The following is a 55,831-nucleotide window of genomic DNA, read 5'->3' on the forward strand; positions in this document are numbered from 1 at the left end:
GCCGGTCGGGCAGGCCCTCGAGGTTCTTGATGCCGCTGTCCTCGGTCGTCTGGTCCTGCATCAGCCGCCCGGTGACGGTGATCTCGCCCTCGGGCGGCGGGGGGATCTCCGGGAACGCGCTCTGGCTCGGGCCGTCCGAGGGCACCCAGCCCCGGTTGACCAGCAGGATCCTGCCGTCCTCGAGGACGAACGGGGTCAGCACGTGGTAGCCGACCTCGTCGTCCGCGTTGGTACGGCGGCGCACGACGACCTCGTCGGCGGTGTCGAAGCTCCCCTTCGCCGTCACCCTGCGGTACAGGTGCTCGTGCTCGACCTTCGCTCCGGGCGAGGTCAGGGACCTGGCGGGCACCGGCTCGGCCGCCAGGGAGTTGGCGATCACCTGGTTCAGGGCGACCCGGCGCTCATGACGGTGCAACTGCCAGAAGCCCAGCTCGACCATCGTCGGGATGAGCACGAGTGCCAGAAAGGTGAGGATCACCCACTGGCGGGACAACAGGAAGCGGTACACCCCACGACCGTACAACCAGGGCCATGGGGTGTATTCAGGCGGGTGCGTCCTCACACCCGGTCGACGATGCCCGCCCTTCCCTCCGCGCGGGCGCAGTGGGCGCCGCAGTACCAGTGGCCCTCGGCCTCCACGCCCTGGCCGATGATCTGCACCCGGCAGTGCTCGCAGATCGGGGCCATCCGGTGGATCGCACAGGAGAAGCAGTCGAAGACGTGCACCGCGCCCTGCGCGTGCACCTCGAAGGTCATTCCGTAACTGTTGCCGCACACTTCGCATGTCGCCATGCGCCACAGGGTGGGCCCACCGGTCCGGTACGGGCGAGCGGGCGGCGGGCGAGTCGTCCGGCAATCACCCGTCCGTACGGTCCTTTGGACCCGGCGGGCGGACGGCGCCCCGCCGGCCGTCGGCGCGGTCAGCCCTCCGACGCGGGGGCGACGTCACCGAGCAGCTGGCCGAAGGCCGCCTCGTCCACGACCGGGGTGCCGTACTGCCGGGCCTTGACCACCTTGGACGTGCCCGAGTCCGGATCATTGGTGACGAGGAGGCTGGTCAGCCGGGACAGGCTGGTGGCGACGTGCAGCCCGGCCTCGGTCGCCCGGTCCTCCAGCAGGTCCCGCTCCACGGAGGTGTCACCGGAGAACGCGACCCGCATGCCCTGCCTGAGCGGCTCGCCCGGCTGGTACCGCCCCGGGTTGGGGTAGGGGCAGGCGGGCCGCTTGCGGGAGGGGCGCCAGCCGGTGGACCGGTGGTCGCCGCCGTACCCGGCCTGCCGGCCGGCCCGGGGCCGGTCGGTCCACTCCGTCAGCGGCAGGCACTCGTGCAGCGGCAGCCGCACCCCGCCCACCGCCGCGGCCCGCAGGCTGGGCCGGAACACCTCCGCGAGCACCCGCGCGTCGTCCAGCGCGTGGTGCGCGCGCTGCTGCACCACACCGAAATGCGCGGCGAGCGACTCCAGCTTGTGATTGGGCAGCGGCAGCCGGAGCTCCTTGGAGAGGACGATCGTGCACAACCGCTGCTTCACCGGTGCCTGCGCGCCGGCGCGGGCGTACTCGCGGGCGATCATCTGCCAGTCGAAGACGGCGTTGTGCGCGACGAGCACCCGCCCCTCCAGCCGGGTGGCGAACTCTTCGGCGATGTCACCGAAGAGGGGCGCCCCTTCGAGGGCCTCGCTCGTCAGGCCGTGGATCCACACCGGACCGGGGTCCCGCTGCGGATCGACCACCGTGTACCAGTGGTCCTCGACCTCACCGCGCGCGTCCAGCCGGTAGACGCCCGCGGAGACGATGCGGTCGTCCCGGGCGAGTCCCGTGGTCTCCACGTCGACGACCGCGTACCCCTGCGGGTACGAGGCCGGCCAGGCGATGGCGGAGGATGCTGCGGTCGTGAGGTCTTCGAGCATGGTTCATGAGGATACGGGCCGCGACTGACAGCCCTGCCCGCCAGGTGCCGTGCGGGCCCCGCCGCCCGGTCTCACCAGCGGATCGGTACCGGAAGCGCCGTCAGGAGGCCCGACACCGCCACCACCAGGGCCAGCAGGGAGGCCTCCGCCCACGCGGGGCCGCGGGCGCTCAGCGGATCGGCCGCGCGGGCCAGCCGGACCCGGGCCCACAGGGCGAGGGCCGCGACACCGGCCATCAGGATCACCTTCGCGAGCAGGACGCGCCCGTACGCGGTGTCCGTCAACTGCTCCAGGATCGTCCCCGGCGGCATCCGGCGCAGTGAACTGAACACCCCGGTCGCGGTGATGGCGGCCAGCAGGACGGCCGCCACGCGCGCGTACAGCCCCAGCAGCACGCCCCCCGCCTCCGATTCCCGCCACGCCCGCATGGTGCGCAGCGCGTACAGCAGGCCGCCCACCCAGAGCGAGGCGCAGGTCAGGTGAATCAGTGTCAGGCCGGAGCCGAGCAGCGGGGTGTACTCGGTCTTCGGGTGCGCGCGCAGGGCCTCGGCGACGATGATCGCGGTCAGCGGCCAGGCCTGTGTGCCCGGCCGGCCGGAGGCGGCGCACAGGGCCGCGAGGAGGAACGCGTTGACCTCCAGGAGGGCCAGCTTGCCGTCCCGGGAGTCGTACAGGCCGCCCACGTCGACGGCGGCGAGGCTCTCGGGGATCAGGTTGCCGGTGGCCACGACGGAGGCGAGTCCGAGGGCGGCCGCGAAGCCGACGGTGTTCGCGGCGGTGGACCAGCTGCGGGGCACGGCCGGGGGAGCGTCGGGCACGGAACGCAGGAGCCGCTTCACGAACAGTTCGCCGACGGGTATCGCCAGCGCCGCGAACAGCACCGTCCGCAGCAGGGCTATGCCGCCGGTACCGGGCGCCGGGGCCTCACCGGTTCCGCGCAGGGCGGGGGACGGGCCGAGGAAAGGTATCAGCGCAGCCAGCGCCACCAGGACGAGTACGGCGACGGCCGGGCCGGTGCCGGAACGCCGCGCACCCCTGTGCGCACCAGCCGCCCCGGGCCTGGGATTTGTCAGAGTCACCCCAGGATCTTCACAAGCACTCACAGAACGGGCAAGCGTGCGACGAGGGGGCCGGGGACAATTCGCGCCAAGGTCGGATTCAACGCCCCGGCCGTACCCGTGCGGCCCGCCGGCCCCGGCCCGTCATCCCCACCGCGCGGTGTCCGCCCCCCACGGTCCGGGCGGCCGGGCCCAGTCACGGGGCCCTCCGGCGAACGACACCGCGGGCCGGACGTACCGCAGCCTGCCCCGCGCACTGTCCGCCTCCGTGAGCCAGGCGTCGGCGGACCCGCCCGCGACCGGGGCCAGAGCGGCCGCCGAGCCTTCGGCCGGCCCACCCGTGTGGGCCGCTCCTTCCAGCAGCAGGCCCGCCGTCCGCGCCAGCGCCAGCCGCACGAACCGGCCGCCCCCCTCGTCCGCCTGCTCGGTCAGCGCCCGCAGCACCGCCCCCGCCAGCAGATATCCCGTGCCGTGGTCGAGGGCCTGCGCCGGGAGTGCCCCCGGCCGCTCCGGTGAACCCTCGCTCGCCGCGATCCCCGTGGCCGCCTGCACCAGGCTGTCGAAGCCGCGCCGGTCGCCCCACGGCCCGTACGCACCCCACGCCGACAACTGCGCCACGACCACCCCGGGACGGCGCTCGGCCAGTGCCTCGGGGCTCAGCCCGAGGCGGTCCAGGGTCCCTGGCCGGTACCCGGTGACCACCACGTCCGCGGCCGAGAGCAGCTCCTCGAAGGCATCCCGGCCGACCGTCAGATCCAGCAGGGCCGAGCGCTTCCCGAACCCCGTGTCGGTGTGCTGGTCGGGGAGTTCGGGCAGCCCGGGGGAGTCCAGGCGCAGCACGTCCGCGCCGAGCAGGGCCAGCGTGCGGGTGGCGACCGGCCCCGCGACGACCCGCGTCAGATCCAGCACCCGCAGCCCCGCCGCCGGCAGCAGCGGATCGCGGTCCACGGGGGTGAGCACGCGCGCGGGTGCGGTGTCCAGCCGCCCGCGCTCCACCAGCGGACGCTCCGCCACCGCCGCGGCCTGCTCGTGCGCCGCCCACCGCGCGGGCGTCCGCAGCGCGACGGCGAGTCCCCCGGCGGCGTGCACGGCCTCCTCGACCTCGACGGCCGACCGCTCGGCGAGCGCCGCCGCCACCACCCGCGGGTCCTCGGGCGTCCCCAGCGCGGCGAGCAACCGGGCCCGGTGGTGGGGGTAGTTGGCGTGTGTGCGCACCCAGCCGTCGGCCGTGCGCCAGAAACGCGACAGCGGCGCGAAGGCCACCGGGGCCCGCCCGTCGACCAGCAGATGCCGTTCGCTGACGAACGCCGCGGCCACCGCTCCGTCGTCCACCCGCACCGCGGGCGTCCCAAAGACTCCGGGACGCCCCGCAGGAGTGCGTCCCGAGGGCGTGCGGGCCGCCCGCCGCGTGCCCAGTTCGGCCGCGGCCAGCGCGCACGCGCCCACACAGGCGCGCGCCAGCTCCCGTACCGGCAGCCGCGCGGGAAGGACTTCGGGCCGCTCGACGGTCGACACACGCGTGAGGAGGGCGGGATCGCCGCCGAGCGAGGACCACACGGCCGCGAGGCCGACGGGGGATTCGGTGTCGGTCATGGGTGCACTGTGCCGCACCGGCGGCCCCCGCGGCGTGAGCCGGTCATCACACTCGGGCACCCGCCGACGCCCCGCCCACGATCCACCCGCGGGAACTCAGCACACCGGAAGGGCCGGGCGGATCGCCCGGCCCTTCCCCTCTCACAGATCACGCGGTACGACCGCGCGGTACTACTACCGCTGCTCCTGCTCCTGCTTCGCCTATCGCTTCACCGCGTCCAGCGCGTCGACGATGCCGAAGCCGTAGAAGCCGTTGATCCGCTTGCCGCCCTCGCACGTCGCGTCCTGCACTCCGTCGCCGTCCTGGTCGTAGGAGGCCGGGCAGCCCGGGTTGTCTGCCTGTGCCTTCAGCAGCGCCTGCAGCGCGGCCGGGGTCGCCCACGGGTGCTTGGACTTCAGCAGCGCGGCCACCCCGGCGGCGTGCGGTGCGGCCATCGAGGTGCCCTGGAGGAAGCCGTACTGGTTGTTCGGCATCGTGGACAGGATGCGGCCGTTCTTCGACGGCGTGTCCGGCAGCTGGTAGCGGCTGTCGCCGCCCGGTGCCGCGACGTCCACCACGCGGTTGCCGTACGTGGAGTAGAACGACTTGGCGTCGTGCACACCGGTCGCGCTGACCGTGACCACACCCGGCAGCTGGGTCGGCAGGTCCAGGCACTCGGAGGGGTCGATGGTGCGCTCGACCGGCGTGGTGTCGTTCGGGCTGGAGGCGTCGTCGATCGCGTCCGAGGCCAGGTCGTGGTTGGAGTTGCCGGCCGAGGCGACGTGCAGGGTGCCCTTCTTCTGGGCGTACAGCTGGGCCCGGTTGACCGCGTCGACGATCGCCTTCTGGTCGGGGTCGTCCGTGCAGTTGTACAGCCAAGGGTCCACGTAGTAGCTGTTGTTGGTGATCTCGACGCCGTGGTCGGCGGCGAACACGAAGGCGCAGACGACGTTCTCCGGGTAGAAGAGACCGTTGTCCGGGTCGCTCACCTTGATGCTGGACACCTTCACACCGGGCGCGACACCGGCGACCCCGATGCCGTTGCGGGCCGCGGCGATCTCACCGGCCACATGAGTGCCGTGGTAGTCCTCGTCCGTGTACGGACGCCAGGCCCCCTCGCTGGTGTCCGCCGTGCCGCCGACGCAGTTGGCCGACTGGGCGGCGGAGAAGTTCGGTGCGAGGTCGGGGTGGGTGTCGTCGACGCCGGTGTCGATCACGGCGACGGTCACCTTCCGGCTGCCGGGGTTGATCCGCGCGGCCTTGTCGGCGCCGATCGCCCGCAGGTCCCACTGGTCGGCCTCGAGGGGCTCGCTGCCGGGAACCTTGTCCGAGGCGGCCTTCGTCCGCGCGGCCTCGGCGGCCGTCATGCGGTCGGCGGCACCCACGTCGGTCGTCCCGGCCGGAGCCAGCGGCGCGGTACGGGTGGCCCCGGCGGACTGCACTCCCCGCGCGGCGCGGATCTCCTGGCCGAAGTCCGGGTTCGCCGAGTGGACGACGATCACACCGATCTTGTCGTGCGTGACCACGACGGTCCCGCCGGCCGCGGCGATCGCCTTCTTCACCGACGCGATGGTGCGGTGGTCCGCCTTGGTGTTGACGACGTACGCCAAGGCGGGCGCGTCCGTCGCCTGCTTCGCCGCCGGCACCGCCTGCGGTGCCGCCGAGGCCGCCACCGGCAGGAAGCCGAGCGAGACGGTCAGGGACAGCGCGACAGGCACGGCGAGGGCGAGACGGCGTCTGGAACGCAGATGAGCCATGGGATCTCCACATCATCCGGAAACAAAACCGCCCGAGGCACAGGTGGTGCTCGGGCAGGGACATGACGGGTGGTGCAGGGCGAAGTTATCCCGTGCCCTCCGTGAGCAACAACGTTTTGCCGTAACGACTTCGGAAAACGTCCCCCGAAAAGAAAGCGCGGACCGTTGAACCGGCGCTCGCGTGGCGCCGTGACGTTGTGCAGGGAGCGCGAGGACACTCGCCCCCGTTCCCGTCGTTCCGTTGTAACCGCACCCGCAACGCGAGGAGACTCCGTGGCCGCCGAAGCACCATCCCCCTCAGCAGCAGAGGAACACAAACTCCCCACACCCGAGGAGTTCACCGCGGTGCAGGAGAGCGCTGAGTTCGGTGAACTGCGCCGCTCCCACCGCTCCTTCGCCTTCCCCCTGACCGTCGGCTTCATCCTCTGGTACCTGCTGTACGTGCTGCTCTCGAACTACGCGGGCGGCTTCATGGGCACGGAGCTGTTCGGCAACATCAACGTCGCCCTCGTCTTCGGTGTCCTGCAGTTCGTCACCACGTTCCTCATCGCGTGGCTGTACTCCCGGCACGCCGCCACCAACCTCGACCCCAAGGCCGAGGCCATCAAGACCCGTATGGAGGGCGGCGCATGAGCCCCGCGATCACCCATGTCACCCTTGCCGCGAACGAGGCGAGCGAACACCGCGCACTGATCATCACGCTGTTCGCGCTGTTCGTCGTCGCGACCCTCGGCATCACCGTCTGGGCGGGCCGGCAGACCAAGGACGCCGCCGACTTCTACGCGGGCGGACGGCAGTTCAGCGCCTTCCAGAACGGACTCGCGGTCTCCGGCGACTACATGTCGGCCGCGTCCTTCCTCGGCATCGCCGGCGCCATCGCCCTCTTCGGCTACGACGGCTTCCTGTACTCCATCGGCTTCCTGGTCGCCTGGCTGGTCGCCCTCCTGCTGGTCGCCGAGCCGCTGCGGAACTCCGGCCGCTACACGATGGGCGACGTCCTCGCCTACCGCATGCGCCAACGGCCCGTGCGCACCGCGGCCGGCACCTCCACCATCGTGGTGTCGATCTTCTACCTGCTGGCCCAGATGGCGGGCGCCGGCGTCCTCGTCTCGCTGCTGCTCGGCATCACCTCCGACGCCGGCAAGATCCTCATCGTCGCCCTCGTCGGCGTCCTGATGATCGTCTACGTCTCCATCGGCGGCATGAAGGGCACCACCTGGGTGCAGATGATCAAGGCCGTGCTGCTCATCGGCGGCACCATCCTGATCACCTTCCTGGTGCTGCTGAAGTTCAACTTCAACATCTCCGACCTGCTGGGCAAGGCCGCCGAGAACAGCGGCGCGGGCGCGGCCTTCCTGGAGCCCGGCCTGCAGTACGGCGCGAACGGCACCACCAAGCTGGACTTCATCTCCCTCGGCATCGCCCTGGTGCTCGGCACCGCCGGCCTGCCGCACATCCTGATCCGCTTCTACACGGTGCCCAACGCCAAGGCCGCCCGTAAGTCCGTGAACTGGGCCATCGGCATCATCGGCGGCTTCTACCTGATGACCATCGCCCTCGGCTTCGGCGCCGCAGCCCTCATCTCGCGCACCGAGATCATCGAGTCCAACCCGTCCGGCAACACGGCCGCGCCGCTGCTCGCCCTGCACCTGGGCGGCATCGACTCGACCTGGGGCGCGATCCTGCTCGCCACCATCTCGGCGGTCGCCTTCGCCACGATCCTCGCCGTGGTGGCCGGCCTCACCCTCGCCTCGTCCTCCTCCTTCGCGCACGACATCTACGCCAACGTCATCCGCAAGGGGAAGGCCACGGAGAAGGAGGAGATGCGGGCGGCCCGCTGGGCGACCGTCCTCATCGGTGTCGTCTCCATCGCGCTCGGCGCCCTCGCCCGCGACCTGAACGTGGCCGGTCTGGTCGCGCTGGCCTTCGCGGTCGCCGCGTCCGCCAACCTGCCGACGATCCTCTACAGCCTGTTCTGGAAGCGGTTCACCACCCAGGGCGCCCTGTGGTCGATCTACGGCGGTCTCATCGTCGCCGTCGGCCTGGTGCTGTTCTCGCCCGTGGTCTCCGGCGACCCGACCGCGATGTTCCCCGACGTCGACTTCTCCTGGTTCCCGCTGAAGAACCCGGGACTCATCTCCATCCCGTTCGGTTTCCTGATGGGCTGGCTGGGCACCGTCCTGTCCAAGGAGGAACCGGACGCCAAGAAGTACGCGGAGCTGGAGGTCCGGTCGCTGACCGGCGCCGGCGCCCACTGACCCGCACCGGCGGCCGGGCCGCGTCGTACGGACCTCTCCCGGAGGTCCGTACGACGCGGCCGCCGTACGTTCGTCGCCTCTGACCGCTGTGCTTGTCGGTGCCGTCGCGTAGGCTCGCAGACAGCCGGAGTACGCGTGATCCGAGTCGAGGGAGGGGCCCACGTGCTCATCGACACGTACGGCCGCGTGGCAACCGACCTGCGGGTGTCACTGACCGACCGGTGCAATCTGCGGTGCACCTACTGCATGCCCGAGGAGGGCCTGCAGTGGCTGGCCAAGCCCGACCTGCTCACGGACGACGAGATCGTCCGCCTCATCGACATCGCCGTCACCTCCCTCGGTGTCGAGGAGGTCCGCTTCACCGGCGGTGAGCCCCTGCTCCGCCCCGGCCTGGTCGGCATCGTCGAGCGGGTCGCGGCCCTGGAACCCCGCCCCCGGACCTCCCTCACCACCAACGGCATCGGCCTCGGGCGCACCGCGGCGGCCCTGAAGGAGGCGGGCCTGGACCGGGTCAACGTCTCCCTCGACACGCTCCGTCCGGACGTCTTCAAGACCCTCACCCGCCGCAACCGCCACCAGGACGTCATCGACGGCCTGTACGCGGCCCGTGAGGCCGGACTGACCCCGGTGAAGGTCAACTCGGTCCTGATGCCGGGACTCAACGACGACGAGGCCCCCGACCTGCTGGCCTGGGCCGTGGACCACGGCTACGAGCTGCGCTTCATCGAGCAGATGCCCCTGGACGCCCAGCACGGCTGGAAGCGCGACGGCATGATCACCGCCGGCGACATCCTCGCCTCCCTGCGCACCCGCTTCGAGCTGACCCCCGAGGGCGAGGAGGCCCGCGGCTCCGCCCCGGCCGAGCGCTGGCTGGTCGACGGCGGCCCGCACCGCGTCGGCGTCATCGCCTCCGTCACCCGCCCGTTCTGCGCGGCCTGCGACCGCACCCGGCTCACCGCCGACGGGCAGATCCGCACCTGCCTGTTCGCGACCGAGGAGACGGACCTGCGCGCGGCCCTGCGCTCCGACGCGCCCGACGAGGAGATCGCCCGGATCTGGCGGCTGGCCATGTGGGGCAAGAAGGCGGGCGCCGGTCTCGACGACCCGGCGTTCGTGCAGCCCGACCGCCCGATGTCCGCCATCGGCGGCTGAAGCGGCTGAAGCGGCCGAAGGGCCGAGAACCGAGGGGCCGAGAGCCAGGGCCTGAGGGCCGGGCCCGGAGGCCGGGGCAGGGTTCGGGACTACGCCTCTTCGGGCGCCCGCCACTCCTCGAAGCGCACCACGTCCTTCAGGAACCCGCGTACGCCGAGGAACTGCGACAGATGCTCCCGGTGCTCCTCACACGCGAGCCAGGTCTTACGGCGCTCCGGCGTGTGGATCTTCGGGTTGTTCCAGGCGAGCACCCACACGGCGGCGGCACGGCAGCCCTTGGCGGAACAGATCGGCGTCTCGGGATCAGGGTCCATCACACCGCCGACCCTAACCCGACCGGCTCAGCGGCAACGGGCGGAAGCGCCTGTCACACCCGGAACAAAGGCGACGCCGAGCAGCCACGGGGGGAGCTGCCCGGCGTCGGTCTGTCGCTCCGACGGGGGATGCGGAGCGCGTACGAAGTATGTCACGGGTCACCCTGCCCCCGGCACCGGAACAACATGATTGATCTGAGCTTTTCTTGAGCTTGGCGGGGAAGCGACTTCCGGTTCCGGCCGGTCATGGCCATGGTCCGAAGGTCATGACGGCCCGGGCCGCTCCGTTCGTGCGCCGGGCGTGGGCTCGGGAGCGGGTTCGGGCGCCGCGTCCTCCGCCCCCGGTTCCGCCGTGTCGTCGTCCGTCGCCGACGGCTCGATCATCGGCCGCATCTGCGTCGACAGGTAGGTCGACGGCAGCGACGGCACGTTCTCGCGCCCGGCGTTGGCGATCACCACCGCGATGTACGGCAGCAGCATGCCGAGGACCAGCGCCACGATCGCCACGTGCCGTTCCACGTTCCAGAGCGACGCCGCGAGGATGACCGAGATCGTACGGACGGTCATCGAGATCACATACCGGCGCTGCCGCGCACGCACATCGTCCTGGAGGCCCGCCCTGGCGCCGGTGATCCGGAACACCTGGACGCTGCCGCCGTGCTGCTTCCGCATCACATTCCACCATCCGCCCGTATCGGACTTTTCCCGCCCCTGGCCGTCTCGTGACCGGCCGGGGCACCGGGCCCGCACGAGGACCACGTTACGCCGCGCCCCTGCCGCCCACGAGAGCGGGGCGCCCGGGTGGTCCGCGGATCCGTCCGCCGTCCCCCGTCCGTCCACCCCGCCCGAGCCCGTACGGCACGCCCGACATGCGGCGTCACGGGTCCGGGCCGAAACTGGCCGTAATGCTCGCGTCTAGGCGTACCAGGAGGCAGTCATGGGCTGGTTGTGGGCGATCATCGTGGGATTCGTGCTCGGCCTGATCGCCAAGGCGATCATCCCCGGCAAGCAGCACAGCCCACTGTGGCTGACCACCATCTGCGGCATCCTCGGCGCCATCGCGGGCAACGCGATCGCGCGCGGCTTCGGTATCGCGGAGACCCCGGGCATCGACTGGGGCCGGCACATCTTCCAGCTGGTCGCGGCGATCATCATCGTCTTCTTCGTCGACATGCTCTACATGCAGATGCGGGGCCGCAAACAGCAGCGGGTCTGACGCACGGGCCCCACGAGGTGCCGTCCGGGCACCCGGCGTCCTGCGAGGTTGTCCGCCCCCTCGGACGTGGCCGCCGGACACCCGGACGTTCCAGCGGCTCAGACGGCCGTGACCTCCACCGCCGCCAGGTTCTTCTTGCCCCGGCGCAGCACCAGCCAGCGCCCGTGCAGCAGGTCCTCCTTCGCGGGGACGGTGTCCTCGGCGGTGACCTTGACGTTGTTCACGTAGGCACCACCCTCCTTGACCGTGCGCCGCGCGGCCGACTTGCTCGCCACCAGGCCCACCTCGGCGAACAGGTCGACGACCGGACCGAGCTCGGTCACCTCGACGTGCGGCACCTCGGAGAGGGCCGCCGCCAGCGTGCGGTCGTCCAGCTCCGCCAGCTCACCCTGGCCGAACAGCGCCTTCGAGGCGGCGATCACGGCGGCCGTCTGGCCGGCACCGTGCACCAGGGTCGTCAGCTCCTCGGCCAGGGCGCGCTGGGCGGCACGGGCCTGCGGACGCTCCGCCGTCTGCCGCTCCAGCTCCTCCAGCTCCTCGCGGGACCTGAAGGACAGGATCCGCAGGTAGCCCGAGATGTCCCGGTCGTCCGTGTTCAGCCAGAACTGGTAGAACGCGTACGGCGTGGTCATCTCCGGGTCGAGCCAGACGGCGCCGCCCTCGGTCTTGCCGAACTTGGTGCCGTCCGCCTTCGTCATCAGCGGCGTGGCGTAGGCGTGGACGGCGGCGTCCGGCTCAAGACGGTGGATCAGGTCCAGCCCCGCCGTGAGGTTGCCCCACTGGTCGCTGCCGCCCTGCTGCATCGTGCAGCCGTGGTGCCGGTACAGCTGGAGGAAGTCCATCGCCTGGAGCAGCTGGTAGCTGAACTCCGTGTAGCTGATGCCCTCGGAGGACTCCAGACGCCGGGCGACCGAGTCCTTGGTCAGCATCTTGTTGACGCGGAAGTGCTTGCCGATGTCCCGCAGGAACTCGATGGCGGAGAGGTTCTGCGTCCAGTCGAGGTTGTTGACCATCGTGGCCGCGTTCTCGCCCTCGAAGGTCAGGAAGGGCTCGATCTGGCCGCGCAGCCGCTCGACCCAGCCGGCGACGGTCGTCGGCGCGTTCAGCGTGCGCTCGGCGGTCGGGCGGGGGTCGCCGATCTGGCCCGTGGCCCCGCCGACCAGCGCCAGCGGCCGGTGACCGGCCTGCTGGAGCCGGCGCAGGGTGAGCACCTGCACCAGGTGCCCCACGTGCAGGGACGGGGCGGTCGGGTCGAAGCCGCAATAGAACGTGACGGGACCGTCCGCGAGCGCCTTGCGCAAAGCGTCCTCGTCGGTGGACTGGGCGAACAGCCCGCGCCACTTCAGCTCGTCGACGATGTCCGTCACGGTTCTCGTGTCTCCTCGGTGATCTGCGGTTCGCCGAACCTCGGCCGGTCGGGTGACCGCCGAGGGCGAACGCCTACGAGGTTATACGCCCTGGCTGACAGAACTCATATTGAAATCGGGGACGCGCAGCGGCGGCATCGCGGCCCTGGTGAACCAGTCGCCCCACTCCCGGGGCAGCGTCCTCTCCGTACGTCCCGCCTCCGTGGCACGGCCCAGTACGTCCACCGGCGACTCGTTGAACCGGAAGTTGTTGACCTCACCGATGACCTCGCCGTTCTCGACGAGGTAGACACCGTCCCGGGTCAGACCGGTGAGCAGCAGCGTCGCCGGATCCACCTCGCGGATGTACCACAGGCAGGTCAGCAGCAGACAGGGTCCATGATGGCCTGTGGCGGCGACCATCTCCTCCAGGGAGCGGTCCTCACCCCCGTCGAGGACCAGGTTGTCGATCGCCGGCGCCACGGGCAGCCCGGTCAGGTCCGCGCCGTGCCGGCTGGTGGTCAGACGCGTCAGCTCGCCCTCGCGGATCCACTCCGTGGCCGTCAGCGGCAGCCCGTTGTCGAACACCGACTGGTCGCCCCCGGAGGAGTGGGCGATCACGAAGGGCGCCGACTCCAGACCCGGCTCGTCCGGATCGCTGCGCAGGGTCAGCGGCAGCCCGGACAGCCGCTCACCGATCCGGGTGCCGCCGCCCGGCTTGGAGAACACCGTGCGGCCCTCGGCCGCGTCCCGGCCCGAGGCCGACCACAGCTGGTAGATCAGCAGGTCCGCGACGGCGGTCGGCGGCAGTAGCGTCTCGTACCGGCCCGCGGGCAGCTCGAGCCGCCGCTGGGCCCAGCCCAGCCGCACGGCCAGCTCGGCGTCGAGCGCCCCCGGGTCGACGTCCTTGAAGTCCCGCGTGGCACGGCCCGCCCACGCCGAGCGGGTACGGTCCGGCGACTTGGCGTTCAGCTCCAGCGTCCCGCTCGGCTGGTCGTGCCGCAGCCGCAGCCCCGTGGACGTACCGAGGTAGCTGGAGACCAGCTCGTGGTGGGCGAAGCCGTACAGCTCCCGGCCGCCCCCGCGCGCGCGGGCGAACGCCTCACCGAGGGCCGGTGCGAAGTCGGCGAACACGGCGGAGGAGGTCTCTGCGGGAGCCTCGGCGAAATCGGGGGACTCGACCGTCCCCGTGACCAGCGGCTGGGCGTCCTCGGCCGGCCCGGCGCCCCGCGCGGCGGCCTCGGCGGCGCGCACCAGGGGCTCCAGCTCGTCGACGGTCACCGCGGACCGGGACACGACGCCGGACGCCGTGCCCTCCCGGCCGTCCACCGTCGCGATGACGGTGAGCGTGCGCCCGCGGGTGACACCGTTCGTGGTGAGCGAGTTGCCCGCCCAGCGCAGATTGGCGGTCGACTGCTCGTCGGCGATCACGACACAGCCGTCGGCCCGGGACAGCTTCAGAGCACGCTCGACCAGTTCGTGCGACTTGGTGCTACGAGCGCTCATCGACCCGCCTCCTGAGTGGTGTTGAGAATGCCGACTCCCCTGAAGAGGGCGGACGGACAACCGTGCGAGACCGCCGCGACCTGCCCCGGCTGGGCCTTGCCGCAGTTGAAGGCGCCCCCGAGGACGTACGTCTGCGGACCGCCGACCGCCGTCATGGAACCCCAGAAGTCGGTGGTCGTCGCCTGGTAGGCGACATCCCGCAGCTGCCCGGCGAGCCGCCCGTTCTCGATCCGGAAGAAACGCTGCCCGGTGAACTGGAAGTTGTACCGCTGCATGTCGATGCTCCACGACCGGTCACCGACGACGTAGATGCCCCGCTCCACGCCCCCGATCAGATCCTCGGTCGACATCCCGGCGGGGTCGGGCCGCAACGACACGTTCGCCATCCGCTGCACCGGCACATGCCCGGGGGAGTCCGCGAACGCGCACCCGTTGGACCGCTCGAACCCGGTCAGCCTCGCGATCCGCCGGTCCAGCTGGTAGCCGACCAGCGTGCCGTCCCTCACCAGGTCCCAGGACTGCGCCGCGACCCCCTCGTCGTCGTAGCCCACCGTCGCCAGGCCGTGCTCGGCGGTGCGGTCGCCCGTGACGTTCATCAGCTCCGAGCCGTACTTCAGCTTCCCCAGCTGGTCGAAGGTGGCGAACGAGGTGCCCGCGTAGGCCGCCTCGTAGCCGAGGGCCCGGTCCAGCTCGGTGGCGTGCCCGATGGACTCGTGGATGGTCAGCCACAGGTTGGACGGGTCGACGACCAGGTCGTACAACCCCGGTTCCACGCTCGGCGCGCGCATCTTCTCGGCGAGCAGCTCGGGCATCCGCTCCAGCTCGTCGTCCCAGTCCCAGCCGGTGCCCCTCAGGTACTCCCAGCCGCGGCCCACCGGCGGTGCGAGCGTCCGCATGGAGTCGAACTCCCCGCTCGAGTCGTCCACCGACACGGCCGTGAACACCGGGTGCAGCCGCACCCGCTGCTGGGTGGTCGTGGTCCCGGCCGTATCGGCGTAGAACTTGTTCTCGTGCACGGTCAGCAGCGAGGCGTCCACATGGTCCACCCCGCGCGCCGCCAGCAGCCGCGCGCTCCACTCGCCCAGCAGCCCGGCCTTCTCCACGTCGGGCACGGCGAACGGATCGACCTCGTACGACGACACCCACGTCCGGTCGGCGTACACGGGCTCGTCGGCCAGCTCCACCCTCTCCTTGGACCCGGCCGCCCGGATCACCTGCGCCGACAGCTGCGCCATCGCCACGGCCTGCGAGGCGACCTTGGCGGCGGCGTCGAGGGTGAGGTCCACCCCGGAGGCGAACCCCCACGTCCCGCCGTGCACCACGCGCACCGCGTACCCGAGGTCGGTGGTGTCCGACGACCCGGCCGGCTTGGCGTCCCGCAGCCGCCAGGACGCGCTGCGCACCCGCTCCAGACGGAAGTCCGCGTGCTCCGCCCCGAGCGCCCGCGCCCGCGCCAGCGCGGCATCGGCGAGGGCGCGCAGCGGCAACGCCAGAAACGACTGATCGACTTCATGGGGCACGAGTGGGGGTTCCCTTCGGGCGCTCGCTGACGGACCGTCGAAGGCAGTGAATCACGCGCGCAGACCCCTGCAATGCAGCAGAGCCGACAGCACGCTCCCGGGACGGCGGTCGGATCCGAGGGAGTCCGCGAGCCCGTCGACTGTAGGGATCCAACAGTGGCGACCCGGTGTCACTGTCGGTGCCCGATCGCTCCGGGAAGCGGATGGACCGATAGGTTTTCGGGGAAGGCGCCTGCCGTGTGCAGGGGCTCCAGACCGCTATCGAAAGGGTGATCCGTTGAGTCGCTCGGTTCTCGTCACCGGAGGTAACCGGGGGATCGGCCTCGCCATCGCCCGCGCGTTCGCCGACGCCGGTGACAAGGTCGCGATCACGTACCGCTCGGGCGAGCCCCCCACGGGCTTCCTCGCCGTCAAGTGCGACATCACCGACAGCGAGCAGGTGGAGCAGGCCTACAAGGAGATCGAGGAAGCGCACGGTCCCGTCGAGGTGCTGGTCGCCAACGCCGGCATCAACAAGGACCAGCTGCTGATGCGGATGTCGGAGGAGGACTTCACGTCCGTCGTCGACACCAACCTCACCGGCACCTTCCGTGTCGTCAAGCGAGCCAACCGGGGCATGCTGCGGGCCAAGAAGGGCCGCGTCGTGCTCATCTCGTCGGTCGTCGGGCTCCTCGGTTCCGCCGGGCAGGCGAACTACGCCGCCTCCAAGGCCGCGCTGGTCGGCTTCGCGCGCTCCCTCGCCCGTGAGCTGGGCTCGCGCAACATCACCTTCAACGTCGTCGCCCCCGGCTTCGTCGACACCGACATGACCCGGGAGCTCACCGAGGAGCAGCAGGCGAAGATCCTCGCGCAGGTACCGCTCGCCCGGTACGCGCGGTCGGAGGAGATCGCCGCGGCCGTGCGGTTCCTCGCCTCGGACGACGCCTCGTACATCACTGGAGCCGTCATTCCCGTTGACGGCGGACTGGGAATGGGTCACTGAACGACATGAGCGGAATTCTCGAGGGCAAGCGCGTCCTGATCACCGGTGTGCTGATGGAGTCCTCCATCGCCTTCCACACGGCCAAGCTGGCCCAGGAGCAGGGCGCCGAGATCATCCTGACCGCGTTCCCGCGGCCCACCCTGACCGAGCGCATCGCCAGGAAGCTCCCCAAGCCCGCCAAGGTCATCGAGCTCGACGTGACCAACGACGAGCACCTGGGCCGCCTCGCGGACGTCGTGGGCGAGGAGCTCGGCGGCCTCGACGGCGTCGTGCACTCCATCGGCTTCGCGCCGCAGGACGCGCTCGGCGGCAACTTCCTCAACACGCCGTTCGAGTCGGTCTCCACGGCCATGCACGTCTCGGCGTTCTCCCTGAAGTCGCTGACCATGGCCTGCCTGCCGCTGATGCCGAACGGCGGTTCCGTCGTCGGCTTCACCTTCGACGCGCAGTACGCCTGGCCGCAGTACGACTGGATGGGACCGGCCAAGGCCGCCCTGGAGGCGACCAGCCGCTACGTGGCGCGTGACCTGGGCAAGCAGAACGTCCGCTGCAACCTGATCTCGGCGGGCCCGATCGGTTCCATGGCCGCCAAGTCCATCCCGGGCTTCAGCGAGCTGGCCTCCGTGTGGGACACCCGGGCCCCGCTGGAGTGGGACCTGAAGGACCCGGAGCCGGCCGGCCGCGGCGCCGTCGCCCTGCTGAGCGACTGGTTCCCGAAGACCACCGGCGAGATCGTCCACGTGGACGGCGGTCTGCACGCCATCGGCGCCTGAGCGCCGCCGGTCCGGCCGAAGCAGCAGACGAGGGCCCGCACCCTTCCCAGGAAGGGTGCGGGCCCTCGCCGCGTCACCCGTTCGGCTCAGCAGCGCGGGCGGTGCGCGGTGTCGTCGGGGCACTGTTGAGCAACAGGTCAGGAGCAACAGGTCACTGTGAGCACGCGGTGTCCGCGTGATCCCTGCCTGATCCCCGCTCGATCTCCCTCCCAGCACGGCCGAGGAGGTCCCCCTTGTGCGCTTTCACCGCCTGGCCTCAGTGACCTTCACCATCGCCGTCGGCATCGCCCTCGTGCCCGTCCTGGCGTACGAGGCGATGCCGTACGAGACCATGTCGCCCGCGCGTGTGCAGTCGGCCGGCGCCGGGTCCGACGGCGCGGGGTCCGACGATCCGTTCGGAGCCGCCTGCCGGATCGGGGTCGACGGCTCCCGGGTCACCGCGTACTGCCACAACCCCTATCCGGACACCGATCACGTGAGCCTGCACATCGAGTGCCTCCCCTGGTGGGACCTCGACAGCGACAGCGCCCCGGTGGCCGCCGGACCCGCACAGACCGTGCGGCTGACCGGCCGCTGCTGGAAGGAGGTCCGGGCCGTGTGGATCAACCACCGGAAGGCTGCCTGAACCGCCCCGGACGGCACGCCGGCGAGTGGGCGGCGGCCTCCTCGGCCGCCCTCGTCGCGTCGCCCGCGCGGATCGCCTCCAGCAGCCGCGAGTGGTCCAGGTGCGCCTTCGGGGTCAGCTCCTGGCCGACGTCGTCGCGCAGCCAGTCCCGCAGCACCTCGCTCAGGTCCGCGTACAGCTCGGTCAGCACGTCGTTGTGCGACGCCGCCACGACGGCCAGGTGGAACGTCGTGTCCGCCGCCACGAACTGCTCCGCCGCACCCGACTCCCAGGCCTCCTCACGGCGCAGCAGCAGGGTGTCGAGCTGTGTGAGGTCCTTCTCGGTGCGCCGCCCGGCGGCCAGCCGCGCCGCGGACGACTCCAGGGCGGAGCGCAGTTCCGCGATGTGCCCGGGGTCGGCGTCGGCGAAGCGGCGCTGCATCACCCCGGCCAGCTCGCTCGTGGTGACGACATAGGTGCCCGAGCCCTGACGGATGTCGAGCAGCCCGTTGTGCGCCAGCGCGCGCACGGCCTCGCGGACCGTGTTGCGCGCCACCCCGAGCTGTTCGACCAGCTCCGGCTCGGTCGGGATGCGGGAGCCGACCGGCCACTCGCCCGAGGTGATCTGGGCGCGCAGAGCGGCGATGACCTGCTCGGACAGCGCGGAACGACGGGGATGGTTCAGGGGCATGACACACCTCTGCACGGCAGGGGCGCCGATGCCGGGCGGCAACCTCGGCATGGACAGCCAATCATCCCATGATTCTATGATGTACCTCATGGCTGGTGAGGAACTCCGGACGTTCACGTCCACGACCGCACGCACGGCGGCTCCGTCCGAACCCCGGGAGACCGAACCCCGGGAGCCCGAGGCCGGGAAGGGCGGAGATCCGGAAACCGGGGGTACCGCCGCGCGTGCGTGGACGATCCGGCTGCTCGTCGTCGGCATCGTGCTGGCGGCGCTGAACCTGCGCCCCGCCATCACCAGCCTCGGCCCGCTGCTCGAGGAGGTCCGGACCGACCTCGCCATGAGCGGCAGCGTGGCCGGGCTGCTCACCTCCGTGCCCCCGCTGTGCTTCGCCGTCTTCGGCGTCACCGCCCCGCGGCTGGCCCGCCGTTTCGGAGCGGGTGCGGTGGTGTGCGCCGGCATGGTCGCCATCGGCGCGGGCCTGCTGATACGCCCGTTCACGGGAGGCACGGCGGGCTTCCTGGCCGCCAGCGCCCTCGCGCTCATGGGCATCGCCGTCAGCAACGTCCTGATGCCGGTCATCGTCAAGCAGTGGTTCCCGGACCGGGTCGGCTCCATGACCGGCCTGTACTCCATGGCCCTCGCCCTGGGCACGGCCGCGGCCGCCGCGGTGACCGTGCCGCTGACCGAGGCACTGGGCGGGAACTGGCGGTCGGGACTCGCCCTGTGGGCGGCGCTCGCCGTGGCCGCCGTACTGCCCTGGATCCCGTTCACGGGGAAGCGGGGCGCACCACCGGCCGAGCGGACCCCCGCGCCCGGCGGGCCGTCGCCGGCAGGCGCGCCCGCGCCCGAGGTGCGCATCACCCGCAGCCGGACCGCCTGGGCGCTGGCCGTCTTCTTCGGACTCCAGGCGACCGTCGCCTACATCACCATGGGCTGGATGCCACAGATCTTCCGGGACGCGGGCGTGCCCGCGAGCACGGCCGGACTGCTGCTCGCCTTCATCATGGTGATGGGCGTGCCGCTCGCCTTCGTCATCCCGCGCCTCGCCACGCGCCTGCCCCGGCAGGGTCCGATCGTGCTCGTGCTCGGCGTGAGCGGCCTGGTCGGCTACGCCGGTCTGTACTTCGCACCGGCCGCCGGCGCCCTGGTCTGGGTGCTGTTGCTGGGCATCGCCAACTGTGCCTTCCCCCTCGCGCTCACCATGGTCGGGATGCGGGCCCGGTCCGGCGCGGGCGTGGCCAAGCTGTCGGCCTTCGCCCAGAGCACCGGCTATCTGATCTCCATCCCGGGACCCCTCCTGGTGGGCGTGCTCTACCAGCACAGCGGGGGCTGGGGCCTGCCGCTCGCGCTCCTGGCCGGCCTGATGATCCCGCAGACGATCGCCGGGGTCCTGGCGGGCCGTGACCGCACGGTGGAGGACGAGGCGGCGGCCCGCTGAGCCCGCCCGGCCCGACCCCGGAGCGCGCCGCGGGGCCGGCGGGTGCGAGACTTGCCCCATGCCAGTCCTCGACCCGAACCCGCAGAACGGCCAGAAGAAGCTGCTGCTCGTCTTCGGAGCCTTCTTCGCCATCTTCATCGTCATCGGTGTGATCGCGACCATCCTCGCGCCGTGACACCCCCGGCACCGGCCCTGCCCGGGGTCCGTGGTGGTGCTGGCCCCCCTGTCCCCTAGGGGGCCAGGCTCAGGGGCAAGTGGGTGGCTCACCGGATGGGTTGAGGACCGAGGAGTACATACCTTCGAGATGTGGCCGCGAGAGGCGGCACGGAACACTCGAAGAGCGGAGACCCTCATGTCGGCGCGCACCCACACCCGGCCCCGCCCGGTTCTCCGGGGCGGCGCCGACAGCCGGCTGCCGTGGTGGGCCCTCGCCCTGCCCACGCTCGCCTTCGTCACGCTGCTCGCGCTGATCCTGGATCCCGCCGACGCGCACGCGACGACCGCCGAGCCAGGCATCACCCACCTCCTCGAGCGCGCTCAGCAGCTCATCACCCGCTGAACACCCCGGAAGCGGCCGCCAACTCCCTGCGCCCTGTGGCCTGTTTCATGCGAAGCTGGGGCACATGAGCGTCGCAGAACCCCGCAGGATTGTCCTTTTCCGGCATGCGAAGGCCGACTGGCCACCGGTGACCGACCACGAGCGCCCGCTCGCCGAGCGCGGCAGGATGGACGCCGCAGTCGCCGGACGCAAGCTCGTCGACTCCGCCATCGCGTTCGATCTGGCCCTCTGCTCCACCTCGACCAGGACCCGGGAGACGTGGAAACTCGCGGTGCACGAGTTCCCACAGCGCCCGAAGACGGTCTACGAGGAGCGGATCTACGAGGCCTCGCCCGGTGAGCTGATCACCCTGCTGAACGAAACCCCCGACGACGCGCAGAACGTGCTTCTGGTCGGCCACAATCCCGGCGTCCAGGGGGCAGCCGAGATCCTCTCCGGGGCGGCCGAGGGGGACGCGGGGGAGCGGATGAGCCGTCGCGGCTATCCCGCCGCCGCCTTCGCCGTGCTGTCCTTCACCGGCTCCTGGAAGTCCCTCGAGCCCGGGGTCGCCACCCTGCTCGACTACTGGGCACCCAGCGAGTGACCCACGCACCATGACAGCGGGGCCCGGCACCGGTCCGGTGCCGGGCCCCGGACCGCCGTGAACCGGATGGCCGCAGGTCCGCGCGTGACTCAGTCCAGGTCGAGGATGTCCGCCGCCTCGACCTCTTCGCGGGTGATGCCCAGCAGATACAGGACCGTGTCCAGGAAGGGGAAGCTCACCGCGGTGTGGGCCGCCTCGCGCACCACCGGCTTGGCGTTGAACGCGACACCGAGACCCGCCGCGTTGAGCATGTCCAGGTCATTCGCGCCGTCGCCGATCGCCACGGTCTGCGACAGCGGGACGCCCGCCTCGGCCGCGAACCGGCGCAGCAGCCGCGCCTTGCCCGGCCGGTCCACGATCTCGCCCGTCACCCGGCCGGTCAGCTTTCCGTCGACGATCTCCAGGGTGTTGGCATGGGCGAAGTCCAGCGCCAGCCGCTCCTTCAGATCGTCCGTGACCTGGGTGAACCCCCCGGAGACCACGCCCACCTGATAACCGAGCCGCTTCAGCGTGCGGACCAGGGTGCGGGCACCCGGTGTCAGCCGCACCTCGCTGCGCACCTTGTCCACCACGGAGGCGTCCAGCCCCGCCAGCAGCCGCACCCGCGCGTGCAGCGACTCCTCGAAGTCCAGTTCCCCGCGCATCGCCGCCTCGGTCACCTCGGCGACCTGGTCCTCGCAGCCGGCGTGGGCGGCGAAGAGCTCGATCACCTCGTCCTGGATGAGGGTGGAGTCCACATCCATGACGACCAGGCGCTGGGCCCGGCGGTGCAGACCGGCCGCGACCACGGCGACATCGACCCCGAGCTTCGACGCGTCGGTCACCAGGGCGGTGCGCAGCGGCTCCGTCTCCACGCCGGACACCGCGAACTCCACCGCGGTCACCGGGTACTTGGCGAGCCGGAAGACACGGTCGATGTTGGCGCCGGTCTTCGTGATCCGCGTGGCGATCGCCGCCGCCGTCTCCGCGGTGAGCGGATGGCCCAGTACGGTGACCAGGGAACGGCCGAGTCCGCGCGGACGGTTGTCGCCGATGCCGGAGATGATCTCCGCCTGCATCTTCATCGACTCGGCCCAGTTGTGGACGGTCACCCGCAGGCTGCCCTCCAGGCCCTGTGCCGGCTCGGTCACGAGCACGCACAGCACGATTCGGCCACGGGTGACGACCTGCTCGATGTCGACCACGTCGACGGAGTAGGCGGCGAGGGTGTCGAGGAGACCGGCGGTGATACCGGGTCGGTCCTTGCCGAAGATCTTGACAAGGAGTGTGGGAACGTCCGAGGTCTGCGATGCGTTCATGGTGTTCTTACCGTATCGGGCACGCAGTGCCCTGCGCGCCCGAGGTCCGTCTGGCGGACAGCGAACTCTCGGCGTCGCCGAGGTGTCTCGGACCTTACGCGCCTCGGCCGCCGTCCGCCTCACCGGCCCCCGCCGGGGCGACGTGGCGGCGGGGGAGGGGGCGGCGGAGGCGGAGGCCCCTCGTCCGGCCACAGTGACGGCCGCTTCCCCGCGGACGGCCCGGCACCACGCCCGGACCGCCCGCTCCCGGGCCGCCCGCGTGGGGCCCTTTCCGGGAGCGGCGCCGGGGGCGACGGCCAGACGGGACGGATCACGGTCGGAGCGCCGGAGAGGCCGCCGTCGTCCGGTACCTCTGCCCCCTCGTCCCCGGGAGGCTCGTTCGGGGGCCGGCCGGGCGGCCTGATGTCACCGAGTGCCGTCGGCGGACCGGGCGGTCGCGTGTCCTCGGGCTCCGGCGGGGGCGCGTGCCCCGACCACGCGCCGGGCCGGTGCCCCGCACCACCCGGCCGGGCTTCCGGCCGCCCCCGCAGCTCCTCGGGCACCACCAGATACGGATTCGTCCCCGGATCCGGTGGCCGATACGGCACCCCCGGCGCGTACGGTCCGACGCCCGCCCCGGCCGGTCGCGGCCCGACTCCCGGGCCGCCCCCCGGCTCAGCGGCATCCTCGGCGTGCCCCGGCCTCCCGGCGTCTTCCACCGCCCCGCCCCCGGCCGCGACCCGCGCCCATGGCGCCGCCCGCCGCCCCGCGGCACCGCTCGCCCATGCCAGCAGCGCCCCCGCCGCGCCCGCGCCCGCACCCCAGACGGCACCCAGGAGCAGCGCCACGGCGAGGTGACCGCGCAGCTCGACACCCGTACCGAACGCGTCGAAGCCGAGCACGGACAGCGAGGCGTCCGCCGACACCTCCGCCGACCACACCAGCAGCGGCAGAGCCGGCGCCGTCGCGATCCCCAACCGCAGCGCACACCGCCCGGCGAAACCCGCGGCGCCCCCTTCCCGTGCGCCACCGGCCGCACCGGCACCCTCCGCCCTCCCCAGCGGTGTCCGCGCCGCCGCCAGCACACCGGCCAGCAGCATCGTCACCGCGGCCGCCACCCCCAGCAGCCACACCCGCTCGTCGTACCCGGCCAGCCGGGCCAGGGTGACCGGCCGGCCGGAGTCCGTCCGCAGCAGGTCGTCCAGGGGGTGCGGCAGAACGCCGAGCAGCGCCCCCGTCGCCCGCCCCTCCCACGGCACGAACAGGCCGAGCGGGAGGCCGAGCCCCACCCCGTTCGGTGCCCCCAGCAGGACCGCTCCCGCGATCCGCCGGGGATGGTCGTCGCCGATCGCCGCGTACCCCGCCGCCGCGTACCCCGCCGCCACCGCCACCAGGCCCACCACGACGAGGGCGGACACCGCGGGCCGTACGGCGCGGTGCAGGACGCCCCAGCCGCGCGGCAGCGGAGTACGCCTGGACGCCAGCAACGCGACGACCAGGACGCCGGCCGACCAGCCCAGGCCACCGAGCAGCGTCGGCACGGTGTCGACGGTGAACCCGACCACGGCCTTCGCGTCGACGAGATCACCGATCCGCTCCGGCAGCAGGCCCCCGACCTCACCCAGCCCCGGGATCTCGATCCCGCCGTGCCCCCCGCCGGCTCCCGGCAATCCGTCCGGACCCAGCGCGGCCCCGTCGACGGTGACGACGCCGTGGCCCGCCCACACCAGGCCACCCGTCATCCCCACGAAGAGCGTCACGACCGCGCCGGCGCGTGCGGCGAGTTCGGCCAGGGGCAGAACGTCGCCCGCGGCCCGCAGCGACCGCAGGAAGAAGGACGACAGCAGCAACGCGCCCACCAGGCTCACCCCCAGCGGCGTGACCCCGAAGGCCGTACTCACCTCCGCGCCCGACAGCCCGAACGCCGACACCTCGACGGACGGCGTGACCGAGCCGCCGGCCGCCGACGCCACCACCGCGGCCGTCATCGGCCCCAGCGAACCCGCCGAGTCCGCGTCCAGCAGACGCAGCCCGAGCGCCGCCGTCCCCGTCATCCCGATCAGCGCCCAGCTCACCGCGGTGACCGCGGACATCACGACATCCCCCCACGGCACGCGCGCGCCGTGCCCCGCGGTACCGACGCCCGTGGCAGCGCTCATGGCAGACCCCCCGACCCGCGGCGCGGCACACGGTGGCCGCGCATGTCCCCCTCGGGTGGATTACCACTCCCCGGCCCGGTTTCAACCCCGTCGACGGGAGCACGGAAAGCGCCCGCGAGCCCCCTTCCCATGGCCCGGCTTCCGGTTCGGCGGCCGAGCCTGAAATAGTTCCCCCCGATGTTCGACATCCCTAGACTCCCTGCGACGGGGGAAATTCGGGGGACAACTCAGTGGGGCATGGAGTGCCGGAACTCGTACTGGAAACAAACGGACGGACCTGGACGCTCGATCCGTCCAGGTCCTACACCCTGGGACGCGATCCGCAGGGGGATGTCGTGGTGGACGACGCCAGGGTGTCCTGGCGACACGTCACGATCAGCTTCAACGGCCATCATTGGGTCGTCGAGGACCATGGCAGCACCAACGGCACGTTCGCGCAGGGGCAGCGGGTCCGTCACCTGGAGATCGGCTCCGATACGGCGCTGAACCTGGGCAACGCGACCGACGGGCCGCGAGTGACCCTGTCCGGTGTGTCCGGCGCCGGGGCCCAGGCCGCCTCGCCGCAGCAGCAGCCGTACGCGGCGCAGGGAGTGCAGGGGGCGGTCCCGGGCTGGGTCCAGCAGGGGCAGCAGGAGATGTATCAGCAGCAGTCCGCGCAGGCCGGCTGGCAGCAGCAACAGGCACAGGCGCAGCAGCAGTCGGTGCCGCAGCAGCAGTCCGCGCCGTACGTACCGCAGCAGCAGGGCCCCGGTGGCGCGGCGGGGGCACCGCCGGTGTACGGCGACCGCAGCCCGACCACGTTCCACCAGTTCTCGTTCGGCCGCGTGATGCGCATCGGCCGTGCCCTGGAGAACGACCTGGTCGTCTCCGACCTGCAGGTCTCCCGGAACCACGCCGAGTTCCACTCGACGCCCGACGGCCGCATGGAGATCCGCGACCTGGGCTCGCACAACGGCACCTACGTCAACGGTATGCCGATCGCCAAGGGCGGCACGCAGCTGCTCAGCCCGGCCGACATCGTGGGCGTCGGCCACTCGACGTTCCGGATCGTCGGCGACCGGCTCGAGGAGTTCGTCGACACCGGTGAGGTGTCCTTCTCGGCCCGCCACCTCACCGTCACGGTCGACGGCGGCAAGCAGATCCTCAAGGACGTCTCCTTCGGCGTCCCGGAGAAGTCGCTGATCGCGGTCATCGGCCCCTCCGGCTCCGGCAAGTCCACCCTGCTCAAGGCGCTCACCGGGTACCGGCCCGCAAACCAGGGCGAGGTCCTCTACGACAACCGGAACCTCTACAAGCAGTTCGCCGAACTGCGCCAGCGCATCGGTCTGGTCCCGCAGGACGACATCCTGCACAAGGAGCTGACCGTCAAGAAGGCCCTCGGGTACGCGGCCAAGCTCCGCTTCCCGGCCGACACCACGGCCGCCGAGCGCAACGCCCGCATCGACGAGGTGCTGGGCGAGCTGAAGCTGGACATCCACAAGGACAAGAAGGTCACGTCGCTCTCCGGCGGCCAGCGCAAGCGGGTCTCGGTGGCGCTGGAACTGCTCACCAAGCCGTCGCTGATCTTCCTCGACGAGCCGACCTCGGGTCTCGACCCGGGCATGGACCGCGATGTCATGCAGCTGCTGCGCGGGCTCGCCGACGACGGGCGCACCGTCCTCGTCGTCACCCACTCGGTGGCCGAGCTGGCGATCTGCGACAAGCTCCTGGTGATGGCGCCCGGGGGATCGGTCGCCTACTTCGGTCCGCCCGAGGAGGCGCTGAACTTCTTCGGCTACGACACCTGGGCCGACGTCTTCTCCGCCTTCGAGAACTACCGCGACTACGACTGGGCGGGCCGCTGGAAGGGCTCGCAGCACTACCAGATGTACGCGGCGGACATCGACGCGGTCGCGCCGCAGTCCGTACAGGTCCCGGCGATGCAGGCGATGAAGCCGCCGAAGCCGCAGAGCTGGATGTCGCAGTTCACCACACTGGTGCGCCGCTACATCTCGGTGATCGTCTCCGACAAGGGGTTCCTCGCCCTGACGGTGATCCTGCCGGCCGTCCTCGGCGCGGTCAGCCTGCTCATCGACGCCGACAGGGGTCTGCTGCCGAACCCGCCCGACCCGCAGACCGGCCGGATCATCCCGAACGGCACGGCGACCACGGTCCTGCTGATCCTCGCGGTCGGCGCCTGCTTCGCCGGTGCCGCGAACTCCGTACGTGAGCTGATCAAGGAACGGGTCATCTACGAGCGGGAGCGCGCGACCGGCCTGTCCCGCTCGGCGTACCTGATGTCCAAGGTGTTCGTGCTCGGCATGATCACCGTGCTGCAGGGCCTGATGGTCGGCGTCATCGGCTTCTCCAGCCGGGAGCTTCCCGAGGAGGGGCTGGTGCTCGGCGGCTTCACGCTGCTGGAGCTGTCCATCCCGATCATGGCGCTCGGCTTCACCTCGATGATGTTCGGCCTGATCATCTCCTCGCTGGTGAAGACCGCCGAGAAGACCATGCCGCTGCTGGTGATGTTCGCGATCGTCCAGGTCGTCTTCACCGGCTGTCTGTTCGCGCTGCACGGCTCGATCGGCGTCAACCAGTTCTCGTTCCTGATGCCGTCGCGCTGGGCGGTCGCCGCCGCCGGTGCCACGCTGGACTTCAACCGGATCAGCCCGCCGGAGACCGCGGGCGACCCCGACCCGCTGTGGGAGCACACGGCGGGGGCCTGGCTCATGGACATGGGCGCGCTCATCGCCCTCGGCGTGATCTGCGGCTTCTTCGTGGCCCGCTTCCTGCGCCGCCACGAGCCCGAGGTCATGCGCAAGTAACGCGAGTGACGCAGGCAACCGGCACGGTCGCTCGCGCGCCGTACGCCCCGAAGGGCGGCACCCCGTCAGGAGGGTGCCGCCCTTCGGCGTATCCGGGCGCGTCAGGCCGCGTGAAGAGGTCCGCGCCGACCTCAGTACGCGCTGTAGACGTTGTCCATGGAGCCGTACCGGTCGGCCGCGTAGTTGCAGGCGGCGGTGATGTTCGCGACCGGGTCGTAGATGTCCTTCGGCGTGCCCGGGACGTGGTACGCCTCGAACGTCGGCGGGATCACCTGCAGCAGCCCCTTGGACGGGATGCCGTTCTGGGCGTTGATGTCCCAGAGGTTGATGGCCGCCGGGTTGCCGGAGGACTCCCGGATGATGTTGCGGTGGATGCCCTCGTACGAACCCGGGATCCCGTGCTTCTTCATGATGTCCATGGACTCGCGGATCCAGCCGTCCAGGTTGTCGCCGTAGGTCTGCGGGGCGGCCTTGCCGGCCTCGGCCCGCTGAGCGGAGCGGTTGGCGGCCTCCGTGGCCTCGCGCTCCTTCACGGCCTGCTCCTTCGCGGCGGCCGCGGCAGCCGCGTCGGCCTGCTTCGCGGCGACGGCGTCGGCCGCGGCCTGCTTCTTCGCCGCGATCTGCTCGGTCTTCACGCCCGAGGCGGCGAGCTGGTCGGTGACGGTGCCCTTGACGTCCTTGATCGGCTCGGTGCTGTAGGCGACCTGCGCGGTGGGAGCTGCCTCGCTCGTGACGGTCGTCGACGCGTCGCTCGGCGTGGCCGAGAAGACGATGGCGGCGGCACCGAGAGCGGCGACACCGGCGACGGCGATCTTGTGGCGACGGTTCAGAGCACGAATGTGACCTCGGGCGAGGAAGTTCTTCGACATGGGTGATGGACCTCTTCGAATAGCGCGGAGGTCGCTCGACGTCCGGGGGACAGGGGTTTTCTCCGGCACGAACGCCGCGGGCGGAACCCACGGCGCTGAGCGACGAGAGCCATTCTTAGCGGCCGCAAAATGGCTGGGCAAAGGTGTGACGTACGAAGCCGGGTAGTGGATCAGGGGGGAGCAAAACAGGGCAGAAGGGATTGTGTTCGCCGCTCACGTGTCCGCTATCGCCCTCCTATTCACCTTCGTACGTGATGTGCACCCTATGCCCGGCCTCACACCGGACGACCGTCATCCTCACCGTGAGTTGCTGGCGCAAGTCCCTGTGTGAGGGGGGTGGCGAGTCCCGTTCCGGCTCACGAAAGGACCCGGGGCCGCTCCGGACGGACCGGAGGTCCTAGGACCTCCGGTCCAGGTCGCCGCCGCCACTGGTCGGATCCGTACCGCCGGTGCCCGCCGGTACCGTGAGGACATGAGCCACGGCCCCCGGTCCGGCCTCGCCGCGGTGAGCACCGCGTTGCTGGCCATGAGCAGGCACCTCGAGGTGCGCGACGTCCTCAAGACGATCGTCGCCTCGGCCCGCGAACTGCTCGACGCGGAGTACGCCGCGCTCGGCGTCCCCGACGACCACGGCGGCTTCGCCCAGTTCGTGGTCGACGGCGTCAGCGACGACCAGTGGAAGGCCATAGGCCCCCTCCCGCGCCAGCACGGCATCCTCGCCGCGATGCTCCGCGAGGACGGGCCCCAGCGCCTCGCCGACGTACGCAAGGACCCCCGCTTCGAGGGCTGGCCCAGCGCCCACCCCGACCTGGTCGACTTCCTGGGCCTGCCCATCCGCGACGGCGACGAGGTCATCGGCGCCCTGTTCCTGGCCAACAAACGGACCCCCGCGGAGGGAGACCCCCACAACCCCTCCGGCCTCCCGTGTCCCGCACCCGAGGGCACCTGCGGGTTCACCCAGGACGACGAGGACGTCCTGGGCATCCTGGCCCAGCACGCGGCGATCGCCCTCACCAACGCCCGGCTCTACGAGCGCAGCCGCGAACTGACCATCGCCGAGGAACGCTCCCGCCTCGCCCACGAACTGCACGACGCCGTCAGCCAGAAGCTGTTCTCCCTGCGCCTCACCGCCCAGGCGGCCGCCCGCCTCGTGGACCGCGACCCGGCCCGGGCCAAGGGGGAACTCCAGCAGGTGGCCGCCCTGGCGGCCGAGGCCGCCGACGAACTGCGCGCCGCGGTCGTCGAGCTGCGCCCCGCGGCCCTCGACGAGGACGGCCTCGTCCCCACCCTCCGTACCCAGATCCAGGTCCTCGACCGCGCCCACACCGCGCGGGTGACCTTCGCCGGGCACGGTGCGCGCGCCCTGCCCGCCGCGCAGGAGGAGGCCGTGCTGCGCGTCGCCCAGGAGGCGCTGCACAACGCCCTGCGGCACTCGGGGGCGGACCGTGTCCACGTCACCCTGGGCCGCCGCGGCAGTGGCGCCGTGCTGCGGGTCACCGACGACGGCAAGGGGTTCGACCCGCAGATCATCCGCAGTGCCGGACGCCATCTCGGCCTGGTCTCCATGCGGGACCGGGCGAGCGGGGTCGGCGGCAGCCTGACCGTGGAATCGGCGCCCGGCGAGGGCACCACGATCGAGATGGAGGTCCCCGGTGGCTGACGCGATCAGGGTGCTGCTCGTCGACGACCACCAGGTGGTCCGCCGGGGGCTGCGCACCTTTCTGGAGGTGCAGGACGACATCGAGGTCGTCGGCGAGGCGGCGGACGGCGCCGAAGGAGTCGCCCTCGCCGGGGAGCTGCGGCCCGACGTGATCCTGATGGACGTCAGGATGCCGGGCATGGACGGCGTGGCGGCCCTGCGCAGGCTCCGCGAACTGGACCATCCCGCGCGCGTGCTGGTCGTCACCAGCTTCACCGAGCAGCGCACCGTGGTCCCGGCCCTGCGCGCGGGCGCCGCCGGATACGTGTACAAGGACATCGACCCCGACGCGCTCGCCGGAGCCATCCGCTCGGTGCACGCCGGACACGTCCTGCTCCAGGCCGAGGTCGCCGGCGCCCTGCTGGCCCAGGAGGAGACCCACTCCGGCCAGGGCCGGGCCGGCTCGCTCACGGAGCGGGAGCGCGAGGTGCTCGGCCTCATAGCGGACGGCCGCTCCAACCGGGAGATCGCCCGCGCCCTGGTCCTCTCCGAGAAGACCGTGAAGACGCATGTCTCGAACATCCTGATGAAGCTCGACCTGGCGGACCGTACTCAGGCCGCCCTGTGGGCGGTGCGCCACGGCCTGAGCGGCTGAGCACCCGAGCAGGTGAGCGGTGAGCCGGGGGAGGCCGGCCCGTGACGTACCGGGCCGGGCGGATGGTTCCCCTCCGGTGCGAGATTCATACCGTAGTGGGAATGTCCCCCGGATGGCGCATCCTTCTTCGGCCTTCCGCCGTTCTCCAGTGCGTACCGCGGCGCCTGCCGCGGTGACCGCGAGGAGGGCTCGGAAAGTGAAGAACCTGAAGAAGGCAGCGGCCGTGACGATGATGGCCGGCGGTCTGCTCGCCGCCGGTACGGGCATGGCCTCCGCCACCGACGGCGCGTACGCCGGCGGCACGGCCGCGGGCTCCCCGGGCGTCGTCTCGGGCAACGTCATCCAGGTCCCGGTCGACGTCCCGGTCAACGTGTCCGGCAACAGCGTCAACGTGATCGGCCTGCTGAACCCCGCCTTCGGCAACGTGGCCGTCAACGGCTGACGCCCGTCAGCCCACCGGTGACGCCCCCGGCCTCCCGGCCCCACCCGGGAGGCCGCTCGGCCTGCCCACACCGGTCACCGCGGGGGACCGGGACTCACCGGACCCCCCGCTCCCGTTCCTCGACCACGGAGTTGTACGCCGCGACCTGCGCCCGCCGGGCCGTTCGCTCCACCGGCCGCAGGGCCTCCCCGCGCGCCGCCATCTCCGACGCGCTCACCGCGCCCCCGTGCCCGTTCGCACCGGCCAGCGAGACCAGCGTCCCCACCCGCCGCGCCAGCTCCAGCACCCGCACCGCTCGCGGCGGATATCCCGGCGCCAGCACCTCACGGCCCGGCTCCGCCCGGGCCCGGTACGCGTCGATCGCCGCCTCGGCCACCGGACCCGAGCCGGCCACGTCCAGCCGCGTCAGCACCTCGGTCGCCTCCCTGAGCGACTCCGCCAGTTCCCGCTCCGCCTCGCCGAGCGAGGGCACGTCGGCGGGCGGCGCCTCCCGCACCGCCAGGCAGTGCCAGACGACCTCCACATGCAGATCACCCGCGGGCCCGGCCTCCCGCACCTGCGGCACCAGCCCGAAGGCGGCCCCGTGACCGACCACCGCCTCCCCGGCCTCCAGCGCCCGCGCGTTGAACTCCGGCGGCCCGCTCAGCCCCAGTGGATGCCCCGGCATGGGCAGCGCGACCCGCAGCCCGGTCACCCCGAGCGTCCGCAGCCGCCCCAGCGCCAGCGTGAGACCCACCGGCGCGGACTCGCCCGGCACCCCCTCCACCCGGTGCACCGCGTCCTCACCGACGATGGCGAGCACGGCGTCGTCCGGCGAGACAAGACCGGCAATGAGGGCATTTCCCCAAGAGGCGAGGCGTCCTGAACGTGGTTCCGAGAGCATGCCTCCACCCTAAGGACAGGACCGAGGGGATGTCCGGGCCGACCGGTGGCGTAGATTTCATGGAGGGCCGCGCCCACGGGCGCGGCGGACCGACCACAGGCGTACGACAGAGCCGAGAACCCGGCCACACTGCAAGGGGAGACAACGCGCTCATGAGCGATGTTCTGGAGCTTCAGGACGTATCCGTGGTCCGCGAGGGCCGGGCTCTGGTGGACCAGGTCTCCTGGTCGGTGAAGGAGGGCGAGCGCTGGGTCATCCTCGGTCCCAACGGCGCCGGGAAGACCACCCTGCTGAATATCGCCTCCAGTTACCTGTTCCCGAGCAAGGGCACCGCCACCATCCTCGGCGAGACCCTCGGCGCCCCCGGCATCGACGTCTTCGAACTGCGCCCGCGCATCGGCATCGCCGGCAATGGCATGGCCGACAAGCTCCCCAAGAACCAGACGGTCCTGCAGACCGTGCTGACCGCCGCCTACGGGATGACCGCCGGCTGGCAGGAGGAGTACGAGGACATCGACGAACAGCGCGCCCGCGCCTTCCTCGACCGCCTCGGCATGTCCGAATTCGTCGACCGCAGGTTCGGCACCCTCTCCGAGGGCGAGCGCAAGCGCACCCTCATCGCCCGCGCGCTGATGACCGACCCCGAACTGCTGCTCCTCGACGAGCCCGCCGCCGGCCTCGACCTGGGCGGCCGTGAGGACCTCGTACGCCGTCTCGGCCGCCTCGCCCGCGACCCGATCGCCCCCTCCATGATCATGGTCACGCACCACGTCGAGGAGATCGCCCCCGGCTTCACCCACGTCCTGATGATCCGCCAGGGCCAGATCCTGGCCGCCGGCCCGCTGGAGCTCGAACTCACCTCCCGCAACCTCTCCCTCTGCTTCGGCCTCCCGCTCGTCGTGGAGCAGGTCGGCGACCGCTGGACCGCACAGGGCCTCCCGATGGCCTGAACCCGGCCGGGGGGATTCCGTCCACTCAGAAACCGGGCCCGCAAGACCCTTTGGAATGCCCCGGCGCCCTGTCGGTGACCGGGTCCGCGGTCCTACCATGCCCCTGTGGACATCGATGCGTGGCTGTGGTGGCTGATCGGCGCGGCGGTACTCGGCATCGCGCTGGTGATCACCGCGATGCCCGAACTCGGCATGCTCGCGGTGGGCGCCGTCGCCGCGGCGATGGTCTCCGGAATGCTCGGCGGCGGCGCCGTGGCCCAGGTCGTGGTCTTCGCCGTCGTCTCGACCGCCCTCATCGCCGTCGTACGCCCCATCGCGAAAAGACAACGCGTACAACGACCCCATCTCGCCAGCGGCGTCGACGCCCTGAAGGGCAAGCAGGCCGTCGTGCTGGAACGGGTCGACGGCTCCGGCGGCCGGATCAAGCTGGCCGGCGAGATCTGGTCGGCACGCTCCCTCGACGCGGCCCGCGTCTACGAAGCGGGCCAGGAAGTGGACGTCGTGGAGATCGAGGGAGCCACGGCGATCGTCATGTGATCCCGCACGACCGGCTCACACAGGACAACAACTGAGCCGAACGGCCACCGAGTTGCACGACGTTCTGTCAGACTCGACAGCAAGATCCGTAACCGGCACAGGATCTGACGAAGACGCCGAGGCGAAGAAGGGTTCGGGAAACCGACGATGCAACCGATCATCATCGTTCTGATCATCCTGGTGGTGTTGGTCTTCATCGCCCTGATCAAGACGATCCAAGTCATCCCGCAGGCCAGCGCCGCCATCGTCGAGCGCTTCGGCCGCTACACCCGCACACTCAACGCGGGTCTCAACATCGTCGTCCCGTTCATCGACACCATCCGCAACCGGATCGACCTGCGCGAACAGGTCGTCCCGTTCCCTCCGCAGCCGGTGATCACCCAGGACAACCTGGTCGTCAACATCGACACCGTCATCTACTACCAGGTGACCGACGCACGGGCCGCGACCTACGAGGTCGCCAGCTACATCCAGGCGATCGAGCAGCTCACCGTCACCACCCTGCGCAACATCATCGGCGGCATGGACCTCGAGCGCACCCTGACCTCCCGCGAGGAGATCAACGCGGCCCTGCGCGGCGTCCTCGACGAAGCCACCGGCAAGTGGGGCATCCGCGTCAACCGCGTCGAACTCAAGGCGATCGAGCCGCCCACCTCCATCCAGGACTCGATGGAGAAGCAGATGCGCGCCGACCGCGACAAGCGTGCCGCGATCCTCCAGGCCGAAGGCGTCCGGCAGTCCGAGATCCTGCGCGCCGAGGGCGAGAAGCAGTCCCAGATCCTGCGCGCCGAGGGCGAGGCCAAGGCCGCCGCCCTCCGGGCCGAGGGCGAGGCCCAGGCCGTCCGTACGGTCTTCGAGGCGATCCACGCGGGCGACCCCGACCAGAAGCTGCTCTCCTACCAGTACCTCCAGATGCTCCCGAAGATCGCGGAGGGCGACGCCAACAAGCTCTGGATCGTCCCCAGCGAGATCGGCGACGCGCTCAAGGGACTCTCCGGCGCCATGGGCAACTTCGGCGGCCTGGGCGGCAATTCGGGCGGCAACGGCACCTCCGGCGGTGCCACGGAACGCCGTGAGAAGCCCTCCATCGACTGACGGCCCTTTCCGCACCTGTCCGATGCGCGGCTCCGCGACGTGGGCGCGATCAGCCCCGCACAGCCCGCAGCCGGGAACCCCAGGCCGCTACGGCGAAATCCTCACGCCGCGTCCAGCGCCAGCCAGTCCGGCAGCGCCTCGAGATCGTCTTTCGCCAGCGTGAGCAGCATCGCGTCCGCCGGCGTCGGCTCGAACGGCTGCCGCAGCAGTGGCATCCCCGCCTGCTCCGGAGTCCGGTTCGCCTTGCGGTGGTTGTCCTCCGCACACGAGGCCACCGTGTTCAGCCAGGTGTCCTGCCCACCGTGCGACCGCGGTACCACGTGGTCGACGGTGGTGCCCCGCCGCCCGCAGTACGCGCACCGGTGCCGGTCCCGCACCAGCACACCCCGCCTCGACCACGGCGCCCGTCTTCGGAACGGCACCCTGACGTAGTGGCAGAGCCTGATCACCCGTGGCACCGGTATGTCGACCTCGGCCCCCCGCATCCGCAGTTCGGGGTGGGCCTGCTCGACGACCGCCTTGTCCTGGAGCACCAGAACGACGGCTCGGTTCAGCGTCACCGTCGACAGCGGCTCGAAGCTCGCGTTCAGTACCAGCGTGTCCCGCATACCAGCCCACCTCCCGTGTGCACCGGCCCACCCCTCGGCGGGCTGGGATCAACTCTGGCCGGGCACGCCGGGATGGACAACGCAATATCTGCTGCTTCGACGGGAGGCGACCCCCGCGCCCCCGGCAACAAAGATGCCCGCCCCTGATCAATTCCAAGACCAGGGGCGGGCAAACGTTCCGTGAACGCCGGGATCGACTCAGGAGCCGGCGGGCACCTCGTACTCACCGATCAGCTGGGCCCGCGCGAGCGTGTGGAACCGCAGATTGAAGCCCACCACGGCGGGCGAGGCGTCCGAGTCCGGGCCGAGCTTCTCCTGATCCACGGCGTACACCGTGAACACGTACCGGTGCGGCCCGTCCCCGGGAGGCGGCGCGGCCCCGCCGAAGTCCTTGGTGCCGTAGTCGTTGCGCGCCTGCACCACGCCCTCGGGCAGCCCTTCGAACCGGCCGCCGCCCGCACCGGCCGGCAGCTCGGTCACCGAGGCCGGGATGTCGAACGCCACCCAGTGCCAGAACCCGCTGCCCGTCGGGGCGTCCGGGTCGTAGCAGGTCACGGCGAAGCTCCTGGTCTCCGGCGGGAAGCCCGACCAGCGCAGCTGCGGCGACGTGTTGCCGCCCGCCTGCACCTGGGCGTCCCGGAGCGTCGCGCCCTCCTCGACGTCCTCGCTCGTCACCGTGAACGACGGCACGGGCGGGTGGAAGTCATGGGGGAGCGGACGTCGCTCGAACTCGGTCACCTCGGTACCTCCTGATCGACTGCGTTCGGTCGCAGCCGAGCCTAGAACCAGTTGCGCTTGCTGCCGACCTCCGACAGCCACTGGTTGAGGTACGCCGCCCAGTCCGTGCCCTGGTAGTCGTTCAGCCCCATCTGGAACGACCGGAACGTGTCGCTGCCCTCACTGAACAGACCGGGCTTCTTGTCCATCTCCAGCACGACGTCCATCGCCTGCTCGTCGGCCACGAAGGTCAGCTCGACCTGGTGCAGCCCCCGGTACTGCTGCGGCGGGAAGAACTCGATCTCCTGGTAGAACGGCAGCCGCTGACGCGTCCCGCGGACATGCCCGCGCTCCATGTCCGCGCTCTTGAACCGGAAGCCCAACTGGATGAACGCGTCCAGGATCGCCTTCTGCGCCGGCAGCGGGTGCACGTTGATCGGGTCCAGGTCACCCGAGTCCACGGCCCGCGCGATCGCCAGCTCCGTGGTCACACCGATGTTCATCCCGCGCAGCGACTGCCCGTCGATCATCGTGATCGGCGTCTCCCACGGGATCTCCAGCCCGAACGGCACCGCGTGCACCGCACCCGCCTGGAGCTCGAAGGCGCCGCCGAGCCGCGACTTGGTGAACTCGATGTTCTGCTTGTACTCCTCGTCGCCGCTCTCCACCTCGACCTTGGCCTGCAGCCCGACCGACAGACCCTCGATCCGCTGGTTCACGGACCCGCCCTGGATGCGCACCTCACCCTGGACGACCCCACCCGGAACGACGTTGTCCTCGTGCAGCACCGTCTCGACCGAAGCCCCGCCGGCTCCCAGGCTCGCGAGCAGCTTCTTGAACGCCATGTCTCTCCCCTTGTCGTCCTCTATCGCGTCGTTGCCACGCGTGGACCTTCGATCCCTAACAACGCGATCCGGCCCCGGCCGGTTCCGTGTCCGTCACCCGTGCAAGCACGGCGTCCGCTGACCACCCCACGGCAGCACCCCGGCAGGAGTACGCTCGGACGCCATGATCGCGACCCCTGACCGTACGCCCCTGCCCAGGGAGTTCTTCGACCGCCCTGTCCTCGAAGTCGCCCCCGACCTGCTCGGCCGCATCGTCGTGCGCGCCACCCCGGACGGTCCGATCGCCCTCCGCCTGACCGAGGTCGAGGCCTACGACGGCTCCAACGGTCCCGGTTCCCACGCCTATCGGGGGCGCACCCCCCGCAACAGCGTGATGTTCGGTCCTCCCGGTCACCTATACGTGTACTTCACCTACGGCATGTCAAGGCGGTCCGCATGAACGTGGACCTCCTCGCCCATCCTGCCGAAGAGGTCGCCCCCCAACTGCTCGGGAGCGTCCTCACCTGCAAGACCCTCGAGGGAACCGTGAGCATCGCGATCACGGAGACCGAGGCGTACTCCGGTGCAGCTGACCCGGCTTCCCATGCCTACCGGGGCCAGACAGCCCGTAACGCCGTCATGTTCGGACCCGCCGGACACCTGTACGTCTACCGGTCCCACGGCCTCCACTGGTGCGCCAACATCGTCACCGGGACGGACGGCATCGCCTCGGCTGTCCTCATCCGGGCCGGCAGGGTCATCGAGGGGGAAGACCTGGCACGCAAGCGGCGAGGTGAGAAGGTCGAGAGCCCACGGCTCGCCCGAGGTCCGGGGAACTTCTGCCAGGCACTCGGCATCACGGCGGAGCACAACGGCGCAGACCTCCTGACAGGTACCTCGGTCGTGTTGTCCGGGGGCGAGTCGGTACCTGCCGCACTCATCCAGGTCGGTCCTCGGGTAGGCGTGAGCAAGGCCCACGACTGGCAACACCGGTTCTACCTCGCCGGCGACCCAACGGTCTCGGCTTACCGACTGAGCCCGAGAGCCAAACCGTCCGCCGGAGCCTGAGCCGCTGTGCGCCTCGTTCACGGCTCGCCGGTGAGCCGGCGCGGAAGTTGGATCCAGAAGATGCGTGATCGTTCGCGAGCGCGGCGCGTGCTTGAAGTTTCACCTACAGCATGTGGTTCTGCATGAACCTGGTGTGCGGGCCCGAGGAACGGGCGAGCGGGGTGCCGCTGCGTGCAGGTGGGATCGTCGAGGGCGCCGAGCTCGCCCGCACCCGCCGGCTCTCGGCCCGCAACGACAAGGAACCGGCCAAAGGCCCGGCCCGCCTGGCAACGGCCCTGGGAGTGGACCGTTCCCTGGGCGGTACGGACGCCTGTACCTCCGAGGACACCCCGCTGAGGATGCTCGCCGGCGCCGCGGTCCCCTCCGGCCAGGTGTGCAACGGCCCGCGCACCGGAGTCTCGGGCGAGGGCGCCACACACCCCGGGCGCTTCTGGGGCGCCGACGACCCGACGGTGAGTCCGTATCGGGCCCATGTCCCGAAGCGTCGAAGGAGTTGACTCTCCACTGGAAGACGCGTAACGTGGCCCGAGCCGCTGAACCGGGTACGGCAATCGCCTGCAGCCGGAGCGGCCAACCCACTACTCAAGATCGCCCCTCAGCGGGGTCGAATTCATCGTGCTCGCATGCCTGAATTTCGAACCCGCAAGCCCGATTATGAATCGAGCGAGGGAATCGGCTAACGTGGTGAATGTCGAAAGGCCGAGGGGTGAAAGCCCTTAAGCTGGCGGCATACCCCGCTGACTGGGGGTCAGGTCGAAGAAAAGGACCTGATAGAGTCGGAGCCGCCGGAAAGGGAAACGCGAAAAGCGCAGACCCGGAAGGCGAAACCCCGAGGAAATCGGACCGGAAAGATCTGATAGAGTCGGAAACGCAAGACCGAAGGGAAGCGCCCGGAGGAAAACCCGCCAGGGTGAGTACAAAGGAAGCGTCCGTTCCTTGAGAACTCAACAGCGTGCCAAAAATCAACGCCAGATATGTTGATACCCCGTCTCCGGCCTCCGGCCGGGACGCGGTTCCTTTGAAACACACAGCGAGGACGCTGTGAACCGCCGGATCATTCCTCCGGCGGTTCCGCTCCCGTGGTGTCCCCGGATCACCGGGAAGCATTCACGGAGAGTTTGATCCTGGCTCAGGACGAACGCTGGCGGCGTGCTTAACACATGCAAGTCGAACGATGAAGCCCCTCGGGGCGGATTAGTGGCGAACGGGTGAGTAACACGTGGGCAATCTGCCCTGCACTTCGGGACAAGCCCTGGAAACGGGGTCTAATACCGGATACCCGTCTCCGCAGGCATCTGCGGAAACGGAAAGCTCCGGCGGTGCAGGATGAGCCCGCGGCCTATCAGCTGGTTGGTGAGGTAACGGCTCACCAAGGCGACGACGGGTAGCCGGCCTGAGAGGGCGACCGGCCACACTGGGACTGAGACACGGCCCAGACTCCTACGGGAGGCAGCAGTGGGGAATATTGCACAATGGGCGCAAGCCTGATGCAGCGACGCCGCGTGAGGGACGACGGCCTTCGGGTTGTAAACCTCTTTCAGCAGGGAAGAAGCGCAAGTGACGGTACCTGCAGAAGAAGCGCCGGCTAACTACGTGCCAGCAGCCGCGGTAATACGTAGGGCGCGAGCGTTGTCCGGAATTATTGGGCGTAAAGAGCTCGTAGGCGGCCTGTCGCGTCAATTGTGAAAGCCCGGGGCTCAACCCCGGGTCTGCAGTCGATACGGGCAGGCTAGAGTTCGGTAGGGGAGATCGGAATTCCTGGTGTAGCGGTGAAATGCGCAGATATCAGGAGGAACACCGGTGGCGAAGGCGGATCTCTGGGCCGACACTGACGCTGAGGAGCGAAAGCGTGGGGAGCGAACAGGATTAGATACCCTGGTAGTCCACGCCGTAAACGGTGGGCACTAGGTGTGGGCGACATTCCACGTCGTCCGCGCCGCAGCTAACGCATTAAGTGCCCCGCCTGGGGAGTACGGCCGCAAGGCTAAAACTCAAAGGAATTGACGGGGGCCCGCACAAGCAGCGGAGCATGTGGCTTAATTCGACGCAACGCGAAGAACCTTACCAAGGCTTGACATACACCGGAAACACCTGGAGACAGGTGCCCCCTTGTGGTCGGTGTACAGGTGGTGCATGGCTGTCGTCAGCTCGTGTCGTGAGATGTTGGGTTAAGTCCCGCAACGAGCGCAACCCTTGTCCCGTGTTGCCAGCACGTCCCTTCGGGGGTGGTGGGGACTCACGGGAGACCGCCGGGGTCAACTCGGAGGAAGGTGGGGACGACGTCAAGTCATCATGCCCCTTATGTCTTGGGCTGCACACGTGCTACAATGGCCGGTACAATGAGCTGCGATACCGCGAGGTGGAGCGAATCTCAAAAAGCCGGTCTCAGTTCGGATTGGGGTCTGCAACTCGACCCCATGAAGTCGGAGTTGCTAGTAATCGCAGATCAGCATCGCTGCGGTGAATACGTTCCCGGGCCTTGTACACACCGCCCGTCACGTCACGAAAGTCGGTAACACCCGAAGCCGGTGGCCCAACCCCTTGCGGGAGGGAGCCGTCGAAGGTGGGACTGGCGATTGGGACGAAGTCGTAACAAGGTAGCCGTACCGGAAGGTGCGGCTGGATCACCTCCTTTCTAAGGAGCATCTAGCTGCCGCAAGGCGGCCAGAGCCACTACGCCGGCACACGTCCGGCGGTGGTCAGCTCATGGGTGGAACGTTGATTAGTCGGTCCGGATCTCGGGCCGGTGGCTGCCAGTACTGTCCTTCGGGGCGTGGAACGCATGATCACCGGACGGGGCCGGGCCGGGCACGCTGTTGGGTGTCTGAGGGAACGAACCCTCAGTTGCCGGCCCCGGTGTACTCACTGGATCTCCAGTGGGGTGACGGGTGGTTGGTCGTTGTTTGAGAACTGCACAGTGGACGCGAGCATCTGTGGCCAAGTTTTTAAGGGCGCACGGTGGATGCCTTGGCACCAGGAACCGATGAAGGACGTGGGAGGCCACGATAGTCCCCGGGGAGCCGTCAACCAGGCTGTGATCCGGGGGTTTCCGAATGGGGAAACCCGGCAGTCGTCATGGGCTGTCACCCTTGCCTGAACACATAGGGCAAGCGGAGGGAACGCGGGGAAGTGAAACATCTCAGTACCCGCAGGAAGAGAAAACAACCGTGATTCCGGGAGTAGTGGCGAGCGAAACCGGACGAGGCCAAACCGTATGCGTGTGAGACCCGGCAGGGGTTGCGCATACGGGGTTGTGGGATCTCTCTTCTGTTGTCTGCCGGCAACAGGACGAGTCAGAAACCGCTGAGGTAGACGAAGGACATGCGAAAGGTCCGGCGCAGAGGGTAAGACCCCCGTAGTCGAAACGTCAGCGGCTCGTTGGAGAGACACCCAAGTAGCACGGGGCCCGAGAAATCCCGTGTGAATCCGGCGGGACCACCCGTCAAGCCTAAATATTCCCTGGTGACCGATAGCGGACAGTACCGTGAGGGAATGGTGAAAAGTACCGCGGGAGCGGAGTGAAATAGTACCTGAAACCGTGTGCCTACAAGCCGTGGGAGCGTCGCATGCAGGCTTGCCTGCATGTCGTGACTGCGTGCCTTTTGAAGAATGAGCCTGCGAGTTTGCGGTGTGTTGCGAGGTTAACCCGGGTGGGGAAGCCGTAGCGAAAGCGAGTCCGAACAGGGCGCTTCAGTAGCACGCTCAAGACCCGAAGCGGAGTGATCTAGCCATGGGCAGGTTGAAGCGGAGGTAAGACTTCGTGGAGGACCGAACCCACCAGGGTTGAAAACCTGGGGGATGACCTGTGGTTAGGGGTGAAAGGCCAATCAAACTCCGTGATAGCTGGTTCTCCCCGAAATGCATTTAGGTGCAGCGTCGCGTGTTTCTTGCCGGAGGTAGAGCACTGGATAGGCGATGGGCCCTACCGGGTTACTGACCTTAGCCAAACTCCGAATGCCGGTAAGTGAGAGCGCGGCAGTGAGACCGTGGGGGATAAGCTCCATGGTCGAGAGGGAAACAGCCCAGAGCATCGACTAAGGCCCCCAAGCGTACGCTAAGTGGGAAAGGATGTGGAGTCGCACAGACAACCAGGAGGTTGGCTTAGAAGCAGCCATCCTTGAAAGAGTGCGTAATAGCTCACTGGTCTAGTGATTCCGCGCCGACAATGTAGCGGGGCTCAAGCGTACCGCCGAAGTCGTGTCATTGCGATATCAACCCCCAACGGGGATCGTGATGGGTAGGGGAGCGTCGTGTGCCGGGTGAAGCAGCCGCGGAAGCGAGTTGTGGACGGTTCACGAGTGAGAATGCAGGCATGAGTAGCGATACACACGTGAGAAACGTGTGCGCCGATTGACCAAGGGTTCCTGGGTCAAGCTGATCTGCCCAGGGTAAGTCGGGACCTAAGGCGAGGCCGACAGGCGTAGTCGATGGACAACCGGTTGATATTCCGGTACCCGCTGTGAAGCGCAAGACATCGAACCAGGCGATGCTAAGTCCGTGAAGCCGCCCCGATCTCTTCGGAGTTGAGGGGAGTGGTGGAGCCGACGGACCAGACCTGCAGTAGGTGAGTGATGGGGTGACGCAGGAAGGCAGTCCAGCCCGGGCGGTGGTTGTCCCGGGGTAAGGGTGTAGCCCGAGTGGTAGGCAAATCCGCCACTCATCCAGGGTGAGACCCGATGCCGAGCCGATTGTGGCGAAGTGGATGATCCTATGCTGTCGAGAAAAGCCTCTAGCGAGTTTCATGGCGGCCCGTACCCTAAACCGACTCAGGTGGTCAGGTAGAGAATACCGAGGCGTTCGGGTGAACTATGGTTAAGGAACTCGGCAAAATGCCCCCGTAACTTCGGGAGAAGGGGGGCCATCACCGGTGAGCACTCTTGCAGTGTGAGCTGGGGGTGGCCGCAGAGACCAGCGAGAAGCGACTGTTTACTAAAAACACAGGTCCGTGCGAAGCCGTAAGGCGAGGTATACGGACTGACGCCTGCCCGGTGCTGGAACGTTAAGGGGACCGGTCAGCTCCATTTCGGTGGGGCGAAGCTGAGAACTTAAGCGCCAGTAAACGGCGGTGGTAACTATAACCATCCTAAGGTAGCGAAATTCCTTGTCGGGTAAGTTCCGACCTGCACGAATGGCGTAACGACTTCTCGACTGTCTCAACCATAGGCCCGGTGAAATTGCACTACGAGTAAAGATGCTCGTTTCGCGCAGCAGGACGGAAAGACCCCGGGACCTTTACTACAGTTTGATATTGGTGTTCGGTTCGGCTTGTGTAGGATAGCTGGGAGACTGTGAGCCCGCCACGCCAGTGGTGGGGGAGTCGTCGTTGAAATACCAGTCTGGTCGTGCTGGATGTCTAACCTGGGTCCGTGATCCGGATCAGGGACAGTGTCTGATGGGTAGTTTAACTGGGGCGGTTGCCTCCTAAAGAGTAACGGAGGCGCCCAAAGGTTCCCTCAGCCTGGTTGGCAATCAGGTGGTGAGTGTAAGTGCACAAGGGAGCTTGACTGTGAGACCGACGGGTCGAGCAGGGACGAAAGTCGGGACTAGTGATCCGGCGGTGGCTTGTGGAAGCGCCGTCGCTCAACGGATAAAAGGTACCCCGGGGATAACAGGCTGATCTTCCCCAAGAGTCCATATCGACGGGATGGTTTGGCACCTCGATGTCGGCTCGTCGCATCCTGGGGCTGGAGTCGGTCCCAAGGGTTGGGCTGTTCGCCCATTAAAGCGGTACGCGAGCTGGGTTTAGAACGTCGTGAGACAGTTCGGTCCCTATCCGCTGCGCGCGCAGGAGTCTTGAGAAGGGCTGTCCCTAGTACGAGAGGACCGGGACGGACGAACCTCTGGTGTGCCAGTTGTCCTGCCAAGGGCATGGCTGGTTGGCTACGTTCGGGAGGGATAACCGCTGAAAGCATCTAAGCGGGAAGCCTGCTTCGAGATGAGGGCTCCCACCCACTTGATGGGGTAAGGCTCCCAGTAGACGACTGGGTTGATAGGCCGGATATGGAAGCGCCGTAAGGTGTGGAGTTGACCGGTACTAATAGGCCGAGGGCTTGTCCTCAGTTGCTCGCGTCCACTGTGTCAGTTCTGAGACAACGACTGTTGTCGGCTTTGAGCAGAACACAATAGAAGAGTGTGCTTGTTCGCTCGAAACCATTAGGGTTTCGGTGGTCATAGCGTAGGGGAAACGCCCGGTTACATTCCGAACCCGGAAGCTAAGCCTTATAGCGCCGATGGTACTGCAGGGGGGACCCTGTGGGAGAGTAGGACGCCGCCGAACAATCTTTGGAAGGACCCTTGGTCCCAGCGTTCAGCTGGGACCAAGGGTCCTTTTTTATTTCTGGAGCGCGCCGGAGGTCCGGCTGCGCGAGAATGCTTGCGGTACCGAAGACAGGAGTTACCCATGTCCACCAACTCTCCCGATGATCGACCGGAGCGCGACCAGCGGCGACGGGACAGTGGTGACCGTTCGGACCGTGGCGGTCAGCAAGGAGGCCCGCGTCGGTCCAGTGACCATGACCGCGGGGGCCGCAGGGACGGAGACCGTGACCGTGGGTTCCGTCGGGACGACCGTGGTGGCAGCCGGCCGGAGCGCGGCGGCTTCCGGGGCCGCGATGACAGCCGTGGCGGCGAGCGCGGTGGTTTCCGTCGGGATGACGACCGTGGCGACCGGGGTGGTTTCCGCGGTCGGGACGATCGTGGTGGCTTCCGTCGGGACGACCGCGATGACCGTGATCGTGGTGGCTTCCGTCGGGACGACCGCGATGACCGTGATCGTGGTGGCTTCCGCCGGGATGACCGGCGTGACGACCGTGGGGGTGACCGTCGGGACGACCGTGGTGGCAGCCGGCCGGAGCGCGGCGGTTACCGGGGCCGTGACGACAGCCGTGGCGGCGACCGGGGTGGCTTCCGGGGCCGCGAGGACAACCGCGGTGCCGACCGGGGTGGTTTCCGCGGTCGGGACGACCGTAGGGACGACAGCCGTGGTGGTGAGCGTGAGCGTTCCGGCTTCCGTCGGGATGACGACCGGGGTTACGGGCGCCGGGATGACCGGCGTGACGACCGTGGGGGTGACCGTCGGGACGACCGTGGTGGCAGCCGGCCGGAGCACGGTGGTTACCGGGGCCGTGACGACAGCCGTGGCGGCGACCGGGGTGGCTTCCGGGGCCGCGAGGACAACCGCGGTGCCGACCGGGGTGGTTTCCGCGGGCGTGACGATCGTGGTGGCTTCCGTCGGGACGACCGCGATGACCGTGATCGTGGTGGCTTCCGCCGTGACGACCGTGGTGATCGGGGTGGTTTCCGTCGTGATGACAGCCGTGGCGGCGAGCGCGGTGGTTTCCGCGGTCGGGACGACAGCCGTGGTGGTGAGCGTGAGCGTTCCGGCTTCCGTCGGGATGACGACCGGGGTTACGGGCGCCGGGATGACCGGCGTGATGACCGTGGGGGTGACCGTGGTGGCAGCCGGCCGGAGCACGGTGGTTACCGGGGCCGTGACGACAGCCGTGGCGGCGACCGGGGTGGCTTCCGGGGCCGCGAGGACAACCGCGGTGCCGACCGGGGTTACGGTCGGCGTGATGACAGCCGTGGCGGCGAGCGGGGTGGCTTCCGGGGCCGTGACGACCGAGGCCGTGACGACCGTGGGCGTGGACCGCGCCGGGATGACCGGGGAGGGCGGCCGGGCGGGTTCCGCGGGCGCGACGACCGGTACGGAGGCGACCGGTTCCGTGAGGAGCGCGACCGGGACCGCGAGCCCATCAAGCGGCTGCCGATCCCCGAGGACGTCACGGGCGAGGAGATCGACAAGGACGTACGGCAGGAGCTGCAGAGCCTGCCCAAGACCCTCGCGGACGATGTCGCCAAGAACCTGGTGATGGTCGCCCGGCTGATCGACGAGCACCCCGAGGAAGCCTACGGCTACTCCAAGGTGGCTCTGCGGCTGGCGTCGCGTGTCGCCGCCGTACGGGAAGCCGCCGGCTTCGCCGCCTACGCCAACCAGAAGTACTCCGAGGCGCTTGCCGAGTTCCGGGCGGCGCGGCGGATGACCGGGACCGTGGAGCTGTGGCCTCTCATGGCCGACTGCGAGCGCGGAATCGGGCGGCCGGAGAAGGCACTGGACATGGCCGGTGCTCCCGAAGTGCAGAAGCTCGACAAGGCCGGGCAGGTCGAGATGCGGCTCGTCGCGGCCGGCGCTCGGCGTGACATGGGGCAGCTGGACGCCGCCCTCGTGACGCTGCAGAGCTCCGAGCTGGCCTCTCACTCCGTGCAGCCGTGGACCGCGCGGCTGAGGTACGCGTACGCAGATGTGCTTCTCGCCGTCGGACGGGCCGGTGAGGCACGGGAGTGGTTCGCGAAGGCCCTGGAGGCCGACCGGGACGGCAGCACGGACGCTTCGGACCGGCTGGCCGAACTGGACGGCGTGGAGTTCATGGACGTGCTCGACGACGAGAGCGACGACATCGACGCCGATGCCGATGCCGAGGCTTCTGAGAGCAAGGACGAGAGCAAGGACGAGAACGACGCCGACAAGGATTGACGGCTTGCGCCTGTGACGCAGGACGAAGGGGTGGGATCTCCGGTTCATCCGACCGGGAATCCCACCCCTTTCCCTTTCCCGGGTTCCGGGTTCCTGAGCCACCCGTCAGAACGCGCGCAGCACCAGCCCCGACGCCGGCTTGGGCCCGAAGGACGTCGACTTGCGGGGCATCGTCACGCCCTGGCGGGCGAGGTCGCGGACGACCTCCTCACGGACCGGGTGCAGCAGTACCGCCGTACCGCCGTCGCGTTCCGCCTTCTCGACGGTCGCGGCCGTGTCGTGAATGTAGGCGATATGGGCCGGGGAGTCCTCGGGGATGCGCCACACCTGCTTCAGGAGCGTGGAGTGCAGGACCGTGGCGTCCAGGGTGCGCCAGGCCGCCGGGCGGTCGCCGGGGACGGTGCGGGCCAGCAGATCCGGGTCCGGGCGGTCGACGAGGTGGAAGGTGCCGTCACCGGCCAGCAGGAAGGCGTTGCCCGCGCCGGCCGCCTCGGCCAGTACCTCCATGGCGTCCGGCAGCGGGGCGTCCACGCGGCGGACCCGGAACAGGCCGTGGAGGGCGGCCAGCGCGTCCGCGACGGGCAGGCCGTGCAGCAGGCGGTGGATCGCACGGACACGCAGCGGGTACCGGGCCGTGTCGACCAGGAGCACCAGGCCGTCGTCCCAGGGACTGGGGGAGGGGTGCTCCGCGCGGAGCCGGCGGTAGGTGGCCCAGCGGTGGTGGCCGTCGGCGATGAGGGCCTGCTGGCCGGCCAGGTCGGTCCGGACCGTGGCCAGGTCGGCGGGGTCGGTGAGGGACCACAGCCGGTGACGGAAACCGTCCTCCGTGGTGGTCGCGAGGAGGGGAGGCGTCTTGGCCGTGCGCTCGATCAGGTCGGCGGTGGCATCGGTCGAACCGTCGCCGGGGTAGCTCAGCAACAGGGGCTCGAGGTTCGCGGACGTGGCCAGCATCAGGGCCGCGCGGTCGGCGACGACGTGCGGCATGACGTCCTCGTGCGGCAGGACCAGCCGCTCGTCGGGGTCCGAGACGCGCAGGGTGCCGATGATCCCGCGTTGCAGCAGTTCGTCGCCGTCGCGTTGTTCGTAGACGTACAGGCAGGGTTCGGGGTCCGTGGTCAGGACGCCCTCGGCGCGCCAGCGGTTCAGGGTGTCGGCGGCCTGGGCGTTGCGGGCCTCGGGGGTGTCGGCCTCGGGCAGGATCAGCCGGACGATGTTGTGCGGGTCGGCGGACTGCAGATGGTGCAGGCCGTCGGGGCGGACGACGACGTCGTACGGCGGGGATGTCACGGCGGCCAGGCTGCCGACCCGGTCGGGATCGTAACGAAGGCCTTGGAACGGGGTGAGTTCCAGGCCTCGGCGCGCCTTTGCTTCCGAGGGACCTGCAGTCTTCATCAGGGCATCGTACGGGGCCGGTGGCATGGGGGATGATCGGGGGAAAGCCGTCGAACGAGGAGCGATGCGGAATGAGCCGGAGCGTCAGGACGAGGCCCGAGGGCAGTGGGCAGGCCCTGAGCGAGGCGTACGACACGGCGCTGCTCGACCTCGACGGTGTGGTGTACGCGGGTGGGGAGGCGATCGTCCATGCGGTCGACTCGCTGGCCACGGCCCGCGCGGGAGGCATGCACCTGGCGTATGTGACGAACAACGCCCTGCGCACCCCGGACACGGTGGCCGCGCACCTGACGGAGCTGGGGATACCGACGGACGCCGGAGACGTGATCACGTCGGCGCAGTCGGTCGCGCGGCTGATCAGTGAGCAGGTGCCGCAGGGGGCCAGGGTGCTGGTCATCGGCGGTGAGGGCCTGCGGGTGGCGCTGGGTGAGCGCGGCCTGGTGCCCGTGGAGTCGGCGGACGACGATCCGGTCGCGGTGGCACAGGGGTACGGCGGGCCCGACTTCCCGTGGGGCCGGTTCGGGGAGGCGAGTTACGCGATCGCGCGCGGGGTGCCGTGGTTCGCGTCCAACACGGATCTGACGATCCCCAGCGGGCGGGGCATCGCCCCGGGCAACGGCGCGGCGGTGGAGGTCGTACGGATCGCCACGGGCGCCGAGCCGCAGGTGGCGGGCAAGCCGCTGCCGCCGATGCACCGGGAGACGATTCTGCGCACCGGCGCCGAACGGCCCCTGGTGGTGGGGGACCGGCTGGACACGGACATCGAGGGCGCGTTCAACGGCGGGGTGGATTCGCTGCTGGTGCTGACCGGGGTGACCGACGGGGCGCAGCTGCTGGCCGCACCGCCGCAGCACCGGCCCACCTATGTCGACGCCGACCTGCGCGGGATGCTCACCGGGCAGCCGGAGGTGACCGCGGCGGACGGCGACGGCGGATTTCGGTGCGGAGGCTGGACGGCGGCAGCGGACGGCGGGGCCCTGGCGTTGGACGGGGACGGTGCCGCTCTGGACGGACTGCGGGCGTTGTGCGCGGCGGCGTGGACAGCGGCGGGCGACGGCGTGTGCGCGTTGGACGGAGCGAAGGCGCTGGCCCGGCTGGGGTTGTGAGGCACCCTCGGTGCAGAACCTCAGAACCTCAGAACCTCAGGATCGTGATCGCTTGGGAGGGTAGGCTAACCTAACTGCGTGTTGGTCGACAGTCCTCCCGAACCGCGCGCGGACACTGCCTCCGTGCCCCCGAACCGCCGGGCGATGTTCCGTGTCCTCGGGCTGTTCCTCTCCGCCGCGATCCTGGTGGTCATCGCCCTGGCGAGCATCGCGATCGGGGCGAAGGACCTGTCCCTGGACCAGGTCTGGCACGGCTTGTTCGAGAAATCGGGCACCTACGGTGATGTCGTCGTAGCCGACCGGCTGTCACGGACCCTGCTCGGCGCGCTGGCCGGCGCCGCGCTCGGTCTGGCAGGGGCGGTGCTGCAGGCGCTCACCCGTAATCCGCTCGCCGATCCGGGACTGCTCGGCATCAACGCGGGCGCTTCGGCGGCGGTCGTCACGGCCATCACCTTCTTCGGCGTCACGTCGCTGTCGGGCTATGTGTGGTTCGCGTTCTGCGGGGCGGCCGCGGTCGGGGCCCTGGTGTGGTTCCTCGGCGGCAGCCGGGGTGCGACCCCGGTGCGTCTGGTGCTGGCCGGCACCGCGATCACCGCGGCGCTGTTCGGCTACCTCCAGGCGGTGATGATCCTGGACGAGGCGGCCCTGGGGAGGATGCGCTTCTGGACGGTCGGGTCGCTGTCCTCGGCGAGCGGCCCGGTCATCCGGCAGGTACTGCCGTTCCTGCTGGTCGGGTTCGTGCTGGCGCTGCTGCTCGCCCGGCCGCTGAACGCCATGGCCATGGGCGACGACACCGCCAGGGCCCTCGGCGCCGACCTGAACCGCACGCGGGCGCTGGCCATGCTCGCCGCGACCGTGCTGTGCGGGGCTGCGACGGCCGCCTGCGGACCGATCGTCTTCGTGGGCCTGATGGTGCCGCACGTCGTGCGCTCGTTCACCGGACCCGACCTGCGCTGGATCCTGCCGTACGCGGCGGTCCTGTCGCCGGTGCTGCTGCTCGGCGCCGATGTCCTCGGCCGGGTGCTGGCCCGGCCCGCGGAACTCCAGGTCGGCATCGTCACCGCGATCATCGGCGGCCCGGTCTTCATCTTTCTCGTACGTCGGCGGAGGACGGCCCAGCTGTGAAGACCAACCGTGCTGTGCGGACGCCGGGCGGCCTGTCGTTCCGGATGGACGTGCGGGCCCTCGTCGTCGCCGTCCTGCTCCTGCTCGTGGCGCTCACCGCGAGCGTGGTGCTGATCGGCACCGGCGACTTCCCGATACCGGCCGCCGACGTGATCCGGACCCTGCTGGGCGAGGGCGACCCGGGCCAGGAGTTCATCGTCACCGAACTGCGGCTGCCCCGGGTGCTGGTCGGGCTGCTGGTCGGCGTCTCGCTCGGGCTCGGCGGCGCGCTGTTCCAGTCCATCTCCCGCAACCCCCTGGGCAGTCCGGACGTCCTAGGCCTCGGTCAGGGCGCCACGGCCGGTGCGCTCGTGATGATCGTGCTGTTCTCCGGGACCGCCAACCAGGTCGCCGTCGGTGCGCTGATCGGTGGACTGGTGACCGGGTTCGCCATCTATGTGCTCGCCTGGAAGCGGGGCGTGCACGGATACCGGCTGGTCCTGGTCGGTATCGGTGTCTCCGCGATCGTCACCGCGGTCAACGGCTACCTGCTCACCAAGTCCGACATCGTCGACGCGGCCCGTGCGGTGGTGTGGATGACCGGCTCCCTCGACGGCCGTGACTGGGACCAGGTCTGGCCCCTGCTCGCGCTGTGCGTCATCCTCGTACCGCTGGTACTCGCCAACTCCCGCGGGCTCAGGATGATGGAGATGGGCGACGACATCTCGTACGCCCTCGGGGTCCGGGTGGAGCGCGTACGGCTGCTGCTGATGCTGTCCGCCGTCCTGCTCACCGCGTCCGCGACCGCCGCCTCCGGGCCGGTCGGCTTCGTGGCGCTCACCGCGCCGCAGCTCGCCCGGCGCCTGACCCGTTCGCCCGGACCCAACCTGGTGGCGTCGATGTGCATGGGCGCCGCCCTGCTGGTGAGCGCCGACTGGATCTCGCAGCGGGCCTTCGGTGCCGAGCAGTTGCCCGTGGGAGTGGTCACCGGGGTGCTCGGCGGCGTCTACCTGCTGTGGCTGCTGGTCGCCGAGCGCAAGGCGGGCCGGATATGAGCGCCGGGAGCGCCAGGAACTCCACCACCGCCGGCGGCGGACGGAACAACCGAAGGAGCACCGTGAACCGACTGTCCGCCGAGGACGTCACCCTCGCCTACGACCAGCGTGTCATCGCCGAGCGGTTGTCGGTGGAGATACCGGACAACTCCTTCACCGTGGTCGTCGGCCCGAACGCCTGCGGCAAGTCGACGCTCCTGCGGGCGCTGTCGCGCATGCTGAAGCCCACCCGGGGGAGGGTGCTGCTGGACGGCCAGGTCATCCAGTCGATGCCCGCGAAGAAGGTCGCCCGCACCCTCGGACTGCTGCCCCAGTCGTCGATCGCGCCCGACGGGATCACCGTCGCCGACCTGGTGGGCCGGGGCCGGTACCCGCACCAGGGCATCCTGCGCCAGTGGTCGGCCGAGGACGAGCGGGTCGTCCGGGAGTCGATGGCCCGGACCGGCATCGCGGACCTCGGCGAGCGCCATGTCGACGAACTCTCCGGCGGGCAGCGCCAGCGCGTGTGGATCGCCATGGCGCTCGCCCAGGAGACCCCACTGCTGCTCCTCGACGAGCCGACGACCTACCTGGACATCCAGCACCAGATCGACGTACTCGACCTGTGCGCGGAACTGCACGAGGAGCAGGGGCGCACCCTCGTCGCCGTTCTGCACGACCTCAACCACGCCGCCCGGTACGCCACCCACCTCATCGCCCTGCGCGCAGGGAAGATCGTCGCGCAGGGCGCGCCGAAGGAGATCGTCACCGCCGAACTGGTCGAGGAGGTCTTCGGGCTGAGCTGCCAGGTCATCGACGACCCCGAGACGGGAACGCCCCTGATCGTGCCGGCGGCCCGCAAGGCGCGTGCCGCGGCCGGAACCGGGCGGACCGCGGACCGGCAGGAGAAGGTGGGCGCTAGAGAAGCTTCCTGAGGTGGAACAGGTCGCGCAGACCCGCCTCCAGTTTCACCCGGCCCGAAGCCCAGGCCCTGGCGAAGTGCAGTTCGCCGTCGACCAGGGCCAGCAGGTCGTTCCCCTTCAAGGCGAGCCTGAGCTGGGCCTTCTCGCGCGGAGGACCCTTGAGGGTGTCGTGCACCTCGATCCGTCCGCCGGTGAGGCGGCCGACGAAGGTCACGTCCAGGTCGGTGATGCGACAGCTGACGGAGCGGTCCATCGCCGCAGCCGCGCGGACGTCGCCCTCGGCGTGCCGCATGTTGTCCGAGAGCCTGGTGAGTGCGGCGCGGCACTCCTCGATCGTGGCCATCGCGGACGACGGTACCCCAGCGGTTCGCGGTAGCGTCGGGGCATGAACGACGCAGTACCCCAGCCGGGGGGCACGCAGCCGCCGCCCCCGCGGGCGGAGCCGGCCGCACCGCCGGTCGAGGACACCACTTCCCGTACCGCGCCCGAGTACGCCCCCGCGGCCCCCGCACCCCTGAACGTGCCCCGCACCCCCACCGGCGACGCCGAGGTGGACGCGTGGCTGGAGCGGCTGGCCGACGCCGACCACCTCACCACGGACGGCCATGTCGAGGTGTACGAAGATGTGCACCGGGGGCTGCGCGACGCGCTCACCGCACTCGACGCCCGCCCGGGGCCGCCGGCTCCCACCCCTCACCGAGGCCCTTCGGGCCACCAGCCCACCCGTCACCCGACCACCACCCCTCACCGAGGCCCTTCGGGCCACCAGTCCAATTCGCCGCACCGACAGGGGAGCTGAACCGAACGTGGCAGGAGTCGCACGCCGCCGTCTCGACGCGGAGCTGGTCCGCCGGAAGCTCGCGCGCTCGCGTGAACACGCCGGCCAGCTGATCGCCGCCGGGCGGGTCAGTGTCGGCAAGACCGTCGCGACCAAGCCCGCCACGCAGGTGGAGACCGCCGCCGCGATCCTCGTCGCCGAGGACGCCGGCGATCCGGACTACGTGTCGCGCGGCGGCCACAAGCTCGCCGGCGCCCTCGAGGCCTTCGTGCCCGGAGGGCTGATCGTCGAGGGACGGCGGGCGCTGGACGCCGGCGCCTCGACCGGGGGCTTCACCGACGTCCTGCTGCGGGCCGGGGCCGCGCACGTGGTCGCCGTGGACGTCGGATACGGACAACTCGCGTGGTCTCTCCGAAACGATGAACGCGTCACCGTCAAGGACCGTACGAACGTGCGGGAGTTGACGCTTGAAGCAATCGATGGGGAGCCAGTGGATCTTGTCGTGGGGGATCTTTCCTTCATCCCGCTCGGGCTGGTCCTGCCCGCCCTGACACGGTGCGCGAGGCCGGACGCCGATCTGGTGATGATGGTCAAGCCGCAGTTCGAGGTGGGCAAGGAGCGGCTGGGCAGCGGCGGAGTCGTACGCAGTCCGCAACTGCGCGCCGACGCCGTACGGGGGGTGGCCGCCAAGGCCTGGGAGCTGGGACTGGGGGCGAAGGGCGTGACGGCGAGCCCGCTGCCCGGACCCTCGGGGAATGTCGAGTACTTTCTGTGGCTGCGGGCCGGAGCTCCGGAACTGGACCCGGCCGACGTTGACCGTGCAGTGGCGGAGGGGCCGCGTTGACACCGAATCGAGTTCGTACCGTTTTCCTGCTCGCCCACACCGGCCGCCCCGCGGCCATCCGCAGCGCGGAACTCGTGGTCAAGGGGCTGCTGCGTTCCGGGCTCGGGGTGCGGGTGCTGGAGACCGAGGCACAGGACCTGCCGCTGCCGGACGAGGTGGAGACCGTCAAGGAGGCCACACCCGAGTGCCTCGACGGCTGCGAACTGCTGATCGTGCTGGGCGGTGACGGCACGCTGCTGCGCGGCGCGGAGTTCGCCCGTGCCTCGGGGGTGCCGATGCTCGGCGTGAACCTCGGCAGCGTCGGATTCCTCGCCGAGGCCGAGCGGGACGACCTCGACAAGGTCGTCGACCGGGTGGTGAGCAAGGCGTACGAGGTCGAGGAGCGGATGACCGTCGACGTCGTCGTGCACCGCAACGGCACCATCGTGCACACGGACTGGGCGCTGAACGAGGCGGCCGTGCAGAAGGTGTCCGCCGAGCGGATGCTGGAGGTCGTGCTGGAGATCGACGGGCGGCCGGTGACCGGATTCGGCTGCGACGGGATCGTGTGCGCCACCCCGACCGGATCCACCGCGTACGCGTTCTCCGCGGGCGGGCCCGTGGTGTGGCCGGAGGTCGAGGCGCTGCTGATGGTGCCGATCAGCGCGCACGCGCTGTTCGCCAAGCCGCTGGTGACCTCGCCGGACTCGGTGCTGGCCGTGGAGGTCCTGCCGCACGTTCCGCCGGGTGTGCTCTGGTGCGACGGGCGGCGGACCCTGGAGCTGCCGCCCGGGGCGCGGGTCGAGGTGCGGCGCGGCGCGGTGCCGGTACGACTGGCCCGACTGCATCACGCCTCGTTCACGGACCGGCTGGTCGCGAAGTTCGCCCTGCCGGTCTCGGGGTGGCGGGGGGCTCCGCAGTAGGGCCTGCCCGGCGGAGCAGGCCGCAGGAAATCGGCGGCGTCCTCATCGGCGCGGGTGAGAGAGGGCGATGAGGGTCCCTTCCGTTCATGGGGCCCCTTCTGCTCACGGGGGACAAGCCGGGAGTGCGGGAGCGTCCTGCCGCAAGGCGGAGGAGGGGGTGCCCGCCTCCGCGTCTGCGGCGTGATCCGCCGGACAAGCCCTGAGGCGGTGCGTGGTCGGATCTCCCGGGGAGGGGGTCCCACTCATGGGTGACGGCCTGCCACGATCCCGGACAGGTGGGGGGCGGCGTCGCACAGCGCGAGGAAAACCTCGTAAGGTCTGGGACGTGTTGGAGGAGATGCGGATACGGTCGCTCGGAGTCATCGACGACGCCGTGGTCGAGCTGTCACCAGGCTTCACCGCCGTCACCGGTGAAACGGGCGCGGGCAAGACCATGGTGGTCACCAGCCTCGGGCTGCTGCTGGGCGGAAGGGCGGACGCGGCCCTGGTGCGGATCGGTGCCAGAAACGCGGTCGTCGAGGGACGGATCGCCGTGCCCGAGGACGCCGCGGCCGTCGTGCGCGCGGAGGAGGCCGGGGCCGAGCTCGACGACGGGGCGCTGCTGATCAGCCGTACCGTTTCCGCCGAGGGGCGCTCACGGGCGCACCTGGGCGGGCGGAGCGTGCCCGTGGGGCTGCTCGCCGAACTCGCCGACGACCTGGTGGCCGTGCACGGGCAGACCGACCAGCAGGGGCTGCTGAAGCAGTCCCGGCAGCGGCAGGCGCTCGACCGGTACGCGGGCGACGCGGTCGCCGGTCCGCTCGCCAAGTACACCGGGGCGTACAAGCGGCTGCGGGCCGTCGCCGCGGAACTCGAACAGATCACCACGCGCGCGCGTGAGCGGGCCCAGGAAGCCGACATGCTGCGCTTCGGGCTCGACGAGATCGCCGCTGTGGAGCCACGCGCCGGTGAGGACGTGGAGCTGGCGGAGGAGGCCGAGCGGCTCGGTCACGCCGAGGCCCTGGCGTCCGCCGCGCACGCCGCGCACACCGCCCTCGCCGGCAACCCGGAGGACCCCGAGGGCATCGACGCCGGAACGCTCGTCGCGGGCGCCCAGCGGGCCCTGGAGGCCGTCCGGGCGCACGATCCCGCGCTGGCCGCGCTCACCGACCGGATCGGTGAGGTCGGCATCCTGCTGCGCGACGTGGCCGGGGAGCTCGCCGGGTACGCCGAGGACCTGGACGCCGACCCGCTGCGGCTGGCGGCCGTCGAGGAACGGCGGGCCGGGCTCACCGTGCTGACCCGCAAGTACGGCGAGGACGTCGCCGCCGTGCTGGCCTGGGCCGAACAGAGCGCCGCGCGGCTCACGGAACTGGACGGGGACGACGAGCGGATCGAGGAACTCACCGCCGAGCGGGACGGCCTGCGCGCCGAACTGGGCGGGCTGGCGCAGGCGCTGTCGGAGGCACGGA

General features: G+C 70.2%; 50 protein-coding genes, 3 rRNA genes and 2 pseudogenes (2 of these 55 only partly in view). 33 read left to right on the top strand and 22 right to left on the bottom strand.

Features of this window, described 5'->3' with window-relative positions; genetic code table 11:
• The 6 genes from ACTWJ9_RS26455 to ACTWJ9_RS26480 form a co-directional block, all read right to left on the bottom strand.
• A protein-coding gene (locus ACTWJ9_RS26455) for an SURF1 family cytochrome oxidase biogenesis protein (protein ID WP_279336776.1) crosses the window boundary here: on the bottom strand, positions 1-508 show its 5' portion. It extends 296 nt beyond the left edge of the window; 508 of the gene's 804 nt are visible here — the first part of the coding sequence; its start codon is at positions 506-508; the stop codon falls past the left edge of the window.
• A 50-nt stretch (positions 509-558) separates the two neighbouring features.
• On the bottom strand, positions 559-792 hold the full coding sequence (locus ACTWJ9_RS26460) for a hypothetical protein (protein WP_145870071.1): 234 nt from the start codon (positions 790-792) through the stop codon (positions 559-561).
• 128 nt (positions 793-920) lie between these two features.
• Positions 921-1,907, bottom strand: coding sequence for a DEDDh family exonuclease (locus ACTWJ9_RS26465; RefSeq protein WP_279336777.1), 987 nt, complete (start codon positions 1,905-1,907; stop codon positions 921-923).
• Between the two features lie 71 nt (positions 1,908-1,978).
• On the bottom strand, positions 1,979-2,986 hold the full coding sequence (locus tag ACTWJ9_RS26470; protein ID WP_443294850.1) for a CopD family protein: 1,008 nt from the start codon (positions 2,984-2,986) through the stop codon (positions 1,979-1,981).
• A gap of 123 nt (positions 2,987-3,109) precedes the next feature.
• Positions 3,110-4,558, bottom strand: a complete 1,449-nt coding sequence (locus ACTWJ9_RS26475) for a CoA transferase (RefSeq protein WP_443294851.1) — start codon at positions 4,556-4,558, stop codon at positions 3,110-3,112.
• Positions 4,559-4,759: 201 nt separating this feature from the next.
• Positions 4,760-6,295: a S8 family serine peptidase gene (locus tag ACTWJ9_RS26480; RefSeq protein ID WP_279336780.1), complete on the bottom strand. Its 1,536-nt coding sequence runs from the start codon at positions 6,293-6,295 to the stop codon at positions 4,760-4,762.
• Between the two features lie 273 nt (positions 6,296-6,568).
• Here ACTWJ9_RS26480 and ACTWJ9_RS26485 point away from each other — a divergent pair, with 273 nt between their 5' ends.
• The 3 genes from ACTWJ9_RS26485 to moaA all read left to right on the top strand — a co-directional run bounded on the left by ACTWJ9_RS26485 (position 6,569) and on the right by moaA (position 9,705).
• Positions 6,569-6,928 (top strand): DUF485 domain-containing protein, encoded by a 360-nt coding sequence (locus tag ACTWJ9_RS26485; protein WP_279336781.1) that lies wholly within the window; start codon positions 6,569-6,571, stop codon positions 6,926-6,928.
• Positions 6,925-8,553, top strand: a complete 1,629-nt coding sequence (locus ACTWJ9_RS26490; RefSeq protein WP_279336782.1) for a solute symporter family protein — start codon at positions 6,925-6,927, stop codon at positions 8,551-8,553. Before ACTWJ9_RS26485 ends, ACTWJ9_RS26490 begins: the two co-directional genes overlap by 4 nt.
• A 162-nt stretch (positions 8,554-8,715) precedes the next feature.
• The gene (gene moaA, locus ACTWJ9_RS26495) at positions 8,716-9,705 is read left to right on the top strand and encodes a GTP 3',8-cyclase MoaA (protein ID WP_279336783.1); all 990 of its coding nucleotides are present in this window, start codon (positions 8,716-8,718) and stop codon (positions 9,703-9,705) included.
• An 89-nt stretch (positions 9,706-9,794) separates the two neighbouring features.
• Here the strand turns inward: moaA and ACTWJ9_RS26500 are convergent, their stop codons facing one another.
• Together ACTWJ9_RS26500 and ACTWJ9_RS26505 are read right to left on the bottom strand one after the other, a co-directional pair.
• Positions 9,795-10,019 (bottom strand): hypothetical protein, encoded by a 225-nt coding sequence (locus ACTWJ9_RS26500; RefSeq protein WP_109383225.1) that lies wholly within the window; start codon positions 10,017-10,019, stop codon positions 9,795-9,797.
• 264 nt (positions 10,020-10,283) lie between these two features.
• Positions 10,284-10,691, bottom strand: a complete 408-nt coding sequence (locus ACTWJ9_RS26505; RefSeq protein ID WP_279336785.1) for a DUF3099 domain-containing protein — start codon at positions 10,689-10,691, stop codon at positions 10,284-10,286.
• A 265-nt stretch (positions 10,692-10,956) separates the two neighbouring features.
• On the opposite strand from ACTWJ9_RS26505, the gene ACTWJ9_RS26510 reads away from it, so the two are divergent.
• Positions 10,957-11,235, top strand: coding sequence for a GlsB/YeaQ/YmgE family stress response membrane protein (locus ACTWJ9_RS26510; RefSeq protein ID WP_279336786.1), 279 nt, complete (start codon positions 10,957-10,959; stop codon positions 11,233-11,235).
• Between the two features lie 98 nt (positions 11,236-11,333).
• Here ACTWJ9_RS26510 and tyrS read toward each other — a convergent pair whose 3' ends face one another.
• The 3 genes from tyrS to ACTWJ9_RS26525 form a co-directional block, all read right to left on the bottom strand.
• Positions 11,334-12,602, bottom strand: a complete 1,269-nt coding sequence (tyrS, locus tag ACTWJ9_RS26515; RefSeq protein WP_279336787.1) for a tyrosine--tRNA ligase — start codon at positions 12,600-12,602, stop codon at positions 11,334-11,336.
• An 81-nt stretch (positions 12,603-12,683) separates the two neighbouring features.
• Positions 12,684-14,087: a metallopeptidase TldD-related protein gene (locus ACTWJ9_RS26520; protein WP_279336788.1), complete on the bottom strand. Its 1,404-nt coding sequence runs from the start codon at positions 14,085-14,087 to the stop codon at positions 12,684-12,686.
• Positions 14,084-15,607 carry a TldD/PmbA family protein gene (locus tag ACTWJ9_RS26525; protein WP_279336789.1) on the bottom strand — a complete coding sequence of 508 codons (1,524 nt, stop codon included), beginning with the start codon at positions 15,605-15,607 and terminating at the stop codon, positions 14,084-14,086. The genes ACTWJ9_RS26520 and ACTWJ9_RS26525 overlap by 4 nt, the downstream gene beginning before the upstream one ends.
• 277 nt (positions 15,608-15,884) lie before the next feature.
• On the opposite strand from ACTWJ9_RS26525, the gene fabG reads away from it, so the two are divergent.
• The 3 genes from fabG to ACTWJ9_RS26540 all read left to right on the top strand — a co-directional run bounded on the left by fabG (position 15,885) and on the right by ACTWJ9_RS26540 (position 17,987).
• Positions 15,885-16,589, top strand: coding sequence for a 3-oxoacyl-[acyl-carrier-protein] reductase (fabG, locus tag ACTWJ9_RS26530; RefSeq protein WP_279336790.1), 705 nt, complete (start codon positions 15,885-15,887; stop codon positions 16,587-16,589).
• Positions 16,590-16,594: 5 nt separating this feature from the next.
• The gene (gene fabI / locus ACTWJ9_RS26535) at positions 16,595-17,362 is read left to right on the top strand and encodes an enoyl-ACP reductase FabI (protein WP_279336791.1); all 768 of its coding nucleotides are present in this window, start codon (positions 16,595-16,597) and stop codon (positions 17,360-17,362) included.
• 235 nt (positions 17,363-17,597) lie between these two features.
• Positions 17,598-17,987, top strand: coding sequence for a hypothetical protein (locus ACTWJ9_RS26540; RefSeq protein WP_388701557.1), 390 nt, complete (start codon positions 17,598-17,600; stop codon positions 17,985-17,987).
• Here ACTWJ9_RS26540 and ACTWJ9_RS26545 read toward each other — a convergent pair.
• Positions 17,965-18,657, bottom strand: a complete 693-nt coding sequence (locus ACTWJ9_RS26545) for a FadR/GntR family transcriptional regulator (RefSeq protein WP_279336792.1) — start codon at positions 18,655-18,657, stop codon at positions 17,965-17,967. The two genes, ACTWJ9_RS26540 and ACTWJ9_RS26545, sit on opposite strands and share 23 nt — an antisense overlap.
• Positions 18,658-18,733: 76 nt before the next feature.
• Here ACTWJ9_RS26545 and ACTWJ9_RS26550 point away from each other — a divergent pair, with 76 nt between their 5' ends.
• The 4 genes from ACTWJ9_RS26550 to ACTWJ9_RS26565 all read left to right on the top strand — a co-directional run bounded on the left by ACTWJ9_RS26550 (position 18,734) and on the right by ACTWJ9_RS26565 (position 21,237).
• A complete protein-coding gene (locus tag ACTWJ9_RS26550) occupies positions 18,734-20,095 on the top strand; it encodes a CynX/NimT family MFS transporter (protein ID WP_443294852.1) in 1,362 nt (453 codons plus the stop codon).
• Between the two features lie 58 nt (positions 20,096-20,153).
• The gene (locus ACTWJ9_RS26555) at positions 20,154-20,270 is read left to right on the top strand and encodes an SGM_5486 family transporter-associated protein (RefSeq protein ID WP_279336794.1); all 117 of its coding nucleotides are present in this window, start codon (positions 20,154-20,156) and stop codon (positions 20,268-20,270) included.
• 177 nt (positions 20,271-20,447) lie between these two features.
• On the top strand, positions 20,448-20,654 hold the full coding sequence (locus ACTWJ9_RS26560) for a hypothetical protein (protein ID WP_279336795.1): 207 nt from the start codon (positions 20,448-20,450) through the stop codon (positions 20,652-20,654).
• A gap of 64 nt (positions 20,655-20,718) precedes the next feature.
• Positions 20,719-21,237, top strand: a complete 519-nt coding sequence (locus ACTWJ9_RS26565) for a SixA phosphatase family protein (RefSeq protein ID WP_279336796.1) — start codon at positions 20,719-20,721, stop codon at positions 21,235-21,237.
• An 89-nt stretch (positions 21,238-21,326) separates the two neighbouring features.
• Here ACTWJ9_RS26565 and serB read toward each other — a convergent pair whose 3' ends face one another.
• Both serB and ACTWJ9_RS26575 read right to left on the bottom strand, forming a co-directional pair.
• Entirely contained in the window at positions 21,327-22,535 is a 1,209-nt protein-coding gene (serB, locus tag ACTWJ9_RS26570) for a phosphoserine phosphatase SerB (RefSeq protein WP_279336797.1), read from the bottom strand.
• A gap of 119 nt (positions 22,536-22,654) precedes the next feature.
• A complete protein-coding gene (locus ACTWJ9_RS26575) occupies positions 22,655-24,673 on the bottom strand; it encodes a streptophobe family protein (protein WP_443294853.1) in 2,019 nt (672 codons plus the stop codon).
• A gap of 242 nt (positions 24,674-24,915) precedes the next feature.
• Here ACTWJ9_RS26575 and ACTWJ9_RS26580 point away from each other — a divergent pair, with 242 nt between their 5' ends.
• Positions 24,916-27,477: an FHA domain-containing protein gene (locus tag ACTWJ9_RS26580; protein ID WP_443294854.1), complete on the top strand. Its 2,562-nt coding sequence runs from the start codon at positions 24,916-24,918 to the stop codon at positions 27,475-27,477.
• A gap of 131 nt (positions 27,478-27,608) precedes the next feature.
• Here the strand turns inward: ACTWJ9_RS26580 and ACTWJ9_RS26585 are convergent, their stop codons facing one another.
• On the bottom strand, positions 27,609-28,346 hold the full coding sequence (locus ACTWJ9_RS26585) for a transglycosylase SLT domain-containing protein (protein WP_387040135.1): 738 nt from the start codon (positions 28,344-28,346) through the stop codon (positions 27,609-27,611).
• 472 nt (positions 28,347-28,818) lie between these two features.
• Here ACTWJ9_RS26585 and ACTWJ9_RS26590 point away from each other — a divergent pair, with 472 nt between their 5' ends.
• The 3 genes from ACTWJ9_RS26590 (at position 28,819) to ACTWJ9_RS26600 (ending at position 31,082) form a co-directional block, all read left to right on the top strand.
• Entirely contained in the window at positions 28,819-30,006 is a 1,188-nt protein-coding gene (locus ACTWJ9_RS26590; RefSeq protein ID WP_279336800.1) for a GAF domain-containing sensor histidine kinase, read from the top strand.
• Positions 29,999-30,640 carry a response regulator transcription factor gene (locus ACTWJ9_RS26595; RefSeq protein ID WP_279336801.1) on the top strand — a complete coding sequence of 214 codons (642 nt, stop codon included), beginning with the start codon at positions 29,999-30,001 and terminating at the stop codon, positions 30,638-30,640. Before ACTWJ9_RS26590 ends, ACTWJ9_RS26595 begins: the two co-directional genes overlap by 8 nt.
• 196 nt (positions 30,641-30,836) lie before the next feature.
• Complete coding sequence (locus ACTWJ9_RS26600; protein WP_279336802.1) at positions 30,837-31,082, top strand: chaplin; 246 nt, start codon at positions 30,837-30,839, stop codon at positions 31,080-31,082.
• Between the two features lie 94 nt (positions 31,083-31,176).
• Here the strand turns inward: ACTWJ9_RS26600 and ACTWJ9_RS26605 are convergent, their stop codons facing one another.
• Positions 31,177-31,965, bottom strand: coding sequence for a hypothetical protein (locus ACTWJ9_RS26605; RefSeq protein ID WP_443294855.1), 789 nt, complete (start codon positions 31,963-31,965; stop codon positions 31,177-31,179).
• 152 nt (positions 31,966-32,117) lie between these two features.
• Between ACTWJ9_RS26605 and ACTWJ9_RS26610 the strand changes: the two genes are divergently transcribed.
• From ACTWJ9_RS26610 to ACTWJ9_RS26620, 3 genes are all read left to right on the top strand, one after another.
• Complete coding sequence (locus tag ACTWJ9_RS26610; RefSeq protein WP_279336804.1) at positions 32,118-32,915, top strand: ABC transporter ATP-binding protein; 798 nt, start codon at positions 32,118-32,120, stop codon at positions 32,913-32,915.
• 105 nt (positions 32,916-33,020) lie between these two features.
• The gene (locus tag ACTWJ9_RS26615) at positions 33,021-33,452 is read left to right on the top strand and encodes an NfeD family protein (protein ID WP_279336805.1); all 432 of its coding nucleotides are present in this window, start codon (positions 33,021-33,023) and stop codon (positions 33,450-33,452) included.
• Between the two features lie 147 nt (positions 33,453-33,599).
• The gene (locus ACTWJ9_RS26620) at positions 33,600-34,547 is read left to right on the top strand and encodes an SPFH domain-containing protein (RefSeq protein WP_279336806.1); all 948 of its coding nucleotides are present in this window, start codon (positions 33,600-33,602) and stop codon (positions 34,545-34,547) included.
• A gap of 101 nt (positions 34,548-34,648) precedes the next feature.
• Here ACTWJ9_RS26620 and ACTWJ9_RS26625 read toward each other — a convergent pair whose 3' ends face one another.
• From ACTWJ9_RS26625 to ACTWJ9_RS26635, 3 genes are all read right to left on the bottom strand, one after another.
• Positions 34,649-35,155, bottom strand: coding sequence for an HNH endonuclease (locus ACTWJ9_RS26625; RefSeq protein WP_279336807.1), 507 nt, complete (start codon positions 35,153-35,155; stop codon positions 34,649-34,651).
• A 198-nt stretch (positions 35,156-35,353) separates the two neighbouring features.
• The gene (locus tag ACTWJ9_RS26630) at positions 35,354-35,893 is read right to left on the bottom strand and encodes a YbhB/YbcL family Raf kinase inhibitor-like protein (protein WP_279336808.1); all 540 of its coding nucleotides are present in this window, start codon (positions 35,891-35,893) and stop codon (positions 35,354-35,356) included.
• Between the two features lie 41 nt (positions 35,894-35,934).
• Positions 35,935-36,717, bottom strand: coding sequence for a sporulation protein (locus ACTWJ9_RS26635; protein ID WP_279336809.1), 783 nt, complete (start codon positions 36,715-36,717; stop codon positions 35,935-35,937).
• 163 nt (positions 36,718-36,880) lie between these two features.
• Here ACTWJ9_RS26635 and ACTWJ9_RS26640 point away from each other — a divergent pair.
• The 6 genes and pseudogenes from ACTWJ9_RS26640 to rrf form a co-directional block, all read left to right on the top strand.
• Positions 36,881-37,138 (top strand): annotated as a pseudogene (locus tag ACTWJ9_RS26640) (DNA-3-methyladenine glycosylase); the annotation flags it as partial.
• A 14-nt stretch (positions 37,139-37,152) separates the two neighbouring features.
• Positions 37,153-37,764, top strand: coding sequence for a DNA-3-methyladenine glycosylase (locus ACTWJ9_RS26645; protein WP_279336810.1), 612 nt, complete (start codon positions 37,153-37,155; stop codon positions 37,762-37,764).
• Positions 37,765-37,862: 98 nt separating this feature from the next.
• Positions 37,863-38,261 (top strand): annotated as a pseudogene (locus ACTWJ9_RS26650) (DNA-3-methyladenine glycosylase); the annotation flags it as partial.
• Between the two features lie 609 nt (positions 38,262-38,870).
• A 16S ribosomal RNA gene (locus tag ACTWJ9_RS26655) occupies positions 38,871-40,399 on the top strand.
• 300 nt (positions 40,400-40,699) lie between these two features.
• Positions 40,700-43,822, top strand: a 23S ribosomal RNA gene (locus ACTWJ9_RS26660).
• A 102-nt stretch (positions 43,823-43,924) separates the two neighbouring features.
• A 5S ribosomal RNA gene (gene rrf, locus ACTWJ9_RS26665) occupies positions 43,925-44,041 on the top strand.
• Together the 16S, 23S and 5S rRNA genes form the textbook arrangement of a ribosomal RNA operon.
• 117 nt (positions 44,042-44,158) lie before the next feature.
• Here rrf and ACTWJ9_RS26670 read toward each other — a convergent pair.
• Positions 44,159-45,661, bottom strand: coding sequence for a hypothetical protein (locus tag ACTWJ9_RS26670; protein WP_443294856.1), 1,503 nt, complete (start codon positions 45,659-45,661; stop codon positions 44,159-44,161).
• Between ACTWJ9_RS26670 and ACTWJ9_RS26675 the strand changes: the two genes are divergently transcribed.
• Positions 45,635-46,297: a hypothetical protein gene (locus ACTWJ9_RS26675; protein ID WP_443294857.1), complete on the top strand. Its 663-nt coding sequence runs from the start codon at positions 45,635-45,637 to the stop codon at positions 46,295-46,297. The genes ACTWJ9_RS26670 and ACTWJ9_RS26675 overlap by 27 nt on opposite strands.
• A 105-nt stretch (positions 46,298-46,402) precedes the next feature.
• On the opposite strand, the gene ACTWJ9_RS26680 is transcribed toward ACTWJ9_RS26675, so the two are convergent.
• Positions 46,403-47,689 carry a DUF1015 domain-containing protein gene (locus tag ACTWJ9_RS26680; RefSeq protein ID WP_279336813.1) on the bottom strand — a complete coding sequence of 429 codons (1,287 nt, stop codon included), beginning with the start codon at positions 47,687-47,689 and terminating at the stop codon, positions 46,403-46,405.
• A 71-nt stretch (positions 47,690-47,760) separates the two neighbouring features.
• On the opposite strand from ACTWJ9_RS26680, the gene ACTWJ9_RS26685 reads away from it, so the two are divergent.
• The 4 genes from ACTWJ9_RS26685 to ACTWJ9_RS26700 all read left to right on the top strand — a co-directional run bounded on the left by ACTWJ9_RS26685 (position 47,761) and on the right by ACTWJ9_RS26700 (position 51,868).
• Complete coding sequence (locus tag ACTWJ9_RS26685; RefSeq protein ID WP_279336814.1) at positions 47,761-48,795, top strand: HAD hydrolase-like protein; 1,035 nt, start codon at positions 47,761-47,763, stop codon at positions 48,793-48,795.
• A gap of 78 nt (positions 48,796-48,873) precedes the next feature.
• Positions 48,874-49,920, top strand: a complete 1,047-nt coding sequence (locus ACTWJ9_RS26690; protein ID WP_443294858.1) for a FecCD family ABC transporter permease — start codon at positions 48,874-48,876, stop codon at positions 49,918-49,920.
• Positions 49,917-50,954, top strand: coding sequence for a FecCD family ABC transporter permease (locus tag ACTWJ9_RS26695; RefSeq protein ID WP_443294859.1), 1,038 nt, complete (start codon positions 49,917-49,919; stop codon positions 50,952-50,954). The genes ACTWJ9_RS26690 and ACTWJ9_RS26695 overlap by 4 nt, the downstream gene beginning before the upstream one ends.
• A complete protein-coding gene (locus ACTWJ9_RS26700; protein WP_443294860.1) occupies positions 50,951-51,868 on the top strand; it encodes an ABC transporter ATP-binding protein in 918 nt (305 codons plus the stop codon). The genes ACTWJ9_RS26695 and ACTWJ9_RS26700 overlap by 4 nt, the downstream gene beginning before the upstream one ends.
• On the opposite strand, the gene ACTWJ9_RS26705 is transcribed toward ACTWJ9_RS26700, so the two are convergent.
• Positions 51,852-52,199, bottom strand: coding sequence for an SCP2 sterol-binding domain-containing protein (locus ACTWJ9_RS26705; protein ID WP_279336818.1), 348 nt, complete (start codon positions 52,197-52,199; stop codon positions 51,852-51,854). The two genes, ACTWJ9_RS26700 and ACTWJ9_RS26705, sit on opposite strands and share 17 nt — an antisense overlap.
• A 42-nt stretch (positions 52,200-52,241) precedes the next feature.
• Here ACTWJ9_RS26705 and ACTWJ9_RS26710 point away from each other — a divergent pair, with 42 nt between their 5' ends.
• The 4 genes from ACTWJ9_RS26710 to recN form a co-directional block, all read left to right on the top strand.
• Positions 52,242-52,655: a hypothetical protein gene (locus tag ACTWJ9_RS26710; protein WP_443294861.1), complete on the top strand. Its 414-nt coding sequence runs from the start codon at positions 52,242-52,244 to the stop codon at positions 52,653-52,655.
• Between the two features lie 7 nt (positions 52,656-52,662).
• Positions 52,663-53,478 carry a TlyA family RNA methyltransferase gene (locus ACTWJ9_RS26715; RefSeq protein ID WP_279336820.1) on the top strand — a complete coding sequence of 272 codons (816 nt, stop codon included), beginning with the start codon at positions 52,663-52,665 and terminating at the stop codon, positions 53,476-53,478.
• On the top strand, positions 53,475-54,380 hold the full coding sequence (locus ACTWJ9_RS26720) for an NAD kinase (protein WP_279336821.1): 906 nt from the start codon (positions 53,475-53,477) through the stop codon (positions 54,378-54,380). The genes ACTWJ9_RS26715 and ACTWJ9_RS26720 overlap by 4 nt, the downstream gene beginning before the upstream one ends.
• 337 nt (positions 54,381-54,717) lie before the next feature.
• Positions 54,718-55,831, top strand: the 5' portion of a protein-coding gene (gene recN / locus ACTWJ9_RS26725; RefSeq protein WP_279338106.1) for a DNA repair protein RecN. Its footprint extends 605 nt past the window's final position; only the first 1,114 of its 1,719 coding nucleotides appear in the window; its start codon is at positions 54,718-54,720; the stop codon falls past the right edge of the window.

The organism is Streptomyces sp. GDS52, from assembly GCF_052246875.1.
In the GTDB taxonomy this organism is placed as follows: Bacteria; Actinomycetota; Actinomycetes; order Streptomycetales; family Streptomycetaceae; genus Streptomyces; species Streptomyces cathayae.

Excerpts from the sequence above, each read along its gene's own strand:
- ACTWJ9_RS26460 (WP_145870071.1), bottom strand. The coding sequence starts at position 792 with ATGGCGACATGCGAAGTGTGCGGCAACAGTTACGGAATGACCTTCGAG.
- ACTWJ9_RS26465 (WP_279336777.1), bottom strand. The coding sequence starts at position 1,907 with ATGCTCGAAGACCTCACGACCGCAGCATCCTCCGCCATCGCCTGGCCG.
- ACTWJ9_RS26475 (WP_443294851.1), bottom strand. The coding sequence starts at position 4,558 with ATGACCGACACCGAATCCCCCGTCGGCCTCGCGGCCGTGTGGTCCTCG.
- ACTWJ9_RS26480 (WP_279336780.1), bottom strand. The coding sequence starts at position 6,295 with ATGGCTCATCTGCGTTCCAGACGCCGTCTCGCCCTCGCCGTGCCTGTC.
- ACTWJ9_RS26490 (WP_279336782.1), top strand. The coding sequence starts at position 6,925 with ATGAGCCCCGCGATCACCCATGTCACCCTTGCCGCGAACGAGGCGAGC.
- ACTWJ9_RS26500 (WP_109383225.1), bottom strand. The coding sequence starts at position 10,019 with ATGGACCCTGATCCCGAGACGCCGATCTGTTCCGCCAAGGGCTGCCGT.
- ACTWJ9_RS26505 (WP_279336785.1), bottom strand. The coding sequence starts at position 10,691 with ATGCGGAAGCAGCACGGCGGCAGCGTCCAGGTGTTCCGGATCACCGGC.
- ACTWJ9_RS26510 (WP_279336786.1), top strand. The coding sequence starts at position 10,957 with ATGGGCTGGTTGTGGGCGATCATCGTGGGATTCGTGCTCGGCCTGATC.
- ACTWJ9_RS26520 (WP_279336788.1), bottom strand. The coding sequence starts at position 14,087 with ATGAGCGCTCGTAGCACCAAGTCGCACGAACTGGTCGAGCGTGCTCTG.
- fabI (WP_279336791.1), top strand. The coding sequence starts at position 16,595 with ATGAGCGGAATTCTCGAGGGCAAGCGCGTCCTGATCACCGGTGTGCTG.
- ACTWJ9_RS26545 (WP_279336792.1), bottom strand. The coding sequence starts at position 18,657 with ATGCCCCTGAACCATCCCCGTCGTTCCGCGCTGTCCGAGCAGGTCATC.
- ACTWJ9_RS26550 (WP_443294852.1), top strand. The coding sequence starts at position 18,734 with ATGATGTACCTCATGGCTGGTGAGGAACTCCGGACGTTCACGTCCACG.
- ACTWJ9_RS26555 (WP_279336794.1), top strand. The coding sequence starts at position 20,154 with ATGCCAGTCCTCGACCCGAACCCGCAGAACGGCCAGAAGAAGCTGCTG.
- ACTWJ9_RS26560 (WP_279336795.1), top strand. The coding sequence starts at position 20,448 with ATGTCGGCGCGCACCCACACCCGGCCCCGCCCGGTTCTCCGGGGCGGC.
- ACTWJ9_RS26565 (WP_279336796.1), top strand. The coding sequence starts at position 20,719 with ATGAGCGTCGCAGAACCCCGCAGGATTGTCCTTTTCCGGCATGCGAAG.
- serB (WP_279336797.1), bottom strand. The coding sequence starts at position 22,535 with ATGAACGCATCGCAGACCTCGGACGTTCCCACACTCCTTGTCAAGATC.
- ACTWJ9_RS26575 (WP_443294853.1), bottom strand. The coding sequence starts at position 24,673 with ATGAGCGCTGCCACGGGCGTCGGTACCGCGGGGCACGGCGCGCGCGTG.
- ACTWJ9_RS26585 (WP_387040135.1), bottom strand. The coding sequence starts at position 28,346 with ATGTCGAAGAACTTCCTCGCCCGAGGTCACATTCGTGCTCTGAACCGT.
- ACTWJ9_RS26590 (WP_279336800.1), top strand. The coding sequence starts at position 28,819 with ATGAGCCACGGCCCCCGGTCCGGCCTCGCCGCGGTGAGCACCGCGTTG.
- ACTWJ9_RS26605 (WP_443294855.1), bottom strand. The coding sequence starts at position 31,965 with ATGCTCTCGGAACCACGTTCAGGACGCCTCGCCTCTTGGGGAAATGCC.
- ACTWJ9_RS26610 (WP_279336804.1), top strand. The coding sequence starts at position 32,118 with ATGAGCGATGTTCTGGAGCTTCAGGACGTATCCGTGGTCCGCGAGGGC.
- ACTWJ9_RS26620 (WP_279336806.1), top strand. The coding sequence starts at position 33,600 with ATGCAACCGATCATCATCGTTCTGATCATCCTGGTGGTGTTGGTCTTC.
- ACTWJ9_RS26625 (WP_279336807.1), bottom strand. The coding sequence starts at position 35,155 with ATGCGGGACACGCTGGTACTGAACGCGAGCTTCGAGCCGCTGTCGACG.
- ACTWJ9_RS26635 (WP_279336809.1), bottom strand. The coding sequence starts at position 36,717 with ATGGCGTTCAAGAAGCTGCTCGCGAGCCTGGGAGCCGGCGGGGCTTCG.
- ACTWJ9_RS26645 (WP_279336810.1), top strand. The coding sequence starts at position 37,153 with ATGAACGTGGACCTCCTCGCCCATCCTGCCGAAGAGGTCGCCCCCCAA.
- ACTWJ9_RS26675 (WP_443294857.1), top strand. The coding sequence starts at position 45,635 with ATGGTCGCCCGGCTGATCGACGAGCACCCCGAGGAAGCCTACGGCTAC.
- ACTWJ9_RS26680 (WP_279336813.1), bottom strand. The coding sequence starts at position 47,689 with ATGAAGACTGCAGGTCCCTCGGAAGCAAAGGCGCGCCGAGGCCTGGAA.
- ACTWJ9_RS26685 (WP_279336814.1), top strand. The coding sequence starts at position 47,761 with ATGAGCCGGAGCGTCAGGACGAGGCCCGAGGGCAGTGGGCAGGCCCTG.
- ACTWJ9_RS26700 (WP_443294860.1), top strand. The coding sequence starts at position 50,951 with ATGAGCGCCGGGAGCGCCAGGAACTCCACCACCGCCGGCGGCGGACGG.
- ACTWJ9_RS26705 (WP_279336818.1), bottom strand. The coding sequence starts at position 52,199 with ATGGCCACGATCGAGGAGTGCCGCGCCGCACTCACCAGGCTCTCGGAC.
- ACTWJ9_RS26710 (WP_443294861.1), top strand. The coding sequence starts at position 52,242 with ATGAACGACGCAGTACCCCAGCCGGGGGGCACGCAGCCGCCGCCCCCG.